The 57,671-nt window shown below is 72.1% G+C and carries 46 protein-coding genes and 1 pseudogene (2 of these 47 only partly in view); 20 read left to right on the top strand and 27 right to left on the bottom strand.

Annotated features, from left to right (window positions below):
* Positions 1–875, bottom strand: partial view of a DHA2 family efflux MFS transporter permease subunit gene (locus tag ACWCHM_RS09735; RefSeq protein ID WP_281896902.1) — the 5' portion only. 700 nt of this gene lie to the left of the window's left edge; the window shows 875 of its 1,575 coding nt (coding positions 1–875); its start codon is at positions 873–875; its stop codon lies off the left edge, out of view.
* 114 nt (positions 876–989) lie between these two features.
* Between ACWCHM_RS09735 and ACWCHM_RS09730 the strand changes: the two genes are divergently transcribed.
* The gene (locus tag ACWCHM_RS09730; RefSeq protein WP_204960468.1) at positions 990–1,361 is read left to right on the top strand and encodes a YciI family protein; all 372 of its coding nucleotides are present in this window, start codon (positions 990–992) and stop codon (positions 1,359–1,361) included.
* Between the two features lie 88 nt (positions 1,362–1,449).
* Here ACWCHM_RS09730 and ACWCHM_RS09725 read toward each other — a convergent pair whose 3' ends face one another.
* From ACWCHM_RS09725 to ACWCHM_RS09700, 6 genes are all read right to left on the bottom strand, one after another.
* The gene (locus tag ACWCHM_RS09725; protein ID WP_204960467.1) at positions 1,450–2,637 is read right to left on the bottom strand and encodes an acyl-CoA dehydrogenase family protein; all 1,188 of its coding nucleotides are present in this window, start codon (positions 2,635–2,637) and stop codon (positions 1,450–1,452) included.
* A gap of 73 nt (positions 2,638–2,710) precedes the next feature.
* Entirely contained in the window at positions 2,711–4,288 is a 1,578-nt protein-coding gene (locus ACWCHM_RS09720; protein WP_204960466.1) for a GMC family oxidoreductase, read from the bottom strand.
* Between the two features lie 170 nt (positions 4,289–4,458).
* The gene (locus tag ACWCHM_RS09715; RefSeq protein WP_204960465.1) at positions 4,459–4,941 is read right to left on the bottom strand and encodes an SgcJ/EcaC family oxidoreductase; all 483 of its coding nucleotides are present in this window, start codon (positions 4,939–4,941) and stop codon (positions 4,459–4,461) included.
* 101 nt (positions 4,942–5,042) lie between these two features.
* On the bottom strand, positions 5,043–5,498 hold the full coding sequence (locus ACWCHM_RS09710) for an SgcJ/EcaC family oxidoreductase (protein ID WP_204960464.1): 456 nt from the start codon (positions 5,496–5,498) through the stop codon (positions 5,043–5,045).
* Positions 5,499–5,529: 31 nt separating this feature from the next.
* Positions 5,530–6,012 (bottom strand): SgcJ/EcaC family oxidoreductase, encoded by a 483-nt coding sequence (locus ACWCHM_RS09705; protein WP_204960463.1) that lies wholly within the window; start codon positions 6,010–6,012, stop codon positions 5,530–5,532.
* Positions 6,013–6,238: 226 nt separating this feature from the next.
* Entirely contained in the window at positions 6,239–11,572 is a 5,334-nt protein-coding gene (locus tag ACWCHM_RS09700; protein ID WP_443673893.1) for a type I polyketide synthase, read from the bottom strand.
* Positions 11,573–11,968: 396 nt separating this feature from the next.
* On the opposite strand from ACWCHM_RS09700, the gene ACWCHM_RS09695 reads away from it, so the two are divergent.
* On the top strand, positions 11,969–13,636 hold the full coding sequence (locus tag ACWCHM_RS09695) for a (2,3-dihydroxybenzoyl)adenylate synthase (protein WP_454222157.1): 1,668 nt from the start codon (positions 11,969–11,971) through the stop codon (positions 13,634–13,636).
* A 114-nt stretch (positions 13,637–13,750) separates the two neighbouring features.
* Here ACWCHM_RS09695 and ACWCHM_RS09690 read toward each other — a convergent pair whose 3' ends face one another.
* Entirely contained in the window at positions 13,751–14,197 is a 447-nt protein-coding gene (locus ACWCHM_RS09690; RefSeq protein WP_204960460.1) for an SCP2 sterol-binding domain-containing protein, read from the bottom strand.
* Between the two features lie 346 nt (positions 14,198–14,543).
* Between ACWCHM_RS09690 and ACWCHM_RS09685 the strand changes: the two genes are divergently transcribed.
* From ACWCHM_RS09685 to ACWCHM_RS09635, 11 genes are all read left to right on the top strand, one after another.
* A complete protein-coding gene (locus tag ACWCHM_RS09685; protein WP_204960459.1) occupies positions 14,544–15,833 on the top strand; it encodes a nucleotide disphospho-sugar-binding domain-containing protein in 1,290 nt (429 codons plus the stop codon).
* Between the two features lie 8 nt (positions 15,834–15,841).
* Positions 15,842–16,669: an alpha/beta fold hydrolase gene (locus tag ACWCHM_RS09680; protein ID WP_374760084.1), complete on the top strand. Its 828-nt coding sequence runs from the start codon at positions 15,842–15,844 to the stop codon at positions 16,667–16,669.
* A 109-nt stretch (positions 16,670–16,778) separates the two neighbouring features.
* A complete protein-coding gene (locus tag ACWCHM_RS09675) occupies positions 16,779–18,020 on the top strand; it encodes a cytochrome P450 (RefSeq protein WP_204960457.1) in 1,242 nt (413 codons plus the stop codon).
* 29 nt (positions 18,021–18,049) lie between these two features.
* Positions 18,050–18,304 carry a ferredoxin gene (locus ACWCHM_RS09670; protein ID WP_372446011.1) on the top strand — a complete coding sequence of 85 codons (255 nt, stop codon included), beginning with the start codon at positions 18,050–18,052 and terminating at the stop codon, positions 18,302–18,304.
* Positions 18,304–19,050 (top strand): SDR family NAD(P)-dependent oxidoreductase, encoded by a 747-nt coding sequence (locus tag ACWCHM_RS09665; RefSeq protein WP_204960456.1) that lies wholly within the window; start codon positions 18,304–18,306, stop codon positions 19,048–19,050. The genes ACWCHM_RS09670 and ACWCHM_RS09665 overlap by 1 nt, the downstream gene beginning before the upstream one ends.
* Before the next feature lie 196 nt (positions 19,051–19,246).
* Entirely contained in the window at positions 19,247–20,083 is an 837-nt protein-coding gene (locus tag ACWCHM_RS09660) for an alpha/beta fold hydrolase (RefSeq protein WP_454222156.1), read from the top strand.
* Complete coding sequence (locus ACWCHM_RS09655) at positions 20,076–20,645, top strand: TetR/AcrR family transcriptional regulator (RefSeq protein WP_204960454.1); 570 nt, start codon at positions 20,076–20,078, stop codon at positions 20,643–20,645. Before ACWCHM_RS09660 ends, ACWCHM_RS09655 begins: the two co-directional genes overlap by 8 nt.
* Positions 20,642–21,016: a DUF4260 family protein gene (locus ACWCHM_RS09650; RefSeq protein ID WP_204960453.1), complete on the top strand. Its 375-nt coding sequence runs from the start codon at positions 20,642–20,644 to the stop codon at positions 21,014–21,016. The genes ACWCHM_RS09655 and ACWCHM_RS09650 overlap by 4 nt, the downstream gene beginning before the upstream one ends.
* A 187-nt stretch (positions 21,017–21,203) precedes the next feature.
* Complete coding sequence (locus tag ACWCHM_RS09645) at positions 21,204–22,136, top strand: aldo/keto reductase (protein WP_421488191.1); 933 nt, start codon at positions 21,204–21,206, stop codon at positions 22,134–22,136.
* A 415-nt stretch (positions 22,137–22,551) separates the two neighbouring features.
* On the top strand, positions 22,552–23,907 hold the full coding sequence (locus ACWCHM_RS09640) for an FAD-dependent oxidoreductase (protein WP_454222155.1): 1,356 nt from the start codon (positions 22,552–22,554) through the stop codon (positions 23,905–23,907).
* A 237-nt stretch (positions 23,908–24,144) separates the two neighbouring features.
* The gene (locus ACWCHM_RS09635) at positions 24,145–25,044 is read left to right on the top strand and encodes a hypothetical protein (RefSeq protein ID WP_281896879.1); all 900 of its coding nucleotides are present in this window, start codon (positions 24,145–24,147) and stop codon (positions 25,042–25,044) included.
* Positions 25,045–25,194: 150 nt separating this feature from the next.
* On the opposite strand, the gene ACWCHM_RS09630 is transcribed toward ACWCHM_RS09635, so the two are convergent.
* Positions 25,195–26,199: a LacI family DNA-binding transcriptional regulator gene (locus tag ACWCHM_RS09630; protein ID WP_239485951.1), complete on the bottom strand. Its 1,005-nt coding sequence runs from the start codon at positions 26,197–26,199 to the stop codon at positions 25,195–25,197.
* Positions 26,200–26,406: 207 nt separating this feature from the next.
* Between ACWCHM_RS09630 and ACWCHM_RS09625 the strand changes: the two genes are divergently transcribed.
* A complete protein-coding gene (locus ACWCHM_RS09625) occupies positions 26,407–27,807 on the top strand; it encodes an extracellular catalytic domain type 1 short-chain-length polyhydroxyalkanoate depolymerase (RefSeq protein ID WP_204960449.1) in 1,401 nt (466 codons plus the stop codon).
* 142 nt (positions 27,808–27,949) lie between these two features.
* Here ACWCHM_RS09625 and ACWCHM_RS09620 read toward each other — a convergent pair whose 3' ends face one another.
* Complete coding sequence (locus ACWCHM_RS09620) at positions 27,950–29,545, bottom strand: FAD-binding oxidoreductase (RefSeq protein ID WP_454222154.1); 1,596 nt, start codon at positions 29,543–29,545, stop codon at positions 27,950–27,952.
* A 152-nt stretch (positions 29,546–29,697) separates the two neighbouring features.
* Between ACWCHM_RS09620 and ACWCHM_RS09615 the strand changes: the two genes are divergently transcribed.
* Complete coding sequence (locus ACWCHM_RS09615) at positions 29,698–30,165, top strand: AtaL-like protein (RefSeq protein ID WP_454222152.1); 468 nt, start codon at positions 29,698–29,700, stop codon at positions 30,163–30,165.
* An 82-nt stretch (positions 30,166–30,247) separates the two neighbouring features.
* Here ACWCHM_RS09615 and ACWCHM_RS09610 read toward each other — a convergent pair whose 3' ends face one another.
* From ACWCHM_RS09610 to ACWCHM_RS09595, 4 genes are all read right to left on the bottom strand, one after another.
* Complete coding sequence (locus tag ACWCHM_RS09610; protein ID WP_454222150.1) at positions 30,248–31,009, bottom strand: glucose 1-dehydrogenase; 762 nt, start codon at positions 31,007–31,009, stop codon at positions 30,248–30,250.
* A gap of 43 nt (positions 31,010–31,052) precedes the next feature.
* Entirely contained in the window at positions 31,053–32,444 is a 1,392-nt protein-coding gene (locus tag ACWCHM_RS09605) for an MFS transporter (protein ID WP_454222149.1), read from the bottom strand.
* Positions 32,445–32,484: 40 nt separating this feature from the next.
* Positions 32,485–32,976, bottom strand: coding sequence for a helix-turn-helix transcriptional regulator (locus ACWCHM_RS09600; protein WP_454222148.1), 492 nt, complete (start codon positions 32,974–32,976; stop codon positions 32,485–32,487).
* Between the two features lie 241 nt (positions 32,977–33,217).
* Entirely contained in the window at positions 33,218–33,802 is a 585-nt protein-coding gene (locus tag ACWCHM_RS09595) for a TetR/AcrR family transcriptional regulator (RefSeq protein ID WP_454222147.1), read from the bottom strand.
* 175 nt (positions 33,803–33,977) lie between these two features.
* On the opposite strand from ACWCHM_RS09595, the gene ACWCHM_RS09590 reads away from it, so the two are divergent.
* Positions 33,978–35,603, top strand: a complete 1,626-nt coding sequence (locus ACWCHM_RS09590) for an FAD-binding oxidoreductase (protein WP_454222146.1) — start codon at positions 33,978–33,980, stop codon at positions 35,601–35,603.
* A gap of 405 nt (positions 35,604–36,008) precedes the next feature.
* Here ACWCHM_RS09590 and ACWCHM_RS09585 read toward each other — a convergent pair whose 3' ends face one another.
* The 7 genes from ACWCHM_RS09585 to ACWCHM_RS09555 all read right to left on the bottom strand — a co-directional run bounded on the left by ACWCHM_RS09585 (position 36,009) and on the right by ACWCHM_RS09555 (position 44,751).
* Positions 36,009–37,202, bottom strand: a complete 1,194-nt coding sequence (locus ACWCHM_RS09585) for an FAD-dependent monooxygenase (RefSeq protein WP_454222145.1) — start codon at positions 37,200–37,202, stop codon at positions 36,009–36,011.
* A 22-nt stretch (positions 37,203–37,224) separates the two neighbouring features.
* The gene (locus ACWCHM_RS09580) at positions 37,225–39,099 is read right to left on the bottom strand and encodes an anthranilate synthase family protein (RefSeq protein ID WP_454222144.1); all 1,875 of its coding nucleotides are present in this window, start codon (positions 39,097–39,099) and stop codon (positions 37,225–37,227) included.
* Positions 39,096–39,725, bottom strand: coding sequence for an isochorismatase family protein (locus tag ACWCHM_RS09575; protein ID WP_454222143.1), 630 nt, complete (start codon positions 39,723–39,725; stop codon positions 39,096–39,098). The genes ACWCHM_RS09580 and ACWCHM_RS09575 overlap by 4 nt, the downstream gene beginning before the upstream one ends.
* Before the next feature lie 30 nt (positions 39,726–39,755).
* Positions 39,756–40,544, bottom strand: a complete 789-nt coding sequence (locus ACWCHM_RS09570; RefSeq protein ID WP_454222142.1) for a 2,3-dihydro-2,3-dihydroxybenzoate dehydrogenase — start codon at positions 40,542–40,544, stop codon at positions 39,756–39,758.
* The gene (locus tag ACWCHM_RS09565) at positions 40,541–41,707 is read right to left on the bottom strand and encodes a 3-deoxy-7-phosphoheptulonate synthase (protein WP_454223047.1); all 1,167 of its coding nucleotides are present in this window, start codon (positions 41,705–41,707) and stop codon (positions 40,541–40,543) included. Before ACWCHM_RS09565 ends, ACWCHM_RS09570 begins: the two co-directional genes overlap by 4 nt.
* A gap of 206 nt (positions 41,708–41,913) precedes the next feature.
* Positions 41,914–44,010, bottom strand: coding sequence for an aminodeoxychorismate synthase component I (gene pabB / locus ACWCHM_RS09560; protein WP_454222141.1), 2,097 nt, complete (start codon positions 44,008–44,010; stop codon positions 41,914–41,916).
* Positions 44,011–44,040: 30 nt separating this feature from the next.
* Complete coding sequence (locus ACWCHM_RS09555; RefSeq protein ID WP_454222140.1) at positions 44,041–44,751, bottom strand: 50S ribosomal protein L11 methyltransferase; 711 nt, start codon at positions 44,749–44,751, stop codon at positions 44,041–44,043.
* 232 nt (positions 44,752–44,983) lie between these two features.
* Here ACWCHM_RS09555 and ACWCHM_RS09550 point away from each other — a divergent pair, with 232 nt between their 5' ends.
* Positions 44,984–46,765 carry a helix-turn-helix domain-containing protein gene (locus ACWCHM_RS09550; protein ID WP_454222139.1) on the top strand — a complete coding sequence of 594 codons (1,782 nt, stop codon included), beginning with the start codon at positions 44,984–44,986 and terminating at the stop codon, positions 46,763–46,765.
* A gap of 5 nt (positions 46,766–46,770) precedes the next feature.
* Here ACWCHM_RS09550 and ACWCHM_RS09545 read toward each other — a convergent pair whose 3' ends face one another.
* A complete protein-coding gene (locus ACWCHM_RS09545; protein WP_454222138.1) occupies positions 46,771–47,841 on the bottom strand; it encodes an IS701 family transposase in 1,071 nt (356 codons plus the stop codon).
* 260 nt (positions 47,842–48,101) lie between these two features.
* Positions 48,102–48,356, bottom strand: a pseudogene (locus ACWCHM_RS09540) (IS30 family transposase); the annotation flags it as partial.
* Positions 48,357–48,692: 336 nt separating this feature from the next.
* On the opposite strand from ACWCHM_RS09540, the gene ACWCHM_RS09535 reads away from it, so the two are divergent.
* The 3 genes from ACWCHM_RS09535 to ACWCHM_RS09525 all read left to right on the top strand — a co-directional run bounded on the left by ACWCHM_RS09535 (position 48,693) and on the right by ACWCHM_RS09525 (position 52,908).
* Entirely contained in the window at positions 48,693–49,700 is a 1,008-nt protein-coding gene (locus ACWCHM_RS09535) for a hypothetical protein (RefSeq protein ID WP_454222136.1), read from the top strand.
* A gap of 143 nt (positions 49,701–49,843) precedes the next feature.
* Entirely contained in the window at positions 49,844–50,542 is a 699-nt protein-coding gene (locus tag ACWCHM_RS09530) for an SDR family NAD(P)-dependent oxidoreductase (RefSeq protein WP_454222135.1), read from the top strand.
* Between the two features lie 269 nt (positions 50,543–50,811).
* On the top strand, positions 50,812–52,908 hold the full coding sequence (locus ACWCHM_RS09525; RefSeq protein ID WP_454222134.1) for a cellulose binding domain-containing protein: 2,097 nt from the start codon (positions 50,812–50,814) through the stop codon (positions 52,906–52,908).
* Between the two features lie 53 nt (positions 52,909–52,961).
* Here ACWCHM_RS09525 and ACWCHM_RS09520 read toward each other — a convergent pair whose 3' ends face one another.
* The 4 genes from ACWCHM_RS09520 to ACWCHM_RS09505 all read right to left on the bottom strand — a co-directional run.
* Positions 52,962–54,857 carry a CocE/NonD family hydrolase gene (locus ACWCHM_RS09520; RefSeq protein WP_454222133.1) on the bottom strand — a complete coding sequence of 632 codons (1,896 nt, stop codon included), beginning with the start codon at positions 54,855–54,857 and terminating at the stop codon, positions 52,962–52,964.
* A 134-nt stretch (positions 54,858–54,991) separates the two neighbouring features.
* Positions 54,992–55,903 (bottom strand): sulfotransferase family protein, encoded by a 912-nt coding sequence (locus ACWCHM_RS09515; RefSeq protein WP_204960445.1) that lies wholly within the window; start codon positions 55,901–55,903, stop codon positions 54,992–54,994.
* Positions 55,904–55,906: 3 nt separating this feature from the next.
* Positions 55,907–56,944, bottom strand: a complete 1,038-nt coding sequence (locus ACWCHM_RS09510) for a sulfotransferase family protein (RefSeq protein WP_454222132.1) — start codon at positions 56,942–56,944, stop codon at positions 55,907–55,909.
* Positions 56,941–57,671, bottom strand: the 3' portion of a protein-coding gene (locus ACWCHM_RS09505; RefSeq protein WP_454222131.1) for a glycosyltransferase. The gene runs 514 nt beyond the window's last position; 731 of the gene's 1,245 nt are visible here — the last part of the coding sequence; its start codon lies off the right edge, out of view; the stop codon is at positions 56,941–56,943. Before ACWCHM_RS09505 ends, ACWCHM_RS09510 begins: the two co-directional genes overlap by 4 nt.

Here is a 57,671-nt window from a genome sequence, read left to right as displayed (position 1 = left end):
AGGGTCAGGCCGACCAGGTAGCCCACCGCGCGGGTGCGGTTGGTGAAGAAGCGCAGCGGGATCAGCGGCGCGGCGGCCCGCGACTCGATCAGCAGCATCAGCCCGATCAGCACCAGCCCGCCGAGGAGCGGCAGCAGCACCTGCGGCGAGAGCCAGGACCGCTCGGCGGCCTGGAGCAGGCCGTAGACGATGGCCACCAGACCCGCCGTGGCGGTCAGCACGCCGGCGAAGTTGAACTTCTGCCCGGTGCGCTCCATCCGGCTCTCGCCGACCAGCCGACCCACCAGGGCCAGCGCGATCACCGCGACCGGGACGTTGACGTAGAAGATCCAGCGCCAGCTGGCGTCGGCGACGATGAGCCCGCCGACGACCGGGCCGAGGGTGCCGGCCAGGCCGGACAGGCCACCCCAGATGCCGACCGCCTTGACCCGGTCGGCCGGTGCCGAGAAGAGCAGGAAGACGATGCCGAGCGCGGCCGGGGCGGCCAGCGCCTCACCGATGCCTTGGAGGAAACGGCTGTAGATGAGCATCTCGGGGGTCATCGCGGCCCCGGAGATGACCGAGGCGATGGCGAAGATGACCACGCCGGTGACGAAGATCCGCCGCCGGCCGAACAGGTCGGCGAGCCGGCCGCCGAACAGCAGCAGCCCGCCGGCCATCAGCACGTAGCCGTTGACGACCCAGGCCAACCCGGTCCGGGACATGTCGAGCTCGCCCTGGATGCGCGGCAGCGCGACGCTGACCACGGTCATGTCGATGACGAACATGAACTGGACGAAGCCGAGCAGCGCCAGCGCCTTCCACCGACGGGGGTCCGGCCGGTCCGCGGACGCGTCCAGCGCCTCGTCCGAACTCGGTGTGGTACCGGTGCTCATGGTGCCCTCCTCGACATCGGCGCACGTCACGTGCGCTTCTGCCTGGATGTCGAAGCTGGCTCGTTGGTTTCGACATACGGGTAAGCAAATAGTTCGAGCCTTCAGGAGGCACCCATGAAGTACCTGATCATGATCAGCCACAACCAGCAGACCCGGGACGCCTGGCAGAACATGTCCGACACCGAGCGGGAGATGGGCTTCAAGGCGCACATGTCGCTGGTGGAGGATCTGGCCGAGTCGGGCGAGCTGATCGTCTCCGAGGCCCTGGCCGACCAGGGTCAGGCCAAGAAGGTCCTGGTCCGCGACGGCAAGATCAGCACCACCGACGGCCCGTTCCCCGAGGTCAAGGAGTACGTCGCCGGGATCTACCTGATCGAGTGCGACACCATCGAGCAGGCGGTCGGGCACGCCGCCCGGATCCCGGAGGCCAACTTCGGCCTGGTCGAGGTCCGTCCGGTGCTCGGCGCCGGTGGCCCCGACATGTGACGAACCGCACATGCGGGCGGACCCGCGGCACCGGTCGGTGCCGCGGGTCCGTTTCTTCCCACCGTCCGCCGCGTCCGGCGGACAACACTCAGATGTACGGCGAGTTGGGCTCCAGCCCGCAGAGCACCCGCCCGTAGAGTTCGAGGTTCGTCGACGGGACCATCAGCGCGTGCAGGTTGACCGCGTACATGTCCCGGACCACCCGCTGCATCGGGGCCTGGCGCAGGATCGACGAGCCACCGCTGGCCATCCCGAGCAGGTCCACCGCGGCCCGGCCGAGCTGGCAGATCGCCCCGATGTCGGCCCGGGTGCGGGCCCGCTCCTCCAGCGTCCACGGCTCACCGCTGACGCCCTTGGTGTCGACCAGGTCGGTGATCCGCTGGGCGTGGAACTCGGCCTCGTCGATCTTCATGGTCGCCTCGGCGAGCTGGAGGTGGGTGACCGGAGCCTCCCGCTGCGTCGCGTAGTCGGTGTAGGTGATCTTGCGGTCCAGCCGCTCCAGGAAGAACTCCCGGGCCGCCCGGGCCAGCCCGATCACCGTGCCGGCCGAGGAGGCGTTCGCCACCCCGAGCAGCGGGTTACGGTACATCGGCAGGTCCCGGTTGAGCGCCGAGGCGCTCTGCCCCTGGAGCACCGCGGGCATCGGCACGATCCGCTCCTGCGGCACGAACACGTCCCGGGCCACCGTGGTGATGCTGCCCGAGCCCTGCAGGCCGGCGGTGTACCAGTCGTCGACGATCTCCAGGTCGGACAGCGGCACCAGGGCCATCACCGGCCACTGGTTCACCCCGTCCGGGGCGGGGGCCATCGCGATGACCTCCTGCCAGTGGCTGTGCAGGGCGCCGCTGATGAAACTCCAGCTGCCGTTGAGCACCATCCCGCCGCCGGGCTTCGGGGTGCCGCTGGCCGACGGGCTCAACGTCCCGCAGATCCGCACGTCGGGGGTGGCGTAGACCTCGTCCTGCACCGCGTCGGGGAACATCCCGACCATCCAGCCGGGGATCGCCCACACCGACGCCGTCCAGGCCACCGACCCGTCGCCCCGGCCCAACTCCACCATCACCTCGTGCAGGGTGCGGGTGTCCGACTCGTACCCGCCGTAGCGGCGCGGCACCCGCATCCGGAACAGGCCGGCGTCGGCCAACGCCTCGACCGTCTCGTCGTGCAGCCGCCGGTTCTCCTCCTGCCAGCTCGCGTGCTGGCGCAGCAGCGGCACCAGCCCGCTGGCGCGGCGTACCAGTTCGTCCCTCGGGGGGGCCTCGGTCGCGCTGGTCATCTCACTCCTCCTGTGCACGGGTACGGTCGACGGACGGGACGCCGTCCACCGGGACGAACAACGGGGCAGGCGGTCACCGGGCGACCGCCTCGGCCTGCCGGGGCAGCGGCGCGACCCCGGCGATCAGGTCCGCCGCCTTCTCCGCGATGGCGATCACGGCGGCGTTCGGGTTGCCCCGGACCAGGGTGGGCATGACGCTGGCGTCGACCACCCGCAGCCCCTCCAGCCCGTTGACCCGCAACTGCTCGTCGACCACGGTGCCCATCGCGCAGGTGCCCGCCGGGTGGAAGATCGAGTGCGCGTACTGCCTGACGTAGTGCCGCAGGTCCTCGTCGGAGTCCGAGGCCGGCGGGGCGAACTGCCCCTCGGTGTACGGGGCCAGCGCCTTCTGCTGCGCGATCCGGATGCCGATCCGGGTCGCCGCCACCGCGTCGTCGAGGTCGCGCTCGTCCTGGAAGTAGTTGTGCACGATCTTCGGCTTGGCGGTCGGGTCGGCCGAGGCGAGCAGCACGTACCCCCGGCTGCGCGGGGCGATCATCGACGGGCCGTACGAGATCGAGTGGTGGGTGGGGGTGCCCAGCCCGCTGTCGGCGAACATCACCGGCGCGGCCAGGAACTCCGCGTCCGGGGCGGTCAGGTCGTCGCGGGTCCGCACGAAGCCGCCGGCCTCCGGCCCGTTGGCCGTCATCGGGCCACGGCCCTCGGCCATGAAGCGCTGCAGGTGCTCGGGCTGGTTGGCGGCGAGCAGGCTGATCGGCTGCGAGTGGGTGTAGACCAGCGGGATCAGCGCGTGGTCCTGGAGGTTCTGCCCCACCTGCGGTTGGTCCAGCAGCACCGGCACGCCGAGCGCGCCGAGCAGCGGGGCCGGGCCGACCCCGGAGAGCATCAGCAGCTGCGGCGAGTTGTACGCCCCGGCAGCGAGGATGACCTCCCGCGACGCACTGACGGTCAGCGTGTCGTCCAGCCGGGTGCCGGTCACCCCGACCGCCCGGCCGTTCTCGATCAGCACCCGGTGCACGTGGACGTTGGTCTCCACGGTCAGGTTGGGCCGGTCCAGGACGGGGTGCAGGAACGCGGTCGCGGTGCTCTCCCGACGGCCGTCGCGCTGGGTGAGCTGGAAGAAGCCGAAGCCCTCCTGGGTGGCGCCGTTGAAGTCGTCGTTGACCGCGTAGCCGGCCTCGGTGGCCGCCTGGACGAACGCCGACGACATCGGGTTGTTGGCCCGCCCCTCGGAGACCGCCAACGGCCCGTCGACCCCGTGGTAGACCGACGCCCCACGCTCGTTGTCCTCGGACCGCTTGAAGTACGGCAGCAGGTCGTCGAAGTCCCAGCCGGGCTGCGCCCAGCCGTCGAAGTCGCCACGCGCGCCCCGGATGTAGACCATCGTGTTGATCGAACTGGTGCCGCCCAGCACCCGGCCCCGGGGCAGGTAGACCCGCCGCCGGCCCAGCGCCGGCTCCTCGTGGGTGTCGTAGTCCCAGTCCAGGGCGGTGCGGAACAGGGTGCCGAAGGCCACCGGGACGTGGATGTTGTCGGCGGTGTCCCGGGGACCCGCCTCGATCAGGCACACCGTGACGTCGGGGTCCTCGGTGAGCCGGGCGGCCAGGACACACCCCGCTGATCCCGCGCCGACGATGACGTAGTCGTACACCACTGCACCCTCCAAGGTCAGGTTCTCGGTTGTCGTCGCGGGTCACCGCGCCACCGGCGGGGACCGGGCGGTCCCCACCGGGCGTGCCCCGAGGCCGTGGTGACCGTGATCGGCATCCCGTCGTCACCACGACCCCGGCGGTCGGGCGGTCGTCGTCGACCGCGCCGGCGTCAGCCCCTGATCGGGCTGCTCTGGTGCGAGACCAGCCGGAGCTGGCCGTCGGGTTGGCGCAGCATCACCCAGGTGGCCCGGATGAAGTTCTCCGGCGCGATGTCGTCCTGGCCGGCCATGATGATGCCGCCCTCGGTCACCACCAGGGCGACGTCGTCGGTGAGGAAGGTGACCTCGACCGGCCAACCCTTCACCCGGGCGCCCCGCAGCGGCCCGGCGAAGCCCCGGGACATGTACGCCCGGATCTCCTCCCGGCTGGTGAGCTGCTCGTCGCGCATCAACAGGCTGCCGTTGTCGGTGAACACGTCGGCGAACATGTCGGCGTCGTTGGCCGCCCAGGCCGCCTGGATGCGCATGGCCACCGTCAACACCGCCCGCTCGTCGGCGTCGGTGTACCCCCGGTAGTAGGACGGGTCCTCGGGGACGCCGGCGGCGGCCAGCAGCGCCGAGGCGTCCCCCCAGGGTGCCATGGTCGTGGTCATCGGTCCCTCTTCTCCTCTCGTCGTCCAGGGCCGGAACGACCCCTTCGTCGTTCCGACCCTGGCCGGCCCGCTGCCCGCTCCGGCTCTGGCCGGAGCCGGGTTCAGCCGGTGATCGGGCTGCTCTGGTAGGAGGCGATCCGCCAGTCGCCGTCCCGCTTGACGACGACCCACATGATCCGGAGGTTGTCGGCCGGAGCGAGGGCGTCGGCGTCGGCGTAGACGACCCCGCCGACGCTGACGGCCAGCGCCATCGACTCCGAGACGACCTGGATCTCGCTGAACTCCAGGGTCAGCCGGGAGCCCTTGTACGGTCCGGCGAACAGCTCGCCGAGGTACGTCCGGATCTCGTCGCGGCTCATCAGCTGGTTGTCGCCGACGAGCATGCTGCCGTTGTCGATGAAGAGGGAGGCGAACCCCTCGGCGTCGTTGGCGTCCCACGCCGCCCGGCAGCGCAGCGGCGCGGTCAGCACCGCCCCTTCCACCCCGTTGGGGAAGTCACCGTAGTACGAGGCCCACTGCTTGGCGCCGGCCACGAGCGACGCGCCCTCGGTGCTCATGCTGCCTCCTCCTGTCCGAGTGGATGCCCGGTCACCAGCGCAGCGTCGCGCCGGCGCCGCGCGGGCTGTTCTGGTAGCCGGCGAGCTGCCACTGGCCGTCCCGCTTGACGACGACCCAGGTGGAGCGCACGGCCAACTCCTCCGCGATCTCCGTCTGGCCGGCGGCGAGGATGCCACCGTGGGTACGGATCAGGGCGGCGTCGTCGGCGATGATCCGCACGTCGACCGGCCGGCCGGTGACGCCGGTGCCCTTGAACGGCCCGGCGTACGCGGCGGCCATGAACGCGCGGATCTCGTCGCGGCCCTTCTTGAACACGTCCCCGGGCAGGATCATCACGCCGTCCTCGGTGAACGCATTCGCCACCCCGGCGGCGTCGTTGCGGGACCAGGCCTCCACCAGCCGCAACGGAACGGTGAGGACCTCCTTTTCCTGAGCGCTGGTGAACGACCCGTAATACGCGTCGAGCGCCTTTTCTCCGTCAATGGCCGGAGCCACCTGGGTACCAGTGGACATCGTGGTCGCTTCCTCTCCTGTGACTACTGCGGACAGTGGACACATTCACCCCCGAACGGTCCGTCCGTCCCCTATCCTCCGGCGGTGCGACAGCGCTGACATCTCCCCGATTGCGATGTCGAAGACCGTTTCCGAGAATCCGTTTCCGTCGGCCGGACAGGGGAATGCCGTACCCCGGCCGGTGGGTGCACCGGCCGGGGTACGGCGGGATCGCCGCAGGTGGGGGTCAGCCCACCCGCAGCGCGGCCGGGTCGTCGGCCGGGTCGTCGTCGGCCGGCTCCGCGGGGCGCAGACTGTCGACGATGTGGTCGGCCAGGGCGGCGATGGTCGGCTTGTTCCACAGGATGTTCGGCGGCAGTTCCAGGCCGTAGCGGCCCTGCAGACGCACCCGCAGCGCCACCGTCATCACCGAGTCCACCCCCAGCTCGACCAGCGGCCGACGCAGCTCCAGGTCCTCGGCGGCCAGGCTCAGCTCGGCGGCGGCCTGCTCCCGCACGTCGGCGGTGACCAGTTCGCGCAGCTCCTGCTCCGGGGTGTCGGCCCAGTCGACGCTGAACGTCTGGCCGGTGCCGGCCTCGGTGGTCGAACGGGTCGCGGTCAGCTCCCGCAGCATCGGCAGCCGGGGGGCGTTGGTCGTCGGCGCCAGCACCCGCAGGACCGCGTGGTACGGGCTGTGGAACCGGTCGGCGAAGGCCCAGGCCCGGAACGCCTCGGTCACCGAGATCGCGTCCAGGCCGCGCGAGTTGGCCTCCAGCATGGTCGACGAGATCGACTCGGACATGCCCACCCCGCGCCAGGACGTCCAGCCGAGGCTGGTCGTCTCGGTGTGGCCGTCGGCGTGCCGGTGCGCCGCGAGGGCGTCCAGGAACGAGTTGGCCGCCGCGTAGGTGGTCTGCCCGGTCAGCCTGGTGAACTGCCCGCAGGACGAGAACATCACGAAGAAGTCCAGCGTGCCCGGGGGGAAGAGGCGGTGCAGCACCATCGCCCCGTTCACCTTGGGCCCGAGGACGTCGTGCAGCCCCTCGCGGTCCACCTTGTCCACCATCGCGTCGCGCACCACGCCGGCGGCGTGCACGATGCCGCGTACCGCCGGCATGCCGTGCGAGGCCGGGTCGAGCGCCGCCGCGACCTCCACCGGGTCGGTGATGTCCAACGCCAGGGTCCGCACGGTCACCCCGAGCGCCTCCAGTTCCAGCACCCCGTCGATCTGCCGGCGGGTCCGCACGTCGTGGTCGCCGTCCCAGTCGGCGCGCGGCGGCAGACCCCGGCGGCCGGCGAGCAGGATGCGCCTCGCCCCCCGGTCGGCCAGCCACCGGGCCACCATCAGCCCGAGCGCGCCGAGCCCACCGGTGATCAGGTAGGTGTCGGTCGGCCGGCACTGCAACGCGGTGCCGTCGGCGGGCCGCTCGACCTGGGCGAGCCGCTGCACCGCCACCGCCCCGCCACCGTCGACGGAGACGATGTCCTCGTCGCCGGTGAGCCGGCGCAGCACCGTCGCGACCACGGCGGCGGGGACGTCGGCGTCGTCGGCGAGGTCGACGACCCCGCCCCACAGGTCCGGGTGCTCCCCGGCGAAGATCCGGGCGATGCCCCACAGCGGGGCGTGGGCCAGCGACCGCTCCCCCACCGCCTGCCGGACACCCCGGGTCAGGCACCACAGCCGGGGCTGCGGCGCCGCCGGGTCACCCCCGGCCGCCTGCACCTCGATCAACACCTGGGCGCTGCGGATCAACGTCCAGCCGCACCGCTCGGCGGCCTGCTCGGCCGACTCGTCGGCGGTACCGACGCCCGGCGCGACCAGGACCGCGTCGCGCGGGGTGAGACCGACCGTGGCCAGCTCGTCCGGACCGTCCACCCGCACCGTCGGCAGCCCGGCGTCGGCCAGCGCCCCGGCCAGGTCTCCGGCGGCGTCGTCACCGACGACGACCACCCGGGACAGGTCGGTGGCGGTGCCGTCGACGTCGAGGTCCAGCGGCCGCCAGACCGCCTCGTGCACCAGCTCGCGGGGGGCGGCCACCGCGCTGTCGGTGTCCGAGATGGCGGAGAACCGCAGGCCGCGCACCTGGCAGACGACCTCGCCGTGCTCGTTGGCCACCTGCACGTCGACGGTGTCCTGCGGCGAGCGCGGGGAGCGCACCGAGTGGACGGTGATGTGGGCCGGTGGTTCCCCCTTGAAGACCACCGACTCGATGTGCGAGGACATCCACTGGTGCCTGGCGTACTCCGGGGTGACCAGCACCGCGCTGATGGTCAGCGCGCCGTCGATGACGTGCGCCCAACTGGTGGCGGTCTGCGCCGGCGGCGGCACGATGACGATGTCGGCGAGTTGCTCCTCGTCGTTGCGGCGCAACTCCACCACGTCCCAGGGGAACGCGTAGCCACCGACGCCCATCCGGCGGAACATCTCGTCGACCCGCTGCCAGGACCACTCCTGCGGGCACCGGGCCCGCACCTCGTCGGCGTCCACCCGGCCGTCGACCAGTTCGGTGCTCCAGTCGATGGTCGCCGTCGAGTGGGTGATCCACTCGTACTCCTCGTCGTCGACGACGGGGGCGCCGTCCTGCGGGGCGACCCGGGTGGCCAGCCGGGCGGTGTTCTCCGACAGCACGATCTGCACCACCCGGGGCGGCGCGACGGCCAGCGGCGTCCGCAGCACGATGTCGGCCAGCGCGGGCAGTCGGCCGTCCTCCCCGGCGGCCAGGGCGAAGCTGTTGATCAGCACGGCGGCCGGGGTGATCTCGACGTCGACCACCTCGTGGTCGAGCGGGTAGGGCCGCGAGGACATGTCCAGGTAGGTCTGCCAGACCTGCCGGGGCGGTGCGCCGGAGACCGTCATCCGGCCGCCGAGCAGGCTGTGCCGTTCCGGGTCGTGCCCACCGCCGGGACCGGACTCGACCCGGGCCTCCGGGAAGATCCAGTACGGCCGGTGCTGCCAGGCCACCGAGGGCATCGGCAGCAGCGAGCCGGTCGGGTGCAGCCGCGCCCAGTCCACCGCCGCGCCCGCGCAGTACAGCCGGGCCAGGCCGGCCAGCAGGGCGTTGTCCTCGTCGGTGTCACGGCGCAGGCTGTGCACGACGGTGGCGTCCTCGACACCGAGGTGGGCGAGGGTCTCCCCGATGGAGTGGGTGACCACCGGGTGGGTGGAGACCTCCAGGAAGACCCGGTACCCGTCGGTGACCGCCGCCGTCACCGCGGCGGTGAAGCGCACCGGCTCGCGCAGGTTCGCCACCCAGTACGCGCCGTCGCGCGCCGCGGTCGACCGGGGGTCGGTCAGCGCGGTGCTGTAGAGGGGGGTGCGGGGCGTCTCGGGGTGCAGCGCGCCGGCCGCCGCGGCGACCTCGGCCACCGCCGCGTCCACGTGCGGGCTGTGGAATGCGATGTCGGTGTCGACCCGCCACACCGCCACCCCCTCCTCGCGCCAGTGCGTCACGATCTGCTCGACGGCCTCCCGGTCCCCGGAGAGCACGGTGGAGGTGGGGCTGGCCGAGATGGCGGCGACCACGCCGACCTGACCGGCGAGCCGCTGCCGGGCCTCGTCGAAGCCGAGCCCGACCATGGCCATCCCGCCCTGGCCCTGGAGGCGCTCCAGGGCGCGCGCCCGCCGGCAGGCGAACCGGGCGGCGGCCAGCACGTCCAGGCTGCCGGCGACGGCCGCGGCGGCGATCTCCCCCACCGAGTGCCCGATCACGGCGGCCGGGGTGAGCCCCCGGGACCGCCAGGTCTGCGCCAGGGCGACCTGGGTGGCGAAGGTCAATGCCTGCACCTCGACGCCGGTCCACGGCCCACCGGCGGTGAGCGCCTCGCGCGGGGTCCAGCCGAGTTCCTCGCGGAACACCTCGGCCAGCGCGTCCACGGCGGCGGCGAAGACCGGCTCGTCGCGCAGCAACTGCCGGCCCATGCCCGTCCACTGCGCGCCGTGCCCGGAGAAGACCCAGACCACCGGGGCCGGGTCGGCCACCGTCCGGCCCCGGGCGACCTGCGGGGTGGTACGGCCGTCGGCCACCTCCCGCAGCCGCTCGACGAGTTCCCCGGGCGAGGCGGCCAGCACGGCGGTCCGCTGCGGCAGGTGCGAGCGGCGGTGCGCCAGGGTGTGCCCCACCGACGGCAGGGACGCCCCCGGGTGCTCCGTCAGCCAGTCGGCGGTCCGCGCCGCCAGCGCCGCCACCCCGGCCTCGGACATCGCCGAGAGCGGGTACACCGACGCCCGGGTGCCGGCGGTGGTCTCGACCGACACCGTGCCGGCCGCCGCGTCGGTGGCCGTGGCCCCGGCGGCGGCGGTCGGGGCGGGCGGCGCCTCCTGGAGGATGACGTGCGAGATGGAGCCGCCGACGCCGTAGCTGGACACGCCGGCCCGACGCGGACCGTCACCGGCCGGCCAGGGCGACCGCTCACCGATCAGGCGCAGCCCGGAACCGGCCCAGTCGAAGTCCGGGTTCGGCTCGCGGTGCAGGCTCGGCGGGATCTCCGCGTGCCGCAGCGCCAGCACCGCCTTGATCACACCGGCGATGCCCGAGCCCGCCTCGACGTGACCGATGTTGGGTTTCACCGAGCCGACCAGGCACGGCTCGTCGGCGGGCCGCCCGGCACCGAAGACGGCGGCCAGCGCCTTGGCCTCCTCCCGGTCGCCGACCGGGGTGCCGGTGCCGTGCGCCTCGACGTAGTGCACCGACCCCGGGTCGATGCCGGCCCGCTCGTAGGCCACCCGGAGCATGTGCTCCTGGGCCGAGCCGTTGGGCGCCATCATGCCGTCGGAACGGCCGTCCTGGAACACCCCGCTGCCGGGGATCAGCGCGAGCACCTCGTCGCCGTCGCGGCGGGCGTCGGCCAGCCGCTTGAGCACCACCACGCCGGCACCCTCACCCCGGCCGTAGCCGTCGGCGTCGGCGGCGAACGCCTTGCTGCGCCCGTCCGGGGCGGTCGCCCCGGCCGCGTCCAGGGCGACGAACAGGGTCGGGCTGGCCATGATGTTGACCCCACCGACGACGGCCAGCGGGATCTCGCCCTCGCGCAGGCTCTGGCAGGCCAGGTGCAGCGCGGTGAGCGAACCGGCGCAGGCGGTGTCCACCGCCATGCTGGGCCCGCGCAGGTCCAGGAAGTACGAGATGCGGTTGGCGATGCCGTAGTAGGTGGTGCCGTTGACCGCCCAGGCGCCGGTGCGCGGGATGTCCTCCAGCAGCCGACGGCCGTAGTCGTTGGAATTGGCCGCCACGAAGACACCGGCGTCCGAACCGCGCAGCGACAACGGCGGCACACCCGCGTTGCCCAGCGCCTCCCAGGCCAACTCCAACACGATCCGCTGCTGCGGGTCGAGGAAGTCCGCCTCCCGGGGAGAGATGCCGAAGAAGTCCGCGTCGAATCCCTCGATGTCGTCGAGGAATGAGCCCAGCCGGGTCGTCTTCCGCAGGATCGCGGTGGCCTGGGGGCTGGTCGAGGCGTACGGTTCCCACCGCTTGTCGGGCATGGCGCTCACGGCATGTCGACCACCGATGAGAAATGCCCAGAACTTCTCCAACGAGTCAAGGTCAGGGGCGAACCGGCAGCTCATTCCGACAATGGCCACGGCGTCAGAAAATTCCCCATCCTGGCTCACGTCCAGGCTCCTCTCCACATCGCCGACCGCATCCGGAACACAGCCGGATGCGGTGGTCGCTGTCCTTCGGAAATGTCGCGGTGACGGTCAGGTCCGGACGCTGACCTCAACTGCGAAACATCCTGTTCCTTGGCCGATCGGGGGGGCACCTTCCTGAGTGCGATCGTCCCGGCCGGCGGACGGCCCGCAGGACCGGCGGTGACCTCCGCTAATGCCGGGGCGGGCAATAGCGCAATGCGGGAGAAGGAACTCGGCGGCACGCCTCCGTACGGTTTCCCCGCGAGTTCGACACACGATTTCGCGTCGCGCCGCCCGGGCTCCGACGCCGGTGCGCCGTGTCGACCGATCGGATCGGGAGGGCCCGACATGTCCGCAGAAGCGACCCGACCTACCCTCGACGGGACCGTGCCGTGGCCGCCGGAGCTGGTGGCGCGGTACACCGACCAGGGCTACTGGGCGGGCCGGCCGCTCGGGGCGTACCTGTACGCCGCCGCCGACGCCGACCCCACCGTCACGTGCCTGGTCGACGGCCCGGTACGCCTCACCTTCGCCGAGCTGACCGCCCGCGCCGACGGTGCCGCCGAGCGCCTGCGGGACCTGGGGATACGTCCCGACGACCGGGTGGTGGTGCAGCTGCCCAACTGCTGGGAGTTCGTCGTGCTGACGGTGGCCTGTTTCCGGCTGGGCGCGGTCCCGGTGATGGCGCTGCCGGCGCACCGGCGGCAGGAGATCGCCGCGATCGTGGCGTTGACCGGGGCGCGGGCGCTGGTCGTACCGGATGTGTTGAAGGAGTTCGACCACCAGGCGCTGGCCCACGGGGTGGCCGCCGACGCGCCGACCCTGCGGCACGTGCTGGTCGCCGGGGCGGACGTCCGCGCGGACAGTGTCGACCTGCGGCGGCTGTGCCGGCCGGCGGACGATCCGGCGGCGGCCCGGTCGGCGCTCGACGCCGCCGCGCCCGCCGGTTCGGCGGTCGCCCTGTTCCTGCTCTCCGGCGGCACCACCGGGGTGCCGAAGCTGATCGCCCGGACCCACGACGACTACGGCTACATGATGCGTCGTGCCGCCGAACTGTCCGAGGTGGACGCGACGACTGTCTACCTGGCGGTGCTGCCGCTGGCGCACGGTTATCCGATGGCCGGACCGGGCATCCTGGGCACGCTGCTGGCCGGCGGCCGGGTGGTGATCCTGCCGTCGCCCGCGCCGGAGCGGGCGTTCGAGGCGGTGCAGCGGGAACGGGCCACCTTCACCTCGCTGGTGCCCGCCGCGGTGCAGCGCTGGCTGGAGTACCGGGAGAAGGACCCGGACCGGGACCTCAGCTCGCTGCGCCGGGTCCAGGTCGCCGGCTCCCGGTTGGCCGACCAGGTGGCCCAGCGGGTGACGCCGGTGCTCGGCTGCGATCTCCAGCAGGTCTACGGCATGGCGGAGGGGCTGCTCTGCCTGACCCGCCCGGACGACCCGCAGGACGTGGTGTGCCACAGCCAGGGCCGGCCGATCTGCCCCGACGACGAGCTGCGGCTGGTCGACGAGGAGGGCCGGCCGGTGCCGCCCGGCGAGCCGGGGGTGCTGCTGACCCGGGGGCCGTACACGCCGCGCGGCTACTACCGGTCGCCGGAGCTGACCGCGCGCGCGTTCGTCGACGGCTGGTACAACACCGGGGACATCGTCCGGCTGCGGCCCGACGGGAACCTGGTCATCGAGGGTCGGGACAAGGACCTGATCAACCGGGGTGGCGAGAAGATCTCCGCCGAGGAGGTGGAGAACTTCGCCTACCAGCTCGACACGGTGAGCCTGGCCGCCGCGGTCGCCATGCCGGACGCCGAGCTGGGTGAGCGGGTCTGCCTCTACGTGGTGCCGCAGCCCGGCCGGACGGTGGCCCTGCAGGACGTACGGGCGGTGATGCAGCGGGCCGGGGTGGCCGCGTTCAAGCTGCCGGAGCTGCTGGTGACCGTCGACGAGCTGCCGTTCACGGCGGTCGGCAAGGTGAACAAGAAGCAGCTCCGCGAGGACGTCGGCCGCCGGCTCGCCGGCTGACCCACCGGCCGGGCCGGTGGGGCGGCCCGGCCACCCGCCGCCCGTCGACGGGGGCGGGTGGGGGGTGACACGGGGGCGGGGGCGCACCGGGTGCGCCCCCGCCCCCGTGTCCGGTCAGGGCTTCGGAATGTCGAACAGGGTGGGGATGCGCATGGCCAGCCCCCGGTCGCCCTTGGCCTTCATCCGGCCCAGCACGAACATGGTGACCGGGTTGGCGTTGCTGCTGACCAGTTTCAGGAAGTCGATGTCGCTGAGGGTCAGGGTGAGCCGGGGTTCGCGGTCCGGCCGCTCCGACAGCACGCACTCACCTCCGGCGATGACCATCTCGTAGGTGTCCACCGTGCCCTCGCGCCGGTCGCCGACGCTCCAGTGCAGGACGGCCTCGGTGCTGCCGGCCCGGTCGGCGCGGAACAGGGTCGGCATCCGGACGAAGATGCCGTCGAGGATGGTGCGGCGGTGCGGGCCGCCCATCACCCGGCGCAGTTCGTCGACCGGGGTGGCGGTGACCAGTCGGGCGAAGTCGCGGGGTTCCATCAGGGCGGGGTCGGCGTCGGCGAACATGGGTGTCCCTTTCGTCGTACGGGCAGGGAGGGGCCGGGCGGGGCGGTGGCCGGGCGGCGGGGTGCGGCGTGACCGCGACGGTGGCGACACCGGCGGGTCGGGCATCCGACCGGCGGGCGGCCGGTGCGTCGGACGGGGCCGCCTGTGCGTCGAGTATGGACAGCTCAGTGGGGGTTGCCTACTTCGACGATGCCCGGTCGCCGCCGACGAAAGGGCATGTATGGAGATGTCCGGGCCCGCCGGGGCCGAGATCATGGTGGGGAGGAGGTCGACGGGGGGCGCAGCACCGTGCCCGGGTGCCGGTCACCCTCCGCCCTGCCGAGCCACACCGAGCTGAGGAGACCGGATGAGAGTGCTCTTCGTGCCGCACGCCAACAAGGCGCACCTGCACATCATGACGCCGTTGGCGTGGGCGCTGCGCACGGCCGGACACGACGTCCGCGTCGCCAGCCAGCCCGAGATCGCCGACGCCATCATCGCGGCCGGGTTCGTCCCGGTCGAGGTGGGTCGGACGCGCACGGAGATGCCGGCCTTCTACCCCGGGGTACGCCCCGGCGAGGCGCCCCCGGTGGTGATGGCGCCCGGTGAACGCCAGGAGATGCCGTTGCAGCAGGACTTCCCCCGGGACAATCCGCTGGAGAAGCTGTCCCGGGCGTCCTGGGGTTTCGCGTTGTTCTCCACCGACGAGATGATCGCCGACCTGGTCGCGCTGATCGCCTCGTGGCGGCCCGACCTGGTGGTCTGGGACTCCATGGTGTACGCCGCGCCGGCCGCCGCCACCGTCTGCGGGGTGCCGCACGCCCGGATGATGATGGGCCCGGACGGGATCACCCAGTTGCGCCGCGCCGCCCGGGACCAGGGTGACCCGTTGCGCGACTGGCTGGACCGGGTGCTGGGCGGCTACGGCACCCGGTTCGACGAGGACGTCGCCGTCGGGCACTTCACCATCGACCCGATGCCGCCGTGGCAGTACCAGCCCGACGGGTTGCACCTGGTGCCGGTGCGGCACATCGCGGTGAACCCGCCGGCCCGGATCCCCGACTGGTTGCGCGAGCCGCAGCAGCGGCCCCGGATCTGCCTCACCCTCGGCGAGTCGCACCGCAACGGGCGCGGCACGGAGGCTCCGGCCGCCGACCTGCTGGACGCGGTGAGCGGGCTGGACGCCGAGGTGATCGCCACGTTCAACGCCAAGCAGCTCGCCACGATCCCGAAGCTGCCGGACAACGTCCGGGTGGTCGACTTCGTGCCGCTGGCGATGCTGCTGCCGAGCTGCGCGGCGATCGTGCACCACGGCGGGGCGGGCACCTTCGCCACCGCCATCGAGCAGGCCGTTCCGCAGTTGATCATTCCGGGGACGCACTGGGGGTTCCAGTGGTGGGGGCCGCTGGCCCACGCCAACGGCCTGCAACAGCAGGGCGCCGGCCGGTTCGTCGCCGACGCCGACCACCTCACCTCCGAGGCCCTCGCCGAGGATCTGGCCCGGGTACTCAAGGACCCGTCGTTCAAGGCGAACGCCGAACGGCTGCGGACCCAGGTGGCCGGCCTGCCCACCCCGAACGACCTGGTCCCGGCGCTGCACCGGTTGGTCGACCAGTACCGGGACGTGGCCGCCGCGCGGGCCGGGCGGCCGGTATGACCGGGTCGCTGCGGTTGACCACCGACGCCGGCACCTTCGACGCGTTGAGCGCCGGTCCCGCCGACGGCCGGGGGGTGCTGCTGCTGCACGGTTTCCCGCAGGGTGCCGTCGAGTGGGAGCACCAGCTCGCGGCGCTGGGTGCGGCCGGTTACCACGCCGTCGCGCCCGACCAGCGCGGCTACTCCCCCGGGGTGCGCCCCGACGAGGTCGACGCGTACCGGATGGACACCCTGGTCGCCGACGTCGTCGCGCTCGCCGGGCAGCTCGGCTGGGACCGGTTCGACCTGGTCGGGCACGACTGGGGGGCGGCGATCGGCTGGGCGGTGGCCGACCGGCACCCGGAGCTGCTGCGCACCTTCACCGCCGTGTCGGTGCCGCATCCCCGGCCGTTCGCCGACGCGCTGGCCACCGACGTCGACCAGCAGCGCCGCTCGGCGTACCTGGCGATGTTCCGGCAGCCGGGGCAGGCCGAGGGGATGCTGCTGGCCGACGACGCCGCGTTCCTGCGCCGGATGCTGGGCGCGGCGGGGCCGGTGAAGCTGGCCACGTACCTGGACCGGTTGACCGCGCCCGGCGCGTTGACCGCCGCGCTGAACTGGTACCGGGCGACCCGGCCGGAGGACGTCGAGGCCGGGCCGGTCGAGGTGCCGACGCTGTACGTCTGGGGCAGCGACGACATCGGCGTCGGCCCGGTCGCCGCGCACGGCACCGGCGCCTGGGTGAAGGGCCCGTACGAGTTCCTCACCTTCGACGGGGTGTCGCACTGGGTGCCCGAGGAGGTGCCGGACCGGCTCTCCGCGGCGCTGCTCGCCCACCTCGCCCGGCACCCGGGATGAGCCGGCCCGTGCCACCCCGACGCGTCCCCGGTCGACGCCGGATTCCGGGTCGGTTCCGGGGGCCGGGCCGCCGTCCGGGGCCACCGACCCACACACCGAGAGGACCGTGATGACCGTCAACAGCACATACGCCGCCGATGCGGCGTCCACCGGGGAGACACCCGACTTCCCGATGCCCCGGACCTGCCCGTTCGCCCCCGCCCCCGAGTACGTCGGATTGCGCGCCGAGGCGCCGGTCAGCCGGGTCCGGGTGCCGGACGGGCAGCTCGCCTGGCTGGTCACCCGCTACGCCGACGTCCGTCGGTTGTTGACCGATCCGCGGGTGAGCGCCAACCGGTTCCACCCGAACCTGCCGTTGACCGAGCCGGTGACCCCGCAGACCCGACGCAACATCGCCGCGGTCGGCCGCTCACTGATCGGGCTCGACCAGCCGGAGCACGGCCCGCAGCGGCGGATGCTGATCGGTGACTTCACGCTGCGCCGGGCGCAGGAGATGCGTCCGCACATCCAGCGCACCGTCGACGAGTGCATCGACGCGATCCTGGCCGGGCCGAAACCGGTGGACCTGGTCGCCGCGTTGGCGCTGCCGGTCCCCGCCTCGATGATCACCAAGCTGCTCGGCATGCCGTACGAGGACCGCGACCTGATCGTCCGCAGCGCCGACGCCCAGTTGCGCCGGACGGTCTCCGCCGAGCAGCGGCAGCAGACCAGCAGCGAGTTGCGGGCCTACGTGGACCGGCTGGTCAGCGCGAAGGAGGCCGAGCCGACCGACGACCTGCTGGGTCGGTTGGTGGTGCAGAACCGGCAGACCCCGCTGTTCGACCACGACATGCTCGTCGGGTTGGCGATGCTGCTGCTGGTGGCCGGTTTCGAGACCACCGCCAGCATGATCTCCCTCGGGGTGGCCGGACTGTTGGAGAACCCCGACCAGCTCGCCGAGGTCACCGGTGACCCGGCGGCGATGGGCCTGGCGGTGGAGGAGTTGCTGCGCTACTTCACGGTCGTGGACGCGCTGCCCCGGGTGGCGACCGCCGACATCGAGGTCGGCGGGGTGACCGTCCGGGCCGGTGACGGGTTGCTGTTGTCGTTCGCCTCGGCGAACTGGGACAGCGACGTGTTCCCCGACGCCGAGGTGCTGGACGTCCGCCGGGGGGCCCGGCACCACATGGCCTTCGGCTACGGCATCCACCAGTGCATCGGGCAGAACCTGGCCCGCGCCGAGCTGGAGATCGTGTTCCGTACCCTGTTCGCCCGGATCCCCGGGCTGCGGCTGGCCGAGGAGCTCGACGGCCTGCCGTTCCGCAAGGAGTCGAACATCTACGGCCTGGACCGGCTGCCGGTGACCTGGTGAGGGAGGCTGCGGTGAGTGGGGGCGACCAGGTGGGCACCGAGGAACCGACGACGCTGGTGGTGAGCCGGGGCCTGTGCATCGGCGCCGGGCAGTGCGTGCTGTCCACCCCGGAACTGTTCGACCAGAGCGAGGACGGCCGGGTGCTGCTGCGCCGGCAACCGGACGACGCCGGGCAGGCGCGGGTCGCGGTCGACCTCTGCCCGTCGGGTGCGCTGCGGCTGGCCACCGGGCGGTCCCGGGCGGTCGTCGACGAGCAGGACGCCACGGCGAAGGGGTGGGGCTGATGGCCGACACGGATACCCGGATCGCCGTGGTGACCGGCGGGGGGCGGGGCATCGGGCAGGCGATCTGTCAGGGCCTGGCCCGCCGGGGCATGGACGTGGTGGCGGTGGATCTGGCCGACCCGGTCGAGACGGTGGCGCTGGTGGAGGGTGAGGGGCGCAAGGCCCTCGGCATCACCGGGGACGTCTCGGACCCCGACGACGTGGCCCGGATCGGCGCGGAGATCACCGCCGGGATGGGCGGCTGCCACGTCCTGGTCAACAATGCCGGCATCTATCCGGCCAAGAACATCTTCAAGCTGGAGTACGAGGCGTGGCGGCGGGTGCTGGCGGTCAACCTCGACTCACAGTTCCTGATGACCAAGGCGGTGCTGGACCACATGTGCCGGGTGCGGTGGGGGCGGATCGTCAACCTCACCTCCAACTCGGTCGGCCTGGCGCTTCCCGGGTTCACCCACTACATGGCCAGCAAGATGGGGGTGATCGGGTTCACCCGGGCGCTCGCCAGCGACGTCGCCTCGTACGGCATCACGGTCAACGCGGTCGGGCCGACGCTGTCGCGTACCCCCGGGCTGGCGGAGAGTCCGATGGCCGGCGCGGCGCAGGAGCATGTGGCGGCGATGCAGGCGATCAAGCGGCCCGGTGAGGCGCAGGACGTGGTGGGCACGGTGGCCTTCCTGGCCAGCGACGACGCCGCCTTCGTCACCGGGCAGACGATCATGGCCGATGGTGGTCTGGTCCGGTTGTGACCCGTCGCCGACCGTCCGGGGGGTCCGGTGGTCGTCGTGCCGTCGGTCCGGTTCGAGAGCCTGCGGGCGTGCGGGGGTCGCCGATTCCCGCACGCCGGCCCGGTGCGACGTGATCCCCTGGTGGGAGCGGGCGTCGGAGGTCACCCCACCCGGGAAAGCTATTGCGATTAGCTTTTGAGCTAGCTAGGCTAGCTTCATGACCGTCGCCCGGAGCAGCGCCCGCCCACCGACCCGCTACCTGCACCGCCCCGAGGGCCGAATCGCCTACGACCTCCAGGGCGACGGCCCCCTCGTGGTGCTCGTCCCCGGCATGGCGGAGCTGCGCTCGTCGTACCGGTTCCTCGCCCCGGCCCTGGCCGCCGCCGGCTACACGGTGGCCACCACCGACCTGCGCGGCCACGGCGACAGCGACACCACCTTCACCTCCTACGGCGACCCCGAGACCGCCTCCGACGTCAGCGCCCTGATCGACGAGCTCGGCCGGCCGGCCGTCATCGTGGGCAACTCGCTGGCCGCCGGCGCCGGGGTCATCGTCGCCGCCGAGCACCCCGGGCAGGTCCGCGGGCTCGTGCTCATCGGGCCGTTCGTCCGAAACCCCCGACAGGCCCCCGGCATGCGGGCCCTGTTCCACCTGTTGACGTCCCCGCTCTGGGTGGCAGCCGTCTGGAAGGCCTACCTGCCCACCCTCTACGCCGGTGCCAAACCGGCCGACTTCGCCGAGTACCGGGCGGCCGTCGTCGCCAAGCTCCGCCAGCCCGGCCACGGCGCGGCGTTCTCCCGCACCGCGCGGCAGACCGACCACCGGCCCGCCGAGGCACGACTCACCGAGGTGGACACCCCGGTGCTGGTCGTCATGGGTGAACGCGACCCCGACTTCACCGACCCGGCGGCCGAGGCGGCATGGATCGGCGAGACCCTGCACGGCGAGGTGGTCATGGTGCCCGACGCCGGCCACTACCCGCAGTCTCAGCAGCCCGAACGGACCACCGGCGCGGTGCTCGACTTCCTCACCCGGATCAGCACCCGTGCCTAGGGCCGGCCTCACCACCGACGCGGTCGTCGCACGCGGCGCGTACCTGCTCGAAGCGCGCCCGCACGACGAGCTGACCCTCGCCGCGCTCGCCGAGAGCCTCGGCGTCCGCGTCCCGTCGCTCTACAAGCACATCGACGGCCTCCCGGGACTCCGCCGGGGCATCATGCTCCGCGCCAAGGCGGACCTGTCCGCGACGCTCGCCGAGGCGTGCGTCGGCCGGGCCCGCGACGACGCGGTCCGCAGCCTCGCCACCGCCTACCGCAGCTGGGCGCGGCAGAACCCGGTGCAGTACCCGATGACCGTACGGGCCCCGGACCCCGCCGACGCCGAGGACCAGCAGGTCAGCGACGCCGCCGTCCAGGTGGTCTACCGGGTGCTCGCCGGCTACCGGCTGCTCGGCGACGACGCGGTCGACGCCACCAGGCTGCTGCGCACGGTCATCCACGGCTTCGTCAGCCTGGAGACCGCCGGTGCGTTCGCGCTCTCCGCCGACCTGGAACGCAGCTACGAACGGGCCGTCGACAGCGTCGTGTCCGCCCTGGAGAACTGGAAGGGCCGATGAGGGCCGGGCCCGCCCGCACCCCACCACCGGCCACCCCGGTGCCCGTCCTCTACCGCGTCGAGGGTGCGGCCGTCGCCGTGGCGGCCGTCGTCCTCGTCGTGCTGACCGGCTTCGCCTGGTGGTGGCTGTTCGCCCTGTTCCTCGTCTTCGACCTGTCGATGCTCGGCTACGCCGTCGACCACCACGTCGGCGCGGTCGTCTACAACCTGGGGCACACCTACGTCGCCCCGTTCGTCCTGCTCGCCGGGTACGGCCTCGCGCACGCCCTCGACGCGGCCGGGTGGACGCCGCTGGCGCTCGTGGCCGCCTGCTGGTTCTTCCACATCGGCGTGGACCGGGCACTCGACTTCGGACCGCGCCCGCTGCGCTGACCTGAGCCACCCGTACCGCACCCGCACTCACCCAGGGTGACCCGAGCGGCGACACGCTGCGTCGACCTGCGCGATGCCGTCCCCGTTGTCCGCGAGGATGGCCGACGGACGGCGGGTGTCCCCCGCCGGGCGGGCAGCCCGCACACACGGGCGTCGCGGGGTGCGGCGTCCCCCGAGGGGAGCAAGGGTGACACTGTCGGACAGGCTCGCGCCGGAGGCCGGCCGGCTCCGGCTCGGCGACGAGCTGAGCGTCAACCGGTTGGGCTTCGGCACCATGCAACTGCCCGGTCCCGGCTCCTTCGGCCCCTCGGACGACCACGCGGGCGCGCTGGCCGTGCTGCGCCGGGCGGTCGAGCTGGGGGTCAACTACCTCGACACCAGCGACTTCTACGGCCCGCACGTGGCCAACGACCTGATCCGCGAGGCCCTGCACCCGTACCCCGACGACCTGGTGATCGGCACCAAGATCGGGGTAGTGCGCGACAGGTGGGGTGACTTCGTGCCCGCCGGGGCGCCCGACCAGCTGCGCCGGCAGGTGCAGGAGAACCTGCGCCGGCTGGGCCGGGACCGGTTGGAACTGGTCTACCTGCGCGTCGGCGGGGACGGGCTGCTGCGCCCGGGCGACGTCCGGTTCTCCGAGTCGTTCGCGATGATGGTGCGGCTGCGCGACGAGGGCCTGATCGGCGCCGTCGGGCTCAGCGGCGTCACCGTCAGGCAGCTCGACCAGGCGCGGGCGACGATCCCGATCGCAGCCGTGCAGAACCGGTTCCACCTGCTCGACCGGGAGTGCCACGACGTGCTGCGGCGGTGCGTCGAGGAGGACATCGCCTTCGTGCCGTACTTCCCGCTGGGGGCGGGGATGCTCGGTGCCCGGCACGGGCGGCCGCCGCTGCCGCTCGGGCCCGACTTCAGCGCCGCGCAACGGCGTACCGTCGACGGGGTCGCCGACCGGCACGGCGTCACCCGCGCGCAGATCGCCATCGCCTGGCTGCTGGCCCACTCGCCGACGATGCTGGTCATTCCCGGCACCAGCTCGGTACGGCACCTGGAGGAGAACATGGCCGCCGCCCGGCTACGGCTGACCCCGGCGGACCTGGCCGCGCTCGACGCGCTGGCCTGACCCGGGCGGCCCGTCGCCGGGTGCCCCGCGCGGGGGGTACGGGGCATCCGACGACGGACCAGGCGACGAGGAACTGCGGATTCTCCTCCGGAACCCAGTGGCCCGAGTCCGGTACGACGACCTGCCGCACGTCGTGCCGACCTGTCGGTAGGAGGCGGCCACCCCGGAGCCGAAGGAGAACGCCGCACCCCTCGCCAGCACCGGCAGGGTCACCGGTTTGGCCGGGGCCTGGGCCCGGTTGTCGGCGATGTCGGTGTCGAAGGCGCGGTAGTACTCGTAGCCGGCCGTCCGGTCGGCCGGGTCACGGTAGGCCCGGTAGTAGACCGGGCGGTCCCGGCAGCCAGACCACGTCAATGGTCGATGTTGCGCACGTTACGAGACGACAGGGCGGCACCCGTACACCTAGAGTCAGAACATGGCGACCGACGGTGCGGTGGTGGTCGGCGCGAGCATCGGCGGGTTGCTGGCCGCCCGCGTGCTCAGCGCGACCTACGGCCGGGTCACCCTGGTCGACCGGGACCCCCTGCCCGAGCAGGCCGCCAGCCGCCGCGGGGTGCCGCAGGGCCGGCAGCTGCACGTGCTGCTGGACCGGGGCCGACAGGTGCTGGAGGAGCTGCTGCCCGGGGTCACCGGGGAGCTGACCGCGCTCGGCGCTCCTCTGGTCGACCTGCACGGCCAGGTGCGCTGGTACAACGACGGCTACCGGATGCGGCAGGCGACGTCCGGGCTGCTGGCGGTCGGGGTGGGCCGCCCCCTGCTGGAGCAGGTCATCCGCAACCGGGTGACCGCGTTGCCCGGGGTGACCGTCCTGCCCGGCCACGAGGTCACCGGCCTGACCACCACGCCGGACCGGCGACGCGTCACCGGCGTACGCGTGCACCGCCGGGCCGACGGCCCCTCCACCACCCGGGAGCTCTCCGCCGAACTGGTGGTCGACGCCGGGGGGCGGGGCACCCGGAGCCCGGTGTGGCTGGCGGAACTCGGTTACCGCCCCGCACCGGAGGAACAGGTGCCGGTCGGGCTGACCTACGTCACCAGGCTCTACCAACGTCAACCGCAGCAGCTCGACGGGCTGCTCGGGGTCCTCACCAACGCGGTGCCCGGCCGCTCCCGGGGCGGGATCGTGGCGGTGCAGGAACAGGACCGGTTCGCGGTGGCGCTCAGCGGGATGTTCGGCGAGGAACCGCCGCTCGACGACGCCGGTCTGCTCGCCTACGCCGACAGCCTGCCGGCACCGGAGATCGGCGCGCTGCTGCGGCAGGCCCGCCCGCTCGGCACGCCGGCCCGGATGCGCTTCCCGGCCAGCGTCCGCCGCCGCTACGAGCGGCTGCGCGACTTCCCCGCCGGATACCTGGTCTTCGGCGACGCGTTGTGCAGCTTCAACCCGATCTACGGGCAGGGCATCACGGTCGCCGCGTTGCAGGCGGTCGAGCTGGCCCGGCTGCTGCCCGCCGGGCCGTCCGCCCCGGCCCGGCGGTTCTTCCGGCGCGCCGCCCGGGTGATCGACATGCCGTGGTCCATCGCGGTCGGCACCGACCTGCGGTTCCCCGGGGTCCCCGGCCCACGGTCGCCGCAGGTCCGGCTGACCAACGCCTACGTGCACCGGCTGCACGCCGCCGCCACCGCCGACCCGGTGCTGGGCGCGGCGTTCCTGCGGGTGCTCAACCTGATCGACCCGCCGCACCGGCTGCTCGTCCCGTCGGTGGTGGCGCGGGTGCTGACCGGCTCCCGGGCGCTGCCCCGGCCCGCCGAAATCAGCACGCACGGATAAGACCGCAGGGGTACACCTCGGCATGCTGTGAGCGGGCGGCGGTCGCTGCCCGGCGGGTACGGCGTCACCCGTCAGAGCCCGCGGACCCCACGGGTCGGGTGCCCTGCCGGGTCGGGTCATCGGCCCGGTCGGGTGGCCTGCGGTTGACCGTGGACCCGCCCGGATCGGCAGAGACGAGGCACGATGGCCCTACGAGAAAGTCCCGAGTCCCCCAGCCTGCCGGGGTCGCCGACGCCGGTGCGACTGGCATCACCGGCACCCACCCGGCACGGCACCGCCGCGCTGGTCAGTGCCGTCGCCGGCGTACTGCTGGCGGTGCTCTGGTCGTTCGAGTTCGTCGACTCGGTCATCGGTGACACGGTGGCCAACAACCTGCTCGGCCACGACGCGAAGGCGACGGCGATCGGCGGCACCGGAGCGGGCCTGCTGTTCGCCTTCGTCTCCGGGTTCGCCGGCACCTTCACCGCCTGCAACATCGCGATGGTCGCCTCGGTCGGGCCGTTGAGCCAGGCGGGTACGTCGAACCAGCTGCGTCACCACCTGCGGTCGCTGCTGCGGCCGGTGGGCTGGTTGGCGCTGGGGATGGTCGCGGTCTCCGCCACGTACGGCGCGGTGGGGGTGCTGATCGGCGACGGTCTGCCGCAACTGTCCACCGACACGGTCGGCGGCATGCCGGTACGGCTGATCCAGTCGTCGGTGGTGTTCGGGGTGATCGGCCTGGTGCTGGCCCTGCTCGGGCTCAGCGCCCTCGGGTTGGTGCCCGACGTGTTCGCCCGCCGGCCGGTGGCCCGGGTGGTGCTGATCGGGGCGCTGATCGGCGGTTTCCTGATCGGGCGGCCGTATCCGCTGTTCAACAAGCTGTTCCACTGGGCGGTGGAGACCGGCAACCCGGTGTACGGGGCGGCGGCGTTCACCCTCCAGTCGCTGGGCAACATCGTCGTGGTCACGCTGCTCTTCGTCGTCATCGTGCTGGTCACCCGGGGTGGTTTCCTGCGCTGGATGACCGACCCGGCCCGCTCGGCGCTGGTGACCGGGACCCTGCTGGTCGCGCTCGGCGTGTTCACCGTCGTCTACTGGGACCTGCGGGTGCCGTCGATCTTCGGCGTCGGCTGGTTCCCCACCATGCCCTACAACTGACCCACCCCACCCCTGCCCTGGCCCGTGCCCGCCCGGCGTCCGCCGCGCCGACCCTGTCGATCAAGAGGTTTGCGTCACCGATGATCTTCCGGCTGACGCAAACCTCTTGATCAACCCACGGAAGCGAGGGTGGGGTGGGGGGTGGGCGGGTTAGGTGGGGGGTGGGGGGGCGACGCTGGCTCGGTGGACCAGGGTGGGGGCGATGGTGTGGCGCTCCACCACACCCGGGCCGGCCTCGATCTGGCGTAGCAGCATCGCCAGGCCGGCGCGGGCCACCGCGTCGAAGTCCGGCCGCACGGTGGTCAACGGCGGGATGAAGTACGCCGCCTCCGGCACGTCGTCGAAGCCGACCACGCTGATCTCGTCCGGCACCCGACGCCCGCGCTCACTCAACGCCCGCAGCACCCCGAGCGCAAGGTGGTCGTTGGCCGCGAAGATCGCCGTCACCTCCGGCATCCGGGCCAGCATCTGCCCACAGCGGTAGCCGGACGCCGCGCTCCAGTCGGCGGACAGCACCGGCGGCACCTCCGCGCCGGCCGCCCGCAGCGCCGCCCGCCAGCCCTCGACCCGCCCGGCGCTGTCGAACCAGTCCGCCGGGCCGGAGACGTGCCACACCGTGCGGTGCCCGGCGTCCAGCAGGTGCCGGGTGGCCAGCCCGGCCCCGGCCGCCTGGTCGACGGTGACCAGCGCCGCCTCCCGGGCCGGATCGCCGTCGACGGTGACCAGCGGCACGCCGTGCGGCAGGTGGTCGAGCGCCTCGTCGGCGGACGCCACCGGGGCGATCACCACGATGCCGGCGACCCGGTGGTCGAGGTGCCGCTCCACGGCGGCGGAGATGGACCGCCGGTCGAGGGTGCTGACGCTGCCCACGCTGACCGCGAACCCGGCCGACGCGGCGGCCTGCTCCAGGGCGGCCAGCAGCGACGCCGGCCCGTAGAGGGTGCTGTTCTGGGCGACCACCCCGATCAGCTGGGAGCGGCCGGTGACCAGTGCCCGCGCCGCCCGGTTCGGCCGGTAGCCCAGCTCGGCGATCGCCGCACGGACCCGGACCCGGGTCTGTTCCCGCACGTTCGGGTGGTCGTTGAGCACCCGGGAGACCGTCTGGTGGGAGACTCCCGCGAGGCGGGCGACGTCCGTCATCGCAGGACCACGCATGGGGGCCATTATCCACCGGAGCGACCCCGCCGGACGCCGGTGTCCACGCCGCCCGGGGACCGGAAGTTCCGGTGGGACGGGCCGCCTTGCCAAGCCGGCGGCGGGCTAACGATACTCATGGATGTTCCTGAGCCGGACATGATCGAGCGCCGGGCAGCCTCGATCGGCAGAGCTGCGTGTCCGCGATCTTCCGGAGGAACCCGCCCCATGAGACCCAGGATCAAACTGTTCGGCACCGCCCTGGTCGCCGCCGCGCTCACCGCGCTGGCCGCGATCGCCGCCCCCACCCCCGCGTCGGCGGCGACGCTGACCCAGGTGACCAACTTCGGGGCCAACCCGAGCAACCTGCAGATGTACCTGTACGTGCCGAACACGGTGGCGGCCCGGCCGGGCCTGCTGGTGGCGGTGCACTACTGCACCGGCAGCGGCCCGGCGTTCTACTCCGGCACCCAGTACGCGGCGCTGGCCGACCGGTACGGCTACATCGTCATCTACCCCTCGGTGACCCGCAGCAGCAAGTGCTTCGACGTCTCCTCCCCGCAGGCGCTGCGCCGCGACGGGGGCAGCGACCCGGTGGGCATCAAGTCGATGGTCGACTACGTCCGGGCCCGGTACCCCGTCGACCCGAACCGGATCTTCGCCACCGGCACCTCGTCCGGGGCGATGATGACCAACGTGCTGCTCGGTGACTACCCGGACGTGTTCGCGGCGGGCGCGGCCTTCGCCGGGGTGCCGTTCGGCTGCTTCGCCACCACCGACGGCTCGGAGTGGAACAGCCAGTGCGCCAACGGGCAGGTCACCAAGACCGCACAGCAGTGGGGCGACCTGGTCCGCAACGCCTACCCGGGGTACACCGGCAAGCGGCCCCGGATGCAGTTGTGGCACGGCACCAACGACGAGACGCTGCGCTACCCGAACTTCGGCGAGGAGGTCAAGCAGTGGACGAACGTCCAGGGGCTGGGCCAGACGCCGACGTACACCGACTCCCCGCAGGCCGGCTACACCCGCACCCGGTACGGCGGTAGCGGCGGCACCGCGCCGGTCGAGGCGATCAGCATGCAGGGCGTCACCCACAACCTGCCGGTCGACGCCGCCCAGGCGATCCGCTTCTTCGGCCTGGACGCCCCGCCGACCACCACCCCGCCCCCCACCACCACCCCGCCCCCCACCACGACCCCGCCGCCCACCACCCCGCCGCCGACCACGCCGCCGCCCACGACGACGCCGCCGGTGCCGACGACCACGCCGCCGACGCCGTTCCCGCCCACGCCCACCACGCCGGGCCCGGGGGCCGAGTGCCGGATCGCCTACACCGTGAACGCCTGGAACACCGGCCTGACCACCTCGATCACGATCACCACCCTCAGGGACACCGGGGTCACCGGCTGGAACCTGGCGTTCACCCTGCCCGCCGGGCAGACCATCACCGGCGGCTGGAACGCGACCTACTCGCCGACCAGTGGGGCGGTCACCGCCACCAACGTCTCCTACAACGGCTCGATCCCGCCGGGCGGCTCGGTCACCATCGGTTTCCAGGCCAACCACACCGGCGACACCGCGAAGCCGGCCTTCTTCACCCTCAACGGCTCCCCCTGCGCGGTCGTCTGACCGCACCGCACCCCGGGCGGTGATCAAGAGCTGCGCGTCACCCGGACCGCATCTGCGGATGGCACGGTAGGTGAAGCAGCGGCACGAACCCCGCGACGTCGTTCCGGCCACCGGCCCGACGGTCGCGGGGTTCGTCGCCTCCTTACGGCAAGCGGACGGACAGGGCGTGCCGGAAGACGTCACGCGGGTCGAAGCGGGCCTTCACCGCTTGCAACCGCGGATAGTTGTCCTTGTAGTACAACCGGGCCCAGCTGACTCCGGAATTGTTCCAGGCGGGGTCGGCGACGTCGACGTCCGCGTAGTTGATAAACGCACCGTCGGTGACCCCGTTCGGCACCGGCACCCCGCCCGTGTCGGCGTACACGTCGCGGTAGAACTCCCGGATCCAGCTGATGTTCGCCGCGTCTTGGTCCTCCTCCGTCCAGAAGCTGACGTAGTGCAGCTTGATCACGGAATCGCGCTGCGCCACCGCCGTTGCGTCTGGCGCCACACTGTTCAGCGCGCCGCCGTAGGAAGTGATCATGACGAGGGAGACCGGGTGATGGTAGTCGCCGCGGGTCAGGTGGCGGTGGAACGCGGCGATCTGCGGCTCGGTGAAGCCCCGACGCAGGTAGGCGGACTTCGCCTTGAACCGGGTCGAGACGTCGGTCGCGGTGAAGCCGGGCCACTGGGTCGCGGCGTGCAACCAGCTGATCCGGCGGGCCTCGAGCACAGTCGGTGCAACGCCCACGCCCTCGCCGACTGCGGCCACGTAGTCGGCGAGCAGTTGCTGTGCGCCCGGCACCGCGGCATCGATCTGGCTGGTCATGGCGAACGAGCCGGCCGACTTGTGCTGTGGCTTGAGCTGGCTGAACAGCGTCGCGTAAGGCGAGTCCGGCGTGCTGTTCTCCTCGTAGAACCGGCCGAAGTTGCGCAGCAGCCGGCTGAACGCGGCTTGGTCGAGGTCCGCCCAGGACCAGCCGACCGTGCTGACCAGAACCTCGGATGGGGGGCAGGGCAGCAGCATGGCCGGGTCAGATCCGGTTGCACCGGGGCTGCGAAACCAGTACTTCGTGACGACGCCGAAGTTGCCGCCGCCACCGCCGGTGTGCGCCCACCACAGGTCGCGGTTCGGGTCGTTCGGCTCTCGGCTGGCTACCACCTTGCGGGCGGTGCCGTTGGCATCCACGACGACGACCTCAACGGCGTACAGGTGGTCGACGGTCAGGCCGTGCCGCCGCGACAGGGGACCGTAGCCGCCGCCCGCGATGTGCCCGCCGATACCAACCGTCGGGCAGGATCCACCGGGGATGGTCACACCCCAGGTCTTGTAAAGCCTCTTGTAGACGTCACCGAGCAGAGCGCCGGGCTCGACCGCGAAGGCCCGCCGCGCACTGTCGTACGAGACGTCGTCAAGCAGGGACAGGTCGATCACCACACGGATGTCGGACGCGGTGACGAAGTTCTCGTAGCAGTGCCCGCCGCTGCGGATGGCGATCCGGCGGCCAGCGGTGACTGCGCTCTGCACAGCATGCAACACGTGGTTCGCGGACCCCGCGAGGACGATGTGGTCGGGGGTGCCGACCCAGCGGCGGTTCGTGCCCCACGTCAGGTCCGCGTACCGGGGATCGCTCGGGGTCACGTCCACCGGTCCGGGCACCGGGGCGAGTGGTGCGGCGGCCGAGCGGTCGGGTACGGCTAGGGATCCGGTAACGGCGGCGGCACCGGCGATCAGGGAGCGTCGGGACAGGTTGGGCATGTCAGCGAGCCTCGCGGGCCGCGCGTGGGTGGGCAACTACCAGTCGAGGCAGTGACGGCCATCATCGAGGACTACTCGCCCGTGCAGTTCCGGGACGTCCGGCTCGATGCCTACGGTGAGGTCCCGCCGGCAAACGAGAGGACCGAATCGTCATGATGACCATGTCGTGGACCGTGCCGATCGAGGACGCCCTCGATCCTGCGGCGTCCCCGATCGACCGGGGACGCCTGTGGTCGTCGCTGCTGGCAAAGGCAGAGGCGCCGACGGGCTACGTTCCGGCGATCACACAGTGCCGCATCGTGGAGCGCTACGACGACGGCTTTCTGCGGGAGATCGTTCGCAACGGCGAGAAGCTGGTTCAGCGGGTACGACCGGAGCCCGAGCGGCGCATCGTGTTCGAACACATGGGCGACCCGGACGTCGCGAGCATCACCAACATCGTGGGCACGGACAACGCGGGGCGGACCACGTTCACGATCGAGACGGCGTTCACTGCGGCCGGTTCCGAGCGCGCGGCCCGCGACGGCGAGTTCCTACGTTCCACTGCGGAGTACTTCACAGCGACGATCGATGCGATCGTCGGCGTCCTGCGGACCATGGCGGCGGCCGCTCCCCACTGAACTACCAAAACCCGACGGGCCACGGAGCCCTGGCGATCCGTTGCGCCAGGGCTCCGTGGTGTTCCGGCCGAGGGTGGTTCGGTCAGGCGGTCGCGCCACCGTCGGAGACGAGGTCGTGACCGACCACGAACGCTGACTCGGAGCCGGCCAGCCACAGCACGGCCGCGGCGACCTCCTCCGTGGCGCCGACCCGGCCGAGCGGAACCAGCGAGGCGATCCGCTGATCACGGTCGGCGTCGGTCTCGCCGGGGCGGCGGGACATCGCAGTGTCCGTGGCACCAGGGCTGACCGCATTGATGCGGATGTTGTCCGCGATGTACTCGCGGGCTGCGTTGCGGGTCAGCACGCTGGCTCCAGCCTTGGCCGCGGCGTACGCGCCCATCCCGGGACGGCGTCCGTGCGCCCCGATGTTGGAGGCCATGTTGACGATCACGCCGCCGCCGTGCTCGCGCATGTGCGCGATCTCGTACTTCATACACAGGAACAGGCCGGTGAGGTTGGTCGCGACCACGGTGTCCCACACCTCTTCGTCCAGGTCGGCGAGCGGGCCGGGGCGGCCCGCGGTGCCGGCGTTGTTGAACGCGATGTGTAGACCGCCGTGCCGCTCGACGGTGGCGTGAACAAGGGCGGCGACGTCGTCGCTGCGGGTGATGTCGGCGACGACGGCGCTCGCGGCGCCCCCGTCCACAGTGATCAGCTTGACCGTCTGCTCGAGTTTGTCGGCGTCGCGCCCGGCCACCACGACCGTGGCATCCTCGCGGGCGAACGCCTGCGCCGTGGCGCGGCCGATACCGGAGCCACCCCCGGTGACGAGGACAACCTTATCGGTGAACCGCTTGCTCATGGGTCTCCTTCAGAATCCTGGCCGCGCGTGCTGCGCGGAGTGGTCAACGACGGTGCCGCAGGGCCCGGATCGCGCACCCACCGGTGACGGCGAGAACGAGGGCGGCGGCGAGGAACGCGGCGGCGTAGCCCTGGGTCGGTGTGGATCCGGACGAGGTCGCACCGGAGACGTAGACCAGTACGGCGAGTCCCACGGTGGGACCGACCTCCATCGCCGTGTTGGCCGCGCCTGCGGCCAGACCCATCTGACCGGGCGGGGTGTCCTCGACGGCGGCCACGGTGGCGCCGGAGAACGTCAGCGCAGTACCGGCCGGGAACAGCAGCAACCCGGCCGCCACGGTCCAGGTCACCGAATCCGGGGCCAGGCGGCTGAGCAGCAGCAGGCCGGCCGCGGCCAGCAGCAGGCCAGTGCCGGTGACCGTCCGGGCGCCCCACCGGCCGACCAACCGCCCGGACGCCGCGCCGGTCGCGAGCAGCACCAGGCTGAACGGCAGGAAGACACCGCTGGCGGCGAGCGGGCTGAGGCCACGCACCTGCTGCAGGTAGAGCGACAGGAAGAAGAAGACGCCGGACATGGCGGCGGCGGCCACCAGGACCGCGAGCAGCGCGGCGCTGCGGCGGGCCGACACCAGGAACGACGGCGGCAGCAGCGGCTGCGTGGCACGGGCCTCGACGAGGAGGAACGCGACCAGCAGCACCGCCCCGGCAACCAGCGGGATCAGCACCTCCGGTGTGCCCAGCCCATGGTCGACAGCCAGGACCAAGCCGTACGACAGGGCGGTGAGACCGGTCGTGACCAGCGCCGCCCCGGGGTAGTCGATGCGGCTGCGCACCGGCTCCGGGCCGGGGGGCAGCAGCCGGGGACCGGCCAGCCAGGCCAGCAGGCCGATGGCGGCGGGCAGCGCCATGCTCCAGCGCCATGAGCCGACCGCGAGTACTACACCGGAGAGGAGCGTGCCGCTAGTCGCCCCGATGCTCGCGACGGTCCCCCAGATCGCGGTCATCCGGCTGCGGACCGTGGGATCCGGGTAGAGGTCACCGAGCAGGGCCATCGCGGCGGGCGCGGCGAGCGCCGCCCCGACGCCCTGCGCGAACCGAGCGGCGAGCAGCGCGGGATAGCCAGGGGCCAGCATGACCGCCAGGGACGCGAGAGCGAAAGCCGCAGCCCCGATGCGCAGCAGCCGGCGGCGACCAAGCAGGTCGGTGAGGCGCCCGCCGAGCATCAGCAGGCCGCTGAACGACAGCCCGTAGGCGGCGCTGACGAGCGTGAGCGCGCCCAGCGAGAGTCCGAATTCGCGCTGGATCGCCGGCAGCGCCACCGACAGCACGGTGATCGCGGCGATGAGCACGAACTGCACGCCCGCGAGCAGTACGAAAGCCGGCAACGACCGGGCCGCCCGACGGGAGTCCGGTGGGACTGCCACGGTCTCACGCACGGGATGCACTCCTCATTCGAGAACGTTCGGTCGGTAAAAGTCAGCTAGCTCGGGCGTTCGCGTACGCCGCGAGCTGGATCCGGGAGTTGATGTTCAACCGCCGGTAGATACGGCGCAGGTAGTAGTTGACTGTGTGCGGGGACAGGTGCAGGTGAATCGCGATCTGCCGGTTGGTGAGCCCCTGGTTGGCCAGGTGCGCCACGTCACGCTCACGCGCGTTCAGCACCGTCCAGCAGTCGCTGGCCGGGGCGGACGTCACCAACTGCAGCGCGGCCCGCTCGACCACCGGGCCCCGGGGTTGGGCCGAAGTCTCGGTGCTCGCCCCGGGTCGGGCCGAAGCCTCGGCGCGCGCACCGGCCGCGAGCAGTTCGCGGCGCACCTCTGCGAGCACCGGCGGCGGGATGGACGCGGCGACGGCTCGGCGCATCGACTCCTGCCGAAATTCGAGGAAATCACCCTGGGCCTCCAGCACCCTGGCGTGAAGCAACTCCTGCAGGGCGGGCAGCAGCTCGGCCACCGTCCGCGCCAGCACCGCGGCAAGTGGTCGGACTGCGATCGGGCCCGCGACAGCCGACGCCACGCCGGCTAGGTGGCGTGCCTGCGGGGTGAGCCCGGAGTACAGCTGATTCAGATCCGGGTTTGTCAACACAACGGTAAGCATCAAGGCTGTCCCCCCGTTTTTCGGACATCACCGGCGGCGTCTTGCTGGGCAAGGATGTTGGCCCGACCGGCCCGCGCCGTGAGAAAATCTATCAGAACGATGGGTCCAGATTCTACTTGCTGATGGCGGCGACCGCTTGGCGTGCGGCGTCACGAACGCGCGCCGGGTCAGTCCCCTTGCCCACGACGCGCAGACCCTGGAGCACGACCACCAGGAAGCGCGCGAGGCTCACCGGATCGACGTCGGCGCGCAGGTCTCCCTCGGCCCGGGCCCGGGTGAGCGAGGTGGCGAGGGCCACCTCGAGCGTGCGCCAGCTCGCCTCCACCCGGCGAGCCACGACCTCGTCGCCGGGCAGCAGCTCGACGGCCGCGTTGACCACCATGCAACCGCGCTCGGCCGAGTCTCCCGTGCCAGCCTCGGCGGCGTACCAGTCGATCAACTCGAAGACGGCGGGCAGCGCCGGACCGGGACGCGACAGCCGCTCGATCACCTGCGCGTCCGTCGCGCCGATGTAACGGTCCAGCGCCCGCAGGTACAACTCGTGCTTGCTGCCGAACGTGCCATAGATGCTGGCTCGCCCGATGCCGAGGTGCTCGACGAGATGGGTCATGGAGGTTGCTTCGTACCCACGCTGCCAGAAAAGTTCCAGCGCGGCGCCGAGCGCCCGCTCGGGATCGAATTCCTTGGTCCTTGACATGCCGTCAGCATAGTGCGCTTTCTGGAACGACCGATCCCGCTTCATCCTACCTGGTTATCCGGTATCTGGACCGATCGAGGTGACGAACTGTGCGCGAACGCGTTGACCGGTCCCGGTCACCGCTCGCAGAGTCTCGGTTACCGCACCGACGCCGGAGGGACAGAAAATGACGGGGATGAGACGACGCACGATGCTCGCCGGGGCACTCACCGCGGGCGGCACCGCCCTCGCCAGGACCCGGTCGCAACCACCCGCCGCGGAACCGGCGGTCTCGGTTGGCCCGGACGACCGGCGCTACGCCGACCTGACCGTAGGCAACAACGTCCGATGGACGGCCCGACCCGACGAGGTCCGGATCGTGCACTCCGCTGCCCAGGTCCGCGACGCCGTCCAGGACGCCGTCAGCTCGGGGCGCCGATTGTCGGTCCGCGGTGGCGGTCACTGCTACTGCGACTTCGTGTACCACTCTGACGTGCGCCTGGTCCTCGCCCTCTCGGGCCTCGACGAGGTGGGGTACGACAAGCAGCACCGGGCCTTCTCGGTCGGCGGCGGGGCTACGCTGCTGAACGCCTACGCCGCCCTGTACAACGGCTGGGGCGTCACCATCCCGGGTGGCACGTGCTACTCCGTGGGAGTGGGCGGCCACATCGCCGGCGGCGGGTACGGCCTGTTGTCGCGTCGGCACGGGCTGACCGTCGACCACCTGTTCGGCGTCGAAGTCGTCACCGTCGCAGCCGATGGCAAAGCCCGTGTGGTCCTGGCGACCCGGGAGAGCGACGACCCCCACCGGGATCTGTGGTGGGCGCACACCGGGGGCGGCGGCGGCAACTTCGGCGTGGTCACCCGCTACCTGTTCCGCTCGCCGGGCACCACCGGCACCGTACCCGGCGACCAGTTGGTCCGGCCGCCCCGGCAGGTGCTGGTGAACGCGGTCGCCGTGCCATGGAGCGCCCTGGACCGGGACGCTTTCGCCACGATGGTTCGGCGCTACAGCGAGTGGCACACCGCGCACAGGGGCACCGGCGACTCGACCGCGGATCTCTGCAGCTTCCTGATGATGAACCACGTGTCGAACGGCTCGATCGGGATGCTTACCGTCATCGACGCCGATGCGCCGCAGGCGGAGGCGGTACTGGCGGACTACGTGCGTACGGTCCTCGGCGGGCTGTCGGCATCCGCCCGGCCCGTGTCCGCACCCGTCGGCGAGATCGGCGCGATGAGCGACTACTTCCAGCCCCGCCGGTTGCCCTGGCTGCAGTCGGTGAAGTTTCTCGGCACCAACAACCCGACCCTCACCGATCCCACCGCCCGCGGCGCGCACAAGTCCGCGTACCTGCGCCGCGGTTTCACCGACGGTCAGATCGGCGAAATCTTCACCCATCTCACCCAGTCCGGGTATGCCAACCCGCGCTCAATGGTGGTGCTGTTGTCGTTCGGAGGCCGGATCAACGAGGTGGACCCCACGGCGACCGCGGCATCCCAGCGCGGTTCCGTGTTCAAGGCGCTGTTCCAGTCGTTCTGGAACGATCCCGGCGAGGATGCCCGGCACATCGGCTGGGCCCGGTCGGCCTACGGCAGCACGTTCGCGGCCACCGGCGGCTACCCCGTGCCCGGGCCGGACACCGAGGGCTGCTACATCAACTACCCGGACACCGACATCGTCGACCCGGCGGTGAACCGCTCGGGCGTGCCGTGGCACACGCTCTACTATGGTGCCAACTATCCTCGGCTGCAGCGCGTCAAGGCGGCGTACGATCCGCTCGACGTGTTCCGGCACTCGCAGTCGATCGCACTGCCGTAGTCAGAGGACCGCCACGGACACGGCCAACTCGGCCGGGTCGCGCCCGTCGGTGGACACGACGGGCCACCGACGCGTACGTGCACGATCGGATGCTGGGACAGGGTGGCCTAGGTACGGGGCAGCTCGGCCGTCCGACGCCCGGCGCTGCAGCGCTGTCGCCTCGGCGACTCCGGCATGCCCGACCGCCCGGAAGCCCGCCTCGCTCCGGCCCGTGAACAGCGCAGGGACCAGCGCGCCGGTAAGCGCCCGGACGCGCGACCTCCTCGCGCTTGAACGACATCCGGGTGCCCCGGCCGTGACCCAGCCGCCGCCGGACGGCTCGGCGACGATGCCGCGTGGAGACCCGGATGCCGGCTGGTACGTCGTCGAGCACCACGGTCAGCGAAGACCCAGGCAAGTCCACGGTCAGCCGGGGCGTACCCGCTCTCGGTCGAGGCGCTCGCCGTGCAGCCAGGCGACGGAGTCGTACAACTGGCCGGTGCTCAGCGCGGCCAGGCGGGTGTCACGGGCGCGGGCCAGCCGGCCGGATGCGTGGTACAACTGGCGGCCGATGCGCCGGGCCAGCAACTGGGTGGCGCGGGTGCGGTCGCGGCGGACGGCGGCGAAGCGCTCGAACACCGGTCCGGGTGGACCGTCCGCCTGGCCCAGGAGTTCGCCGAGCACGACCGCGTCCTCCAGGGACTGGCAGGCACCCTGCGCGGCGTACTGCAGCATCGGGTGCGCGGCATCGCCGATGAGTACCACCGGGCCGTCGTTCCAGACCGGTACGGGGTCGCGGTCACACAGCACCCAGCGCCGCCAGTCATCGCCCAGCTGCAGTAGTGCCGCAGCGGTCGGCCCGAGGGCGGGGAACTGCCCGAGCACGTGACCGCGGGCAGCGGGTCGGCCGCTGACCGCCACAGTCGCGCCGTCCTCGCGGATCGCAGCCAGGTTCAGGAACCGCCCGTTGCTAATCGGGTAGTGGATGAAGTGCCAGGCCGGGCCTGCCCACATGGTGACGGCGTCGAAGCGCAGCGCCGGCGGCACGTGATGCATCGGGATCACCGACCGGTAGATCGTGTGGCCGGAGACCCGGGGCTCCCCGTCCCCCACCACGCCCCGCCGAACGGCCGAGCGGATGCCGTCGGCGCCGACGAGGGCGTCGCCCGTGACTGTACGCCCGGAGGCCAACTCGGCGGTGACGTTGCCCGGGCCGTGCCGGTAGCCACGCACGGCGGCACCGGTACGCAGCTCGATCGCGGCGTCGGCGCGCGCCCGGCGCAGCAGCGGTTCGTAGAGGTCGGTGCGGTGCACGACGGCGTACGGGTTGCCGAAGCGCCGCCGATAGTCCTCGTCCAGTGGCATCTGAACAATCTGCCGGCCGGTGACACCGTCGAGCAGCCGCAGCTCCTCGATGAACACGGCCCGCTCGCGCACATCGTCGCCGACGCCGAGGAGGTCGAGGGCGTGGAACGCGTTCGGGGCGAGCTGGATGCCCGCGCCCAACTCGGTGAAGCTGTCGCGGGCCTCCAGCACGACGACGTCGTGCCCGGCGGCGGTGATGCTGAGCGCGGCGGCGAGCCCGCTGATCCCGCCCCCGGCGATGATGAATCTGCCCATCTGCGGTGTCTCCTCGCAGGTGTCAGCGCGGCGCCGGGACCGGCGTGGCGATGAGGTCGATGATCAGGCCGGCGATCAGCCGTACGCCGTCGCGGGTGAGGACCGACTCGGCGTGGAACTGCATCGACCGGAACCGCGGTCCGCTCAGCCCGTGCACCTCCTCGCTGTGCGCGTCCCGGCTGATCCGCACGGTGCCGGCCTCGGCCGACTCGAGGACGTCGGTGCTGCTGTGGGCGGCGAACGTGTTGTAGAAGCCGACCACCTCGTCCCGCCCGAAGAAGTCAATGCGCCGCTGCACACCCTGGTTGGGGACGTCGCGGCGCCGCAGCGGCAGGCCCAGCAGCGTGCTGAGCACCTGGTGGCTGAGGCAGACGGCCAGGAATGGCCGGTCCTCGGCGAGCAACCGGCCGATGGCGGCGCGCAGCTGGGCGATCTTCGGGTCGGCGGCATCGCGTGGGTCGCCGGGACCGGGGCCCATGACCACGAGGTCGTAGCGGCCGAACGCGTACGGGTCGTCGTAGTTGACCACGGCGACGTCCATCCCGAGCGAGCGGAGCTGGTGGTCGATCATGGAGGTGAACGTGTCCTCCGCGTCGACCACGAGCACGCGCCGCCCGGCCAGGCGGGGGTTGTGGTGGCTGCGCTCGTGGTGCGCGGCGAGCCAGAAGTCCGCGAGGCCGGTGTTGCGGTCGCGCAGCGCGGCGCGTACGTCGGGATGCTCGGCGAGGTCGCCCACCGGACCGGCCTGCAGCGCGGCGAGCAGACCGGCCGCCTTGGCCCGGGTCTCGGCTACCTCCGAGTACGGGTCCGAGTGGCGGACCAAGGTGGCACCGACGCCGATGCGCAGATGCCCGCGCGCGTCGATGTCGGCCGTGCGGATCATGATCGCCGAGTCCATCCAGACGCGGCTGGTGTCGTCGCGGCCGATGACTGCCAGCACGCCACTGTAGTAGCCGCGGCCGCCAAGCTCGTATCGGGCGATGACGGCGGCGGCGCTCTCCAGCGGGCTGCCAGTGACGGTCGGCGCGAACAGCGTCTCGCGCAGGATGTCCCGCGGGTCGCGGTCGGTGCTGCCCTCGATCAGGTACTCGGTGTGCGCCAGCCGGGCCATCTGCTTGAGGTACGGGCCCCGTACCCTCCCGCCCTCGGCGCAGATGCGGGCCATCATCTTGAGTTCCTCGTCCACGACCATGTACAGCTCGTCGATCTCCTTGCGGTCGGCGAGGAAGTCCATGACGCCGGGCAGGGTCGGACCCGAGGCGGGATAGCGGTAGGTGCCGCTGATCGGATTCATGACCGCAGTGCCGTTACGCAGGCTGACGTGTCGTTCCGGGCTAGCGCCCACGAACGTGCGCTCCCCGGTGTGCACGAGGAAGGTCCAGTAGGCGCCGGTCTCGCCCCGCATCAGCCGGCGGAACAGGGCCAGGGCGTGCGCGAGGCGGTAGTCGGTGATGTCGGTCACGAAGGTGCGCCGCAGCACGAAGTTTGCGCCGCGACCAGTGCCGATCTCGTCGTCGATGAGCCGGCGCACCAGCCGCGCGTACTCCTCGTCTTCCACGTCGAACCCGCCGCCGTCGAGCCGGACCTGGTCGGCCGGCAGCCGGTTCAGCACGTCGGCGACGGGCAGGACCGCCCGGCCGATGATGCGCAGCGCGATCAGCGGCGCACCGTCGTCGGGCGCGGCGAAGCCCCGCTCGGCGATCTGCCGGTACGGGACCAAGGCCAGCACCTGGTGTCCTGGGCCGTCTGGCAGAGGCAGCTCGGCGAGCGTCGCAGGTTGTTCAGGCGTTCCGGTGAGTACCTCGAGGACCCCGGACCCGGTGGTCTCCGGGCGGTGCAAAAGTGCGAAGGCGGGTGCCGTGCCGGCGAGAATCGGGCTCAGCAAGTCGTCGCTCATGCGTTCGTGACCCCCTCCGTGGTGAGCACGACGGCGCACCGGTCGGCGGCGTACCGCAGCGCCTGCCGGTGATGTTCGGCAGAGAAGTCGGCGACCGCGTCGCCGACGAGGAACGGTTGGATGTCGTGGGTGAACGCGTCGATCGCCGTCACGAGCACGCCGACGTGGGCGTAGACGCCGCTGATGATCAGTTGGTCGCGACCGGCGCCCCGCAGCTGATCGAGCAGGTCGGTGCGGAAGAACGCGCTGTACCGCCGTTTCGTGAGCACCCGGTCGTGCGGGCCGGGCGCGAGCCGGGCGGTGATATGCCGGTCGGCAGGGTCGACCCGCATTCCGGGGCCCCAGAAGTCGTGCAGCAGCCCGCGTTCCTGGTCGCTCATGCCTCCCGGCTGCGCGGTGTAGAAGACCGGGAGGCCGTTCTGCACACTGAACTCGCGCAACGCGGCGATGTTGCCGATGAGCTGGTCACGAGGCTGCGGTGCGGGCAACGGGCCCAGGAAGTAACGCTGCATGTCGTGAATCAGCAACGCCGCGCGCGCCGGGTCGAACTTCCAGCCGGCAGTGTTGCCGGGCAGGTCGCCGACGGCGGGCAGGGGGTATGGCTCGATGGTGGGCAGGCCGGCCATGGATTTCTCCTTCGCTGGACGTGGACGCGGTCAGGAGCCGAGGGACGCCCCGCCATCGACAGTCAATTCGTGCAGGGTGATCTGTGCGGCCCGGTCGGACAGCAGGAAGAGCACGGCCTCCGCGACGTCCTCGGGTCGGGCGATGCGTCCGAGGGGGATGCCGACGCGGAAAACCTCGGGACGGCCCTCAATCGTGCCGCGCGGCCCCGTCTCGTCCCGCCACATCGATGTGAGCATCGAGGTGTTGGTGGAGCCGGGGGCCACCACGTTGCAGCGGATGCCGCGCCGGGCGACCTCGAGTCCGAGGCTCTTGATCAGCATCGTCGCCGCAGCCTTGGAAGCGGCGTACGCCGCCATCTCGCTACGTGGGGTGACGGCGGCGTTCGAGGCCACGCAGACGATGGCGCCACGACCGCGGGGGAGCATCCGGCCGGCTACCGAGCGGGTGACGTGGAAGACGCCGTCGACGTTGACCGCGAACGTGTCCCGCCAGTCCTGGTCGCGGTAGCCGACCACGGATCCGAGCCGCAACACCCCGGCGGCGGTGACCAGCAGGTCGATCGGGCCGAGTCGCTCCTCGACGCCGGACACTGCGGCGTGCACGGCTACGGCGTCGGTGACATCCGCATGAACCGCGTCGACCAGCAGCCCCTTGTCGGTCAGCCCGGCGACGACGCCGGGCAGGCCGTCGGTAACGTCGAGGGCGGCAACGCGGGCACCGGCCTCGGCGAGGCTGCGGGTGATGGCCGCGCCGATCCCGCCGGCCGCGCCGGTGACCAGCGCAACGCGACCGTCGATTCCGGCCACCGAGCCGGTCATCGCTGCCACGCTGCGATAACGGAGAGGGCCTGCGCCGGGTTCAGCCGCGGGTCGCACAGGCTGGTGTAGCGCTCGCCAACGCGCTCGGGCGGGCAATCATCGCCCACGCACTCGGTGACGTCGTCCGGGGTCGTCTCCAGGTGCAGGCCCCCGGCCACGCCACCGGCGTCGCGTATCGCCTCCTGGAACGCGCGGACCTCGCTGATCACCGTCTCCAGGTACCGGGTCTTGTGCCCCTGCGGGGTCCGTACCGTGTTGCCGTGCATCGGGTCGGTGAGCCAGATGACCGGGTGCCCGGCCGCGCGGACCGCGGTGACCAGTGCCGGCAGCCGGGTGGCGGTGGCGGTGGCCCCCATCCGTGCGACCAGGGTCAGCCGGCCGGGATCACGCCACGGGTCGAGCCGCTCGCAGATCCGGACAAGTTCGTCGGCCGTCAGTCCGGGCCCAACCTTGCAGGCAACCGGGTTCTGGACCTTGGCGAGCAGGGCGACGTGCGCCCCGTCGAGCTGACGGGTCCGGTCGCCGATCCAGGGCCAGTGGGTGGAGCTCAGGAACGTACGCCCGTCCTCGTCGCGACGCAGCGCGGGGATCTCGTAGTCGAGCAGTAGGGCCTCGTGGCTGGTCCAGACCGGCGGGCATAGCTCCGAGCGGTGCCGAGGGTCGAGCCAGCCGAGGTGGCTCATCACGGCACTCGCCGCGTCGTAGCCGGTGAGCAGGTGACGCGGGTCGGGCCGGCGCATCTCGGGGTACGGGCCGGGCCGGTTGACGAAGTGGCCCCGGTAGGCCGGCAGTTCGAGCTCCCCGACGATCTCGGTGGGCCGCGACCGTGGCTTGGCGAACTGGCCGGCCATCCGGCCCACCCGCACCACTGGCTTGTGGGTGCGCATCTTCAGCGCCCCGGCGAGCGTGTCCAACTGACCGCTCTTGCGGGCGACGTGCGGTGCGGTGCACTCGGCCGGGTCCTCGGCGCAGTCACCGGCCTGGACCACGTGCGCATCGCCGTCGGCGACGCGCACGAGCAGCGACCGGAGTCGCCGGACGTCGACGGGGCTGACGAGCGCGGGCCGGGACGCGAGTTCCTCGCGGATGCCCCGCAGCCGCGGTGAGTCGGCCCAGTCCGGTTGTTGGGATGCGATGCTGGTATCGGGTCTGCGTTGCAGCACGACGTTCAAGGGCGTCTCCCGGTATGAGGTGCCGGATTCCCCTACGGGCGGATGTGCCCGGGCGCCTGGTGGGCGAGAGGTGTGCGAGAGGTGTCGCGTCCGGCGTCGGATCGAAGGCAAGGCCCGCGTCGTTGCGGGGCGCGCCGCGACCAGTTCCGATCCTGCGGGCTGCCGTCGCTGTGGGCAACGAGAATCTCGACAGTCCGTCAGGTGGCGGGAACTCCATCAGGTCCGCGTCGCGGCCCAGCACCCGCCAGCGCCCACAGTGGACGGCTCTTGACCAGGATCTCGTCGAACTCGGCACCAGGATCGGACAATGCGATGACGGCGCCGCCGACGCCGTAGCCCACACGCCCCGGGGTCAGCACGGCCGTACGGATGACCACATTGAGGTCCGCCGCCCCGGTAAGCGAGAAGTAGCCGATGGCACCGGAGTAGACGCCGCGCGGACCGCCTTCCAGACCGTCAAGGATGTCCATGACTCGCCGTTTGGGTGCGCCGGTCATGGAACCGGGCGGAAAGGCCGCGCGCACGCACGCGACCGTGGAGACGTCGGGACGCAGCTGCGCGGAGACCGTGCTGACCAACTGGTGGGCCATGGCGTACGTCTGGACCTCGAAAAGGCCGGGCACTGTCACCGATCCCGCACGCGCGCCCCGGCCGAGGTCGTTGCGCACCAGGTCCACGATCATGAGGTTCTCGGCGCGGTCCTTGTCGCTGCGCCGCAGTTCGTCGGCGAGCGCCCGATCCTGCTGCGCGGTCTCGCCGCGCGGGCGGGTCCCCTTGATCGGACTTGAGCGCACCACCCGGTCCGGGCCCACCTGTAGGAACCGCTCTGGTGAGCTGCTCAGCACCGCGATGTCGCCGAACTGCAGGAACGCCGCGTACGGCGCCGGGCTGAGCCGCCGCAGCAGCCGATAACCTTGCCACGGGTCGGGATCACCGTCGGCCTCGAACGCCGTGGTCAGACAGATCTCGTAGCCCTCCCCCGCAGTGATCTCACGCAGACACTCGGCGATCAGCTTGAGATACGTGTCCCGGTCGTGCCGCATCCAGGGCTCGCCGATGCCGCCGGGGACCGGTTCCGGCTCGGGGTGGGTGCGGCCGACCAGACCCGCCAGGCGGCCGGCCGCCTCGTCCAGCCACCCGGTGGCCGCCCGGGTGGTGTCGTCGTCGCCGTCGCGGGCGAGCGCGAGCAGGCAGGCGGTGCCAGTCTCGTGGTCGACCACCAGCGCCCGGTCGCTGAATACCAGGACCGCGCCGGGTTCGGTCGCGGTGGCGGTCCGGCGGCCACCGCACTCCGCCTTGAGCTCGTAGCCGAGGTAGCCGGCCCAGCCGAGCGTGAACGAGCAGTCGATTCCGGGTGCGGTGGTACGCATGGTTGCGAGGTCGCGTTCCAACCAGTCCAGGAAGTCACCGTCGACGGTGGTGGTGCCCGTCCGGGATCGCACGGTGACCGTGCGGGCGGGAACGTCGGCCGTGGCCACGCGGGCGAGCGGACCACCGCCGTCACCCATGATCGAGAACCGGCCGCTGTCCGCACCCGGGCAGCCACTGTCCAGCCAGTACGCGTGGTCGCCATCGAGGAACAGCGCCTCGTACGCCGCCTCCGCGGTCCAGTGCAGCGGCACATCGCGCACCAGCACACGTAACCGGGGCGCGGGCTCGGGGCGGGGGGCCTCCGGCCGGGGTGATGACACTCGGCGCACACGCTGCCGGGGCCGCCCGTGCCGCTTCGTCAGCTCACGGAAGTTGGCCAGCAGCCGATGGCCGTACGTGCTCGCGGCGGACTCGGGGTGAAACTGCACGCCCCACTGTGGTAGGTGGAGGTGGCGCAGGCCCATGATCAGCCCGTCGCCGGTCCATGCGGTCGCCGCGAGGGTGGCCGGCAGTTCTTCCGCGACAAGCGAGTGGTAGCGGACGGCGTCGAACGGTGCCGGTATGCCCGCGAACAGCTCGCTGCCGTCGTGGTGGACAGCGTTGACCCGGCCATGGCACGGGTACGGGGCGCGGCGCACCGGTGCGCCATGCAGCGCCGCGAGGCCCTGGTGGCCGAGACAGACGCCGAGGATCGGGAGACCGCCGACGGTGATGACGTCGCGGCAGATGCCGAAGTCTCCGGGCCGGTTGGGGTGCCCCGGGCCCGGAGAAAGGACGACATTGTCGAACTCCGCGAGGTAGGTCGCACGCCAGCGCGGGTCGTCGTTGACCACGACCTCAGGTTCGTGGCCCTGGGTCTCGGTCAGGTAGTGGAAAAGGTTGTAGGTGAAAGAGTCATAATTGTCGATGAGCAACGTGCGCACGGGGTGGATCCTCGCTGCCTGGCGGGGCGGTCAGGGACGGTGGGCGACTTCGAGTAGGAGGTGCTCGACCGGTAGTCCTCGCTCGTCGAACGCCTCGGTCCGCAGCGGGTGGAGGGTCTGCCCGTACTCGGTGGCGATCTCGCGCAGCCGGTCGAGACGGCCGCGCGCGCTGACGTGCAGCAGCACCGAGCCACCCGGCCGCGCCCAGCGCCACGCCGATTCTAGAAATCGACGGTGGGTCACGTATCCGGGGTCGACATATGCGCGTTGGTGCATTGTTTCCCAACGATATGTTTCCGGCGCGAGAACATAATTGGAGTGCCAGAAGACCGTGTCAAAACGCAGCTGCGGATCGAGGGCATCGAAAAGATCGCTGTGTACCACCGTGCACCGGTCGGCGACGCCGTGCCGCTCGGCGTTGAGCCTGGTGTTGGCGACCGCAGCCGGGTTGATGTCGGTCGCCACGACCCGATCGCTGCCGGCCAGCGCCGCACTCACCGCGATGACCCCGGTGCCGCACCCGATCTCGAGCAGCGACCCGGGGAACCGGGTCCGCCGGGGTCCTGCCAGGCCGAGCAGCTGTAGCGAGAATCCGGTCGTCGGCGAGGAGCTCGGTGCGAACACGCCAGGCAGCAAATCCCAACGCCGTCCGTCGAGGCTGAACTCGCTCGCCGTGGCGTACCGGGCGGCCGCCTCCCTACTGCGTTTCAGTGACGCCCGATAATCCTGCAGATAGGACATCGCTCCCCGTTCGGCCGCCGACATCGGCCCCTTATTGTCGGCAGCGCGCCGCATGCACGGGAAGGTGGGTGACCAACACCGCGCCGCATCCGCATGGTGACCCGGCCATCATTATTAACAATGTTGCGAACTTGACATGCCCCGCAGCGTTGCTGATCGATGTTCCACTGTGTAGTGTGCTCATGTCCGTGCGTAACGGCAGCTGATGGGCCGCAGGGGAGCGATGGAGGCAATGGACGCCGGGACGCCCGACCGCACCCCGGACAGGGCCGCAGACCCGGAGTACGTCCAGCACCGCGACCGCATTCCCGGGCTGACGGCGCTCGTGGACACCGCCCGGGAACTGGCAGCACCGAATGATCTGGACACCGTGCTGCGGGTTCTCTCCCGGCGCACCCGACTGCTACTCGGGGCCGACATGGCGTACGTGAGCCTGCGAGAAGGACCCGGGTCGGACATGGTGGTGCGGGCCTCGGACGGCCACGTGTCGGCCCTCAACGTGGGCCTGCGGGTGCCGCACGACGCCGGGCTCGGTGGCGTCGTCGTCGCCAAGGCCGCGCCCATCTGGTCGCCGGACTACCTCGCCGACGACCGGTTCCCGCACAGCGACGGCGTCGACAAGGTGGTCCGGGCCGAAGGTCTGCGCGCCATTCTGGCGGTGCCGCTGAGCCACGGCTCCGATCCGTTCGGCGCGCTCTACCTCGGCGACCGCACCCCGCGCACGTTCACCCACCGGGAAATCGCGCTCGCCAGCTCGCTGAGCGAGCTGGCGAGCGCAGCGATCGAGAAGACCCGACTGCTTCAGGCCGCGGCAGCGGACGCACAGCGATGGCGGCAGCGCGCAGACCGGGCCGAGGCCGAGGCCGACGAGCTGCGCCGGATCGAGGAGGACCACCGCCGCCTCAGCGACCTGGTACTGGCCGGCGGCGATCCGGTCGCGCTGACCTCACTCGCGCACGCGATCCTGGACGCGCCGCTGCGCGTGCTCGCCCCCGACGGCGCAGTCATCACCGCGGCCGGCGAGTACTCGGCCTCCCACTCAGACGCCGACCTCACGGCGGCGGTCGCCGCCCACCACAGTGGGGAGCCGGTGGTCGTGTCCGACGAGATCTGCGCCGCACCGATTCGATGCGGCGACGAGAACCTCGGGACGGTGTTGCTGAACCGGCACGGCCCAATCTGTCCGGCGTACCGATACCGGCTCGGCCACGTCACCCGAGCGCTGGCTCTGGCGCTGACCCGCAGCGGCGCCGTGACGGTCAGCACGAGCACCCTCGACAAGTTTCTCGACGAGTTGGTGACCTCGCCACCGCCGGCCGCCGAGGCACTGGCGCGGCGGGCCAAGCGATTCGGTATCGGCCTCGACGGCCCGCACACCATGCTGGTCGCGCGGCTGGCCGGGCCGCCCACCCGCAGCGCCACCACGTGGGCGCCGATGTACGCGCGCCGCCGTGGTGGGCTGGCAGGGGTCCGCGATGGCTACGGCGTCCTGCTGCTGCCCGGCACTGATCCCGGTGCGGTGGCCCAGACCGTGTCGGACGAGCTGTCGGCACTGCTGGGCACACCGGTCACGGTCGGTGCCGCGGGTCCGGTCGAGCAGCCTGCGGGCATCCCCCAGGTCTACCGGGATGCGGTGCGCTGTCTCGAGGCGATGGCCGCGCTCGGCGTGAGCGGACGCGGAGCCTCCGCTGGCGAACTCGGCTTCTTCGGCCTCCTGCTCTCCGAGCAGCACGACGTGGCCGGCTTCGTGGAGTCGACCATCGGTGCGCTGGTGGCGTACGACCAGGCTCGATTCACCAACCTCGTGGGCACGCTGGAGGGCTACTTCGCCGCAGGGCAGAGCCCCACCCATGCGGCGCAGCGCCTGCACGTACACGCGAACACTGTCACCCGCCGCCTGGAACGCATCGCGGACCTGCTGGGCGATCGCTGGCAGGACCCGGAGCGGGCTCTCGAACTGCAGCTCGCGCTACGCCTGCACCGGCTGCGCGGCCTGCTGAGTCCCGTGGCCTGAGCGGCTCACGCCGCGCCGCACGGACTCAACGCCGCACCGACGGGCACGGCTGCGGCCCGGCTGAGCACCACTGTCGCGTGCGCCACCGAGGCCAGCGTCGCGTGCCGGTGCCAGCCGTCGTACGACCGTCCGGCGAAGTCGCGGATACCCACCCAGTCGGCGATCGTGGTGAGGTCGTGATCCACCCGCAGCAGCAGGTTTGCGAGGGCCACGAGTTCGGCCGGTGCGGTGCCGGTGAGATCGGTCAGCCACCATTCGCCCAGGTCAGGCACGCCGGGCCGGTCGATTCCCAGCAGGGTCAACGGCCGGACCGGCCCATCCCCCGGGGAGGCGACCCGGGTAATGCTCACCAACAGGGTCTGCGCATGACCACCTGGCGCGGACCGGCGATGGACGGGGCGACGCTGGTCGCGTACGGCCGCCATCAGATCGTGCCCGGACAGGTCGCCGCGCCTGGCGAGCGCAGGGTCCACCGGACGGAACCGCTGCTTGCCGAAGACCCGCACGAGGAACGGACTGCCGGTGGCGCGCAGCGCCGGAACCAGGGTGGTGGGATCACACTGGCGCGCATCCAGCACGATCGGCAGTACCGGAAGGTCCCAGGCCGACAGCATCGGGGTGAGCATCTCTCCGAGACCATCACGGCCGCGGCCCGTCGGCAGGTGCAGGCGCCAGTCCACCGGCGCGCTGACGGTCTCGGTGGCCACCCACACGCCCACCGCCTGCTGTGCGTTGATCACGTGGCCGAGGTCTGGCACGAAGCGGCGCCCGACCCCGATGGTGTGCGCCCCCACCTTCGGGATGACCATGGGCCGGATCACCCACGCCTGCGGGCAGAGCGCCGGCACCAGCAGATGGGCCAAGGCACGCCGCACCGGGCGCCAGTCCCAAGTGGACGACGCGACAAAGTGGTGCAGGCTCTGCTCGGCCGTGCCACCGCCCACCGCAGCGGCGATGTTGCGGACCGACTTACGGCCTCGGGCACCCACCAGGCCGCGCACATATTGCAGCCCGCGCAACCGCTGATCGCTGCGCGCCAGGCATCTGAAGAGTCGGGTGCACAACTCCTCGACCACCTCATCGTGCGGGCGAACGAGTGCAGGACTATCAGCCACGAAGATCCCCCATCGATGAACCACCCGAGTTTGTCTGGCCCGCAGTCACGTTAGAGACGAGAGGGGGACGCGGCCCAGGTGCGCGTGCCCCCACACCCCGGTTGGCGGTGGTGACGCGGGCACAACTGGACCAGCGCGAGCCGGAAACGGTGGGATGGCGGACATGACTCGGACCTGTACTGTCCGTGGACACCGTGCACCACTTGGTCCGGTTCCCAGTTGGGCCTCCGCCGACGCGCATCAGCCCTACGCTGCGCCCAGTCCGCCTGACACCCCCGCCGAGACAACCCACCCCGCACCCGGCCAAGAGGATTCTCCACCACATGCCGCGAGGAGTCCCCCCGCTCCACCTCCCGCCACACCGACGACAACCCCACACCGACAACCGCCGCGATCTGCGTCAACGTCGACCCCTGACCCCATAGATGCTCAATCACCTGCCGATGACCCGCTGTCAACACATGCGCCCGCGCCATCCCCACTTCTTCGACCGATCCATACCGTGATCAACGATCACTTGCACAGATCGGTCGAACCCGCCGCGGCTCCGGTGACGCAAACCTCTTGATCACCGCCGCTCCCCCGCCCCGTCCGACCGGCCGGTCCGGTTGCCGCGCGGACGGGTGGGGGTGGGGTGGTTCGGTGGATGTGGGGGTACGGGCGGATCGATAGGGTGACCGCGACGGGGGGTCGCCTGGGGTCGCGGGCCGGGGTCGCCGGCCGCGCCGCAACGGGCGGGGTGTGCAGCCCGGTGGACCAGCCGCAAGCCGACCGTGCCGTCGTCACCACCGGTCGTCCACAAGGGAGCGTTTATGCGTCTGACTCCATCGATGAAACTGGTACGCCGCCGGTTGCCCGCGTTCGCTCTCGGCCTGGGCGCGGTCACGCTCGTCGCCACCCCGGCCGTCGCCGTGCCGGCGGCCAGCCACCCGGCGGCCCCCGCCGCAGCGGCCGCCCGTCCCTCGGCCGCCCGCGCGGCGGGCTGGACGCCGGTGCCGGGCACGGCGCAGGCCCAATCCGCGCCCGCCACCGCCACCTACGGCGGTGACCTGCACGTCTTCGTGCAGGGCCCGGACGGGCAGGTGCGGGTCGACAGGTACGACACGAACACCGACGCCTGGTCCGGCTGGTCCACCGTCCCCGGTGACGCCATGGCGACCTCGGCACCGGCGACCGCCGTCTACGGCGGGGAGCTGCACGTGTTCGTGCAGTCCGACCAGAAGGTCCGCACCAACCGGTACGCCCTGGACACCGGCGCCTGGTCCGGCTGGAGCACGGTCGGTGGCACCACGTCCGCGTCGTCGGCCCCGTCCGCCGCCGTCTACGGCGGTGACCTGCACCTGTTCGTCCGGGGCGCGAACGGCAAGGTCCGTACCAACCGGTACACGTTGGGCACCGCCACCTGGTCCGGCTGGGCCACCCTCGCCGGCCCGACCGGCGCCAACTCGGCCCCGTCCGCCGCCATCTACGGCGGTGACCTGCACGTCTTCGTCCGGGGCACGAACGGCAACGTGCGCACCAACCGGTACTCGCTGACCACCGGAGCCTGGTCGGGGTGGAGCGACGTGCCGGGCACCGCACGTGCGGCGTCCGCGCCGGCCGCCCTGGTCTACGGTGGCGGGCTGCACGTCTTCGTCCGTACCGGCGGCGACGACCTGCGTACCGCCTGGTACCTCCAGGACTCCGGCGCGTGGACGGCCTGGAGCACGATCGACGGCCCCGGCGCGACGATCTCCGCCCCGGCGGGAAGCGTCTACGGCGGTCTGGTCCGGCTGTTCGTCCGGGGCGCCGACGACGAGGTCTACCAGGGCCAGCCCTGACGGCTGCCGCTGCGACGCCGCCCCGTCCACCGACCCGGTGGGCGGGGCGGCGTCGCGTCCCGGGCCGGACGGTGAGGTGCGGGTCCGGGCGGACGGTGAGGTGCGGAGCCCCGGGCCGGACGGTGGCGGCTAGGGTCCGGGGCATGGACACGCAGGGGCGACGGGCGATCGTGGTGGGCAACAGCGACGGAGTCGGGCTGGCCCTCACCCGGCAACTGGTGGCGGCCGGCTGGACCGTCGCCGGGCTCTCCCGCAGCGCCAGCGACCTGACCGACACCGGCTACACCCACCACGTCGCCGACGTCACCGACGACACCTACCGCACGGTGCTGGCCGGGGCGGTCGACCGGCTCGGCGGGGTGGACGTGTGCGTCTACGCGGCGGGGGTCGGTGAGTTCTTCGACCTCGGTGACCTGGCGGCGCAGACCAGGGCGCTGGAGGTCAACCTGATCGGTGCGGCGCGCACCGTGGAGGTGGTCGTGCCGGCGATGGTGGCCGGGGGCGGCGGTCACCTCGTCGGCCTGTCCAGCCTCGCCGACGTCGCCCCGTCGGCCCAGGCCCCCGGGTATGCCGCCGCCAAGGCGGGGTTGACGTCGTACCTGGTGGGGTTGCGGGGCGCGCTGCGCCCGCACGGGGTGCGGGTGACCGTCGTGCGGTTCGGGTTCGTCGACACCAAGATGGCGAAGTCGCCGGTCAAGCCGATGCTGCTGAGCGTGGAGCGGGCCGCCGACGTGGTGCACGACTGCCTGCGTACCCGGCCGGCGGTCGTCTCCCGGCCCCGCCGGATGGCCGCGGTGGTGCGGGCTGCCGGGGTCGCGGCGAGGGTGGCCGCCCGGCGGTGAGCCGTACCGGCACCCGGCGGGGCGGGGAGCGCTTGAATTCGCCACGATCGTCGTGGGATTCTGATGCGTCGATGACGTGCCGCGCGTGGGGCTGACAGTCGTCCAGGGCAACCGGGAGCCGCTGGGTTTCCGGGGGACGGCGACGAGCACGACGGAACGACGCCAGTACTCCCGTCCACCAGTCCCGCCCGCCGTCTCGACGCCCTCGTGGGCAACGCAACCCCGACCGGCCGGGCGGTGTGCTGTGGTGACCCACGAAGGAATCCCGTATGAACACAGCTTCCGCCCCACCGTCGCGCCCGTCGCGTCGCGGCCCGGGGCGCGTGACGGCGCTCGCCGCGAGCCTGCTGCTCGCCACCGGTGGGCTCGCCGTGACCGGCCCGTCGCCCGCCGACGCGGCGGCGGACCCGGTGGCGGTGACCGTCAACGCCAACGCCGGGCTGGCCACCGTGCCGGACACCGCGTTGGGCGTCAACCACGCCATCTGGGACTCCCAGCTCGGCACGAACGAGACGTCGGACCTGCTCAAGGCCGCCGGGGTGCGGATGATGCGCTACCCGGGCGGCTCGTACGCCGACATCTACCACTGGCGTGACCACACCGCGCCCGGCGGGTACGTCGCGCCGAACACCGACTTCGACACCTTCATGGCCGCCGCCCGCCGGGTCGGCGCACAACCGATGATCATCGCGAACTACGGCACCGGCACCCCCGCCGAGGCCGCCGACTGGGTGCGCTACGCCAACGTCACCAAGGGGTACGGCGCGAAGTGGTGGACGGTCGGCAACGAGAACTACGGCAACGGCCACTACGGCTCCGCCTGGGAGGCCGACGACCACCCCGACAAGAGCGCCAGCCAGTACGCCCGGCTGGTGGTCGACTACGCCGACGCGATGAAGGCGGTCGATCCCACGATCAAGGTCGGCGCGGTGCTGACCATGCCGGGGAACTGGCCGGACGGGATCACCGCCGGCAGTGACCCGGGCCCGTGGAACCGGACCGTGCTCTCCATCGCCGGCCCGAAGATCGACTTCGTGGACGTGCACTGGTACCCGGGTGGCACCGCCGCCGAGTCGCTGGCCCGTACCGCCCACATCGACGAGGCGGCCCACCTGCTGCGCGACCAGCTCGCCCGGTACGCCGGCCCGAACGCCGCCCGGATCGGCATCAGCTTCACCGAGCTGAACGTCGGCACCGGCCAGAACACCCAGCCCGGCGCGCTGTTCCTCGCCGACGCCTACAGCGACCTGCTGGAGAACGGCGTCTTCACGGTCCAGTGGTGGAACGTGCACAACGGCATCGGCACCGTCACCGAGGTGGCCGGGCAGACCGACTACGGCGACTTCGGGCTGCTGTCCAGCGGCGGGTGCACCGCCGACAACTCGGTGTGTGAGCCGCCGCTGAACACCCCGTTCGCGCCGTACCACGGGCTGTCGATGATGAATCTGTTCGCCCGGCCGGGTGACCAGTTCGTCCGCGCGGCCACCGACGAGCCGCTGGTCACCGCGCACGCCGTGCGGCGGGCCGACGGGGATCTCGCGGTGCTGCTGGTCAACAAGGACCCGGCCAACGCCCGCCCGGTCACCCTCGACTACGCCGGCTTCACCCCGTCGGCTGCCGCGCCGACCACGTACTCGCTGACCAACGGGGCAGCCGGCGTGGTCACCGGGCAGTCCGGCAGCGCGGGCAGCGCGACGCTGCCGGCGTACTCGCTGACCACGCTGGTGCTGCGGCCCTCGTCCCCGGTCACCGCGCACCCGGCCCCGCCGGGGCCGCCCACGGCGAGCGGGGTCACCGACCGGTCGGCGACGATCTCCTGGTCGCCGGCCCCGCCGAAGGGCGCCCCGATCGCCAAGTACGAGGTGTACCGGCAGAACGGCACGGTCAGCGAGCAGCTCGGCGAGACGGCCGGCACCTCGTTCACCGTGGACAACCTCGTGCCCGGCACCCGGTACACGCTCAACGTGCTGACCCGGGACACCGCCGGGAAGGTGTCCTGGTCGTCGTCGCCGGTCACCTTCACCACCGCCGGCCCGGCCGAGAGCAGCTGCACTATCCGGCTCACCACCGCCAGCGACTGGGGCAACGGCTGGGTCGGCAACGTCGAGATCGTCAACAACGGGGCGAACCCCGTCGACGGCTGGACGTTGACCTGGAGCTGGCCGACGAGTTGGCAGCAGGTGAGCAGCGGCTGGAACGCCACCTGGACGCAGACCGGGCGTACGGTGACGGTCGCCAGCACCGACGACAACCGGCGGATCGCCGCCGGGGGCAGCACCACCGCCGGGTTCGTCGGGGCCTACAGCGGCCCGAACGTCCCGCCGACCGGCTTCGTGCTCAACGGCACCCCCTGCACCGTCGGGTGACCGGGCCGGGGTGGCCGCCGCGGCGGTGCTGCGGCGGCCACCCCGGGGAGCGGTCAGAGACCGGCCGCGTGGGCGGCGGGGGTGCCGCCGACCACCGGAAGAACGATCTTGCTGCTCTTCAGGGCGACCTGGATGTTCGCGGCGGTGGTGTCCGCCTGGCTGGAGTACTGCGGGTAGCTGGCCACGATGATCACGCCGATCCGGTGACCCGGCTTGAAGACGTAGTCCTCCGGCAGCAGCGGGAAGGTGAAGTTGTACGACTCCCCCACCACCAGCGGCACGGCGGTCCGGATCGACTGCCGGTTCTGGGCGTCCATGATGCCCTTGGTGACCAGCTCGTAGTCGGCGGTGGCGACCCGCTTGGCGGTCTGCTTGTAGCAGCCGTCGTCGGTCGGGCTGTTCAGCCCCCAGCAGTCCTCGGTGGTCAGGGTGATGATGCCCTCACCGGACGCCCGGTGCGCCACCCGCTCGTCGGTGCCGTAGTCGACCAGGATCGCCCCGAAGTTGGTGTCGGTCTGGTCGGCCGAGGCCCGCAGCTGCACCGTCGGCGTGCCCGAGATGTGCAGGGGCGCGGTCAGCGGCGCGGACAGGAACGCCAGCCGGTTCGGCTGCACCGTGTCCGGGTTGAGGATCATGGTGTTCTGGCTCTGGGTACGGCTGTCCTGGAACGCGCCGGTCGCCGGCTTGGCCGTCGGCACCAGCTTCAGGCCACCCGCCCCGGTGGTGCCGGGCTGCAGGAACACCTCGGTGTCGGCCTTGCCGGGGATCGGCCAGTCGGCGTGGGTCTCCCACACGTCGGCGGCCCGCTCCAGGTCCACCCGGGGCTCGTCCATGATGCCGTTGGCGATCCCGTGCAGCCAGAAGTCGAACCACCGGTGCAGGGTGGACACCCAGACCGCCCGCCGCGAGTCGAACGGGTCGACGTGCCCCTCCTGGGAGAGCCACAGCTTGCGCTGGATGTTGTTCTCCGCCAGGGCGTACCAGAACTTGCTGAAGTGGTCCGCGCGGACGTTGTCGTCGTTGAGACCGTGGTAGAGCAGCACGCTGGCGGTCATGTTGGGGACCTTCTTGACGTAGCTGCGCTCGTTCCAGAAGGCGGTGTAGTCACCGGTCTCGTCGCCGTCGGCGGCGGCCATCGCATCGCGCACCGGCTTGCAGTAGTCCCGCCGCTCCGGGTTGGTGACCGTGTTGGCCAGCGACGCCACGTAGCTGTTGCCCCGGGTGACCACCCCGTTGCTGCGCACGTAGTCGTAGTACTCGGTGGGGCCGCTGATCGGCACCACCGTGGTCAGGCCCTTGACGCCGGTCACCGCCGTCGCCATGGCCAGCGAGCCGTCGTACGACTTGCCGATCATGCCCGACTTGCCGTTGTGCCAGTCGGCGGTGACCACCTGACCGGCGGCGTTGCGCGCGGTGGCCCGGCCGTTGAGCCAGTTGATCGCCTGCTTGGCGCTGAGATTGTCCTGGTTGGCGTTGGTGGTGGGGCAGCCGGTGGAGTTGTTGGTGCCCACCATGTCCAGCAGGATCACCGCGTAGCCGCGCGGCACGAAGTAGTTGTCGTAGAACAGCGGCCACTTGTCGAGCAGGCCGTCACCGTCCAGGTCGGCCTTGCACTCGGACTCGTTGCCCCGGCAGACCGTCGAGTAGTACGGGCTGGCGTCCATGATCACCGGCACCTTGAGCCCGTTCGCGGTGGCCGCCGGTCGCATCAGGTCGAACGCGATGATGTCGCGCAGGCCGTCGTTGTCGCTGTCGAAGGTGGAGTCGATGAACAGGCGCTCCCGGATGGCGTCGCCGTAGCCGAAAACCGGCTGGGTGACCCCGTCCTGGACCACGATCGTCGGTACGTCCTGCGCCGCCTGCGCCTGTGGTGCCGCGCCCAGGGCGGCGAGCACCATCGCGGACAGTGCGGCCACCCCGACGCGAAGGGGTGTTCCCAATCCAGCCATGCGGTCTCCTTGAATCTCCCGAGACCGCGCACGTTATGGGCCGACCGACCGGCACCACCACCTGCACCTGTAGGAACTTTGCCCCGGCCGCCCCGACGACACCGGCCGGGCGGGCGGGGCGGCCGACGGGCCGGTCAGTCCCGGTAACCCCACTGCCGCAGCGGCTTGTCCAGCACCCGCTCCACGGCGGCGAGCTGCGCGTCGCCCAACTCCTCGTGGTAGGCGGCCTGCCGCCCGGCGTGGAAGCGGTAGCGCCCGAAACCCTTCTCGAACGCCGGTGACCAGTCCAGGCCGAGGAAGTCGAGCATCCGGGCCACCTCGGCGCGCGGGTCGGCGAGCAGGTCCTCGTAGCGCACGTCGAGCCACTGGCCCTCGGGGTGCGCGGCGCGGGCCTCGGCGAAGGAGTCCATCAGCAGCTTCCAGCCCAGCGCGGCGAGCACCGGGAACGATCTGTCGTACTCCTCCCACTCCCGACGCAGGTCGGTCGGCAGTGGCCCGAGGAACCAGTTCTCCGGCCCACGCCAGCCGTCCCACCAGCCCATCTGGAGCCAGGAGTTGGTCACCGCCCGACCGTCGCGGACCACGTTGACCACCCGCAGCTGCGGGTAGCCGGCCCGGAGGAAACCCGTGCGCGGCCAGCCGGTCACGTGGTGCAGCAGCAGCCGGCAGCCCTGCCTGGCGATCCGGGCGTCGAAGAAGGCCCGCAGCCGCCCCCGCAGGTAGGGGGTGAGGTCGTCGGCGGTCAGGTCCCGGCACGGCCGGGAGAAACCGGCCACCACGTGCCGGTCCAGCAGGTGGTACGCCTCCGACGGGGCGACCCGCAGCCGGCCCTTCTCCAGCAGCCGGCGGCTGTGCCGCAGCGACGTCATGCCCGCCGGACGGGGCGCGGAACGCCGGTACAGCGGGCCGTTGAACCGGCCGGCCAGGTTGAGCCGGGACAGCTTGTCGTCGACCCCGGAGACGAACCCGACCCCGGGGTGCCGGGACAGCAGCTCCTGCACCAGCGTCGACCCGCACCGCCCGGTGCCCACCACTACCGCCAACATCGCTCAGCCCTCCTCGTGCCCGGTCGACCCCGCCCGCCCGACGCCCACAGAACCCTCGGCCCCCGCCCGCGCTCCGGCCGCCGTCGTCCGGGCGGGCGCCGTCGACGCCGGGACGTCCCGCCGCCACGGGTAGCCGAACCGGCGCAGCCCCGGCGCGGTCAGTACGGTGACCAGCGCGTACGACCAGCGGGACAGGTCGCGCCGCCACTGCACGTCGGCGGTGACCGGCACCGGGCCGGTCCGGTGCCGCGACGGGTTGCCGGCCACCGAGTGCGTCGGCGTCAGCCGGACCGTCGCCGGGCCGGTGAACGGGCCACCGTCGGCGTCGACCCCGGCGAACCCGAGGATCCGGCGCAGCGTCGGCTCCGGGTCGGCGGTCAGGTCCTCGTAGCGCACCCGCAGGTAGCCCGCCGGGGCGCGGTCGGCCCACAGCCGGACGGTCACCGTGTTCCAGACCAGCCAGAGCAGGGCGGCCTTCCACACCGGCGGTCGGCTCATCAGTTCGGGGTCGGTGTCGCCGTCCAGGCCCCGGCGGCGACGCCAGGAGAAGGCGGTGGCCCGGGGGTCACGGACCAGGTGCAGCACCCGCAGCTCGACGCCGGGCAGCGCGCCGAGCAACGCGCCGTACGGGGGGAGCTTCGACGAGTCGACCACCACCCGGGCCCCGGTGTGCCGGGCCACGGCGGCGTACAGGTCGGCCAGCGCCGCGTCGTCGGGGTGTGCGGGCACCGGCCGGACGCCGCGCCGGTGCCGGCGCAGCAGCGCCGGCAGGCCGCGCATCCGCAGCCGGCCGCGCAGCCCGGCGGCGATCGCGGCGGCCCGGTCGGTCGGCAACTCCCGGCGCACCTCGCCCCACAGCGGGCAGTCCCGCAGCGGCCGGCCGCAGCCGCAGGGCCGGTTCTCCACCTCGCCGCGCTGCCACAGGTAGCGCAGCTCCCCGGCGGCGAAGACCCCGGCGTACTGGCCGAGGACCGTGGTGACCAGGGTGCTGCCGCTGCGTCCGCTGCCGGCCAGGTAGAGCACCCGCACCGGGGGGTTCACACCGGCTCCCGCACGGCCCGCGCGGCGCTCGCGTAGACCTGCCGCAACCGGGTCAGGTGCGCCTGCGGGGAGAAGTCCCGCTCCACCCGCGCCCGCCCGGCCCGCCCCATCCGGTACGCCCGAGCCGGGTCGGCCAGCACCCGGTGCAGCCCGTCGGCCAGCGCCACCGGATCGTCGGCGGGCACCACCTCGCCGTCCACCCCGGCGGTGACCAGCTCCGGCAGGCCACCCAGGTCGGAGGCGACCACCGGCACCCCGCAGCCGTACGCCTCCAGCACCGCCATCGGCTGGTTCTCGTTCCAGCGTGACGGCACCGCCACCACCGTGGCCGAGCGGACCAGCTCGTGCAGCCGGGCCTTGTCCAGCCGGCCGTGGAAGCGGACCCGGCCGGGGGCCCGTCGCCGGGCCAGCTCGGTCAGCCCGGCGCGGGCCGGACCGTCCCCGGCCACCTCCAGCACGACGTCGTCGGGCAGCCGGGTGAGCGCCTCGATCAGCACGTCGACGCCCTTCTCGGCGGCCAGCCGACCGGCGAAGACCACCGGCCCGCCGGGTGCCGCCTTGACCGCCGTCGCGGCGACGTCGACGAAGTGCGACACCACGTGCATCCGGTCGGGGAAGACCCCGGCCCGGCGCATCACGTCGGCCAGGAACCGGCTGGGGCTGACGAACGCCTGCACCGGCCCGTACGCCCGGGTGGTGCGGTGCAGCCAGGACTCGACGGCGAGCA

It is taken from the genome of Micromonospora sp. SCSIO 07396 (genome assembly GCF_053667945.1).
The sequence above is the reverse complement of the archived record's forward strand: the minus strand, read 5'-3'. Positions and strand labels throughout refer to the sequence as shown.

Coding starts and splice junctions, on each gene's coding strand:
- ACWCHM_RS09725 (WP_204960467.1), bottom strand. CDS start 2,637: ATGACCAGCGCGACCGAGGCCCCCCCGAGGGACGAACTGGTACGCCGC.
- ACWCHM_RS09640 (WP_454222155.1), top strand. CDS start 22,552: ATGGCGACCGACGGTGCGGTGGTGGTCGGCGCGAGCATCGGCGGGTTG.
- ACWCHM_RS09535 (WP_454222136.1), top strand. CDS start 48,693: ATGCGTCTGACTCCATCGATGAAACTGGTACGCCGCCGGTTGCCCGCG.
- ACWCHM_RS09660 (WP_454222156.1), top strand. CDS start 19,247: ATGACCGTCGCCCGGAGCAGCGCCCGCCCACCGACCCGCTACCTGCAC.
- ACWCHM_RS09595 (WP_454222147.1), bottom strand. CDS start 33,802: ATGTCAAGGACCAAGGAATTCGATCCCGAGCGGGCGCTCGGCGCCGCG.
- ACWCHM_RS09575 (WP_454222143.1), bottom strand. CDS start 39,725: ATGGCCGGCCTGCCCACCATCGAGCCATACCCCCTGCCCGCCGTCGGC.
- ACWCHM_RS09550 (WP_454222139.1), top strand. CDS start 44,984: ATGGACGCCGGGACGCCCGACCGCACCCCGGACAGGGCCGCAGACCCG.
- ACWCHM_RS09615 (WP_454222152.1), top strand. CDS start 29,698: ATGATGACCATGTCGTGGACCGTGCCGATCGAGGACGCCCTCGATCCT.
- ACWCHM_RS09555 (WP_454222140.1), bottom strand. CDS start 44,751: ATGTCCTATCTGCAGGATTATCGGGCGTCACTGAAACGCAGTAGGGAG.
- ACWCHM_RS09685 (WP_204960459.1), top strand. CDS start 14,544: ATGAGAGTGCTCTTCGTGCCGCACGCCAACAAGGCGCACCTGCACATC.
- ACWCHM_RS09515 (WP_204960445.1), bottom strand. CDS start 55,903: ATGTTGGCGGTAGTGGTGGGCACCGGGCGGTGCGGGTCGACGCTGGTG.
- ACWCHM_RS09705 (WP_204960463.1), bottom strand. CDS start 6,012: ATGTCCACTGGTACCCAGGTGGCTCCGGCCATTGACGGAGAAAAGGCG.
- ACWCHM_RS09730 (WP_204960468.1), top strand. CDS start 990: ATGAAGTACCTGATCATGATCAGCCACAACCAGCAGACCCGGGACGCC.
- ACWCHM_RS09570 (WP_454222142.1), bottom strand. CDS start 40,544: ATGACCGGCTCGGTGGCCGGAATCGACGGTCGCGTTGCGCTGGTCACC.
- ACWCHM_RS09585 (WP_454222145.1), bottom strand. CDS start 37,202: ATGGGCAGATTCATCATCGCCGGGGGCGGGATCAGCGGGCTCGCCGCC.
- ACWCHM_RS09525 (WP_454222134.1), top strand. CDS start 50,812: ATGAACACAGCTTCCGCCCCACCGTCGCGCCCGTCGCGTCGCGGCCCG.
- ACWCHM_RS09580 (WP_454222144.1), bottom strand. CDS start 39,099: ATGAGCGACGACTTGCTGAGCCCGATTCTCGCCGGCACGGCACCCGCC.
- ACWCHM_RS09610 (WP_454222150.1), bottom strand. CDS start 31,009: ATGAGCAAGCGGTTCACCGATAAGGTTGTCCTCGTCACCGGGGGTGGC.
- ACWCHM_RS09520 (WP_454222133.1), bottom strand. CDS start 54,857: ATGGCTGGATTGGGAACACCCCTTCGCGTCGGGGTGGCCGCACTGTCC.
- ACWCHM_RS09695 (WP_454222157.1), top strand. CDS start 11,969: ATGTCCGCAGAAGCGACCCGACCTACCCTCGACGGGACCGTGCCGTGG.
- ACWCHM_RS09625 (WP_204960449.1), top strand. CDS start 26,407: ATGAGACCCAGGATCAAACTGTTCGGCACCGCCCTGGTCGCCGCCGCG.
- ACWCHM_RS09665 (WP_204960456.1), top strand. CDS start 18,304: ATGGCCGACACGGATACCCGGATCGCCGTGGTGACCGGCGGGGGGCGG.
- ACWCHM_RS09650 (WP_204960453.1), top strand. CDS start 20,642: ATGAGGGCCGGGCCCGCCCGCACCCCACCACCGGCCACCCCGGTGCCC.
- ACWCHM_RS09630 (WP_239485951.1), bottom strand. CDS start 26,199: ATGCGTGGTCCTGCGATGACGGACGTCGCCCGCCTCGCGGGAGTCTCC.
- ACWCHM_RS09690 (WP_204960460.1), bottom strand. CDS start 14,197: ATGTTCGCCGACGCCGACCCCGCCCTGATGGAACCCCGCGACTTCGCC.
- ACWCHM_RS09620 (WP_454222154.1), bottom strand. CDS start 29,545: ATGCCCAACCTGTCCCGACGCTCCCTGATCGCCGGTGCCGCCGCCGTT.
- ACWCHM_RS09590 (WP_454222146.1), top strand. CDS start 33,978: ATGAGACGACGCACGATGCTCGCCGGGGCACTCACCGCGGGCGGCACC.
- ACWCHM_RS09530 (WP_454222135.1), top strand. CDS start 49,844: ATGGACACGCAGGGGCGACGGGCGATCGTGGTGGGCAACAGCGACGGA.
- ACWCHM_RS09710 (WP_204960464.1), bottom strand. CDS start 5,498: ATGAGCACCGAGGGCGCGTCGCTCGTGGCCGGCGCCAAGCAGTGGGCC.
- ACWCHM_RS09675 (WP_204960457.1), top strand. CDS start 16,779: ATGACCGTCAACAGCACATACGCCGCCGATGCGGCGTCCACCGGGGAG.
- ACWCHM_RS09715 (WP_204960465.1), bottom strand. CDS start 4,941: ATGACCACGACCATGGCACCCTGGGGGGACGCCTCGGCGCTGCTGGCC.